The sequence below is a fragment of the Luteimonas pelagia genome (assembly GCF_054776035.1).
Genome location: NZ_BAAHCG010000003.1, coordinates 389,352 through 446,368, shown reverse-complemented (window position 1 = coordinate 446,368; position 57,017 = coordinate 389,352). Strand labels below are relative to the sequence as shown.

The 57,017-nt window shown below is 73.2% G+C and carries 48 protein-coding genes (2 of these 48 cut by a window edge); 29 read left to right on the top strand and 19 right to left on the bottom strand.

From position 1 onward, the window contains the following. From ACYU7H_RS10970 to ACYU7H_RS10940, 7 genes are all read left to right on the top strand, one after another. Positions 1–222, top strand: partial view of a hypothetical protein gene (locus tag ACYU7H_RS10970; protein ID WP_460814676.1) — the 3' portion only. It extends 69 nt beyond the left edge of the window; 222 of the gene's 291 nt are visible here — the last part of the coding sequence; its start codon lies beyond the left edge, outside the window; the stop codon is at positions 220–222. Next, complete coding sequence (locus ACYU7H_RS10965; protein ID WP_460814675.1) at positions 219–1,196, top strand: LpxL/LpxP family acyltransferase; 978 nt, start codon at positions 219–221, stop codon at positions 1,194–1,196. The genes ACYU7H_RS10970 and ACYU7H_RS10965 overlap by 4 nt, the downstream gene beginning before the upstream one ends. Continuing rightward, complete coding sequence (locus tag ACYU7H_RS10960; protein WP_460814673.1) at positions 1,156–1,767, top strand: LolA-related protein; 612 nt, start codon at positions 1,156–1,158, stop codon at positions 1,765–1,767. Before ACYU7H_RS10965 ends, ACYU7H_RS10960 begins: the two co-directional genes overlap by 41 nt. 61 nt (positions 1,768–1,828) lie before the next feature. Further along, positions 1,829–4,180, top strand: a complete 2,352-nt coding sequence (locus tag ACYU7H_RS10955) for an MMPL family transporter (protein WP_460814672.1) — start codon at positions 1,829–1,831, stop codon at positions 4,178–4,180. Beyond that, entirely contained in the window at positions 4,167–4,622 is a 456-nt protein-coding gene (locus tag ACYU7H_RS10950) for a phosphotransferase (protein WP_460814671.1), read from the top strand. Before ACYU7H_RS10955 ends, ACYU7H_RS10950 begins: the two co-directional genes overlap by 14 nt. Then, complete coding sequence (fabG, locus tag ACYU7H_RS10945) at positions 4,619–5,353, top strand: 3-oxoacyl-ACP reductase FabG (protein ID WP_460814669.1); 735 nt, start codon at positions 4,619–4,621, stop codon at positions 5,351–5,353. Before ACYU7H_RS10950 ends, fabG begins: the two co-directional genes overlap by 4 nt. Before the next feature lie 80 nt (positions 5,354–5,433). After that, positions 5,434–5,889, top strand: a complete 456-nt coding sequence (locus tag ACYU7H_RS10940; RefSeq protein ID WP_460814667.1) for a hypothetical protein — start codon at positions 5,434–5,436, stop codon at positions 5,887–5,889. Between the two features lie 6 nt (positions 5,890–5,895). Here ACYU7H_RS10940 and ACYU7H_RS10935 read toward each other — a convergent pair whose 3' ends face one another. From ACYU7H_RS10935 to ACYU7H_RS10900, 8 genes are all read right to left on the bottom strand, one after another. Beyond that, positions 5,896–7,584: an NAD(P)/FAD-dependent oxidoreductase gene (locus tag ACYU7H_RS10935; protein WP_460814665.1), complete on the bottom strand. Its 1,689-nt coding sequence runs from the start codon at positions 7,582–7,584 to the stop codon at positions 5,896–5,898. After that, entirely contained in the window at positions 7,581–8,411 is an 831-nt protein-coding gene (locus tag ACYU7H_RS10930) for a glycosyltransferase family 2 protein (RefSeq protein WP_460814664.1), read from the bottom strand. The genes ACYU7H_RS10935 and ACYU7H_RS10930 overlap by 4 nt, the downstream gene beginning before the upstream one ends. Next, positions 8,404–9,192: a beta-ketoacyl synthase chain length factor gene (locus ACYU7H_RS10925; protein WP_460814662.1), complete on the bottom strand. Its 789-nt coding sequence runs from the start codon at positions 9,190–9,192 to the stop codon at positions 8,404–8,406. The genes ACYU7H_RS10930 and ACYU7H_RS10925 overlap by 8 nt, the downstream gene beginning before the upstream one ends. Next, positions 9,189–10,403 (bottom strand): beta-ketoacyl-ACP synthase, encoded by a 1,215-nt coding sequence (locus tag ACYU7H_RS10920; protein ID WP_460815046.1) that lies wholly within the window; start codon positions 10,401–10,403, stop codon positions 9,189–9,191. The genes ACYU7H_RS10925 and ACYU7H_RS10920 overlap by 4 nt, the downstream gene beginning before the upstream one ends. Positions 10,404–10,505: 102 nt before the next feature. Beyond that, entirely contained in the window at positions 10,506–13,139 is a 2,634-nt protein-coding gene (locus ACYU7H_RS10915) for a sensor domain-containing protein (protein WP_460814660.1), read from the bottom strand. 3 nt (positions 13,140–13,142) lie between these two features. Next, complete coding sequence (locus ACYU7H_RS10910) at positions 13,143–13,580, bottom strand: response regulator (protein ID WP_460814658.1); 438 nt, start codon at positions 13,578–13,580, stop codon at positions 13,143–13,145. Next, positions 13,577–15,562, bottom strand: a complete 1,986-nt coding sequence (locus ACYU7H_RS10905; RefSeq protein WP_460814657.1) for a sensor histidine kinase — start codon at positions 15,560–15,562, stop codon at positions 13,577–13,579. Before ACYU7H_RS10905 ends, ACYU7H_RS10910 begins: the two co-directional genes overlap by 4 nt. A 158-nt stretch (positions 15,563–15,720) precedes the next feature. Beyond that, positions 15,721–17,961 carry a S9 family peptidase gene (locus ACYU7H_RS10900; RefSeq protein ID WP_460814655.1) on the bottom strand — a complete coding sequence of 747 codons (2,241 nt, stop codon included), beginning with the start codon at positions 17,959–17,961 and terminating at the stop codon, positions 15,721–15,723. 216 nt (positions 17,962–18,177) lie between these two features. On the opposite strand from ACYU7H_RS10900, the gene ACYU7H_RS10895 reads away from it, so the two are divergent. The 5 genes from ACYU7H_RS10895 (at position 18,178) to uvrD (ending at position 25,321) form a co-directional block, all read left to right on the top strand. Next, positions 18,178–18,813 (top strand): biliverdin-producing heme oxygenase, encoded by a 636-nt coding sequence (locus ACYU7H_RS10895; protein WP_460814653.1) that lies wholly within the window; start codon positions 18,178–18,180, stop codon positions 18,811–18,813. Further along, positions 18,810–20,525, top strand: a complete 1,716-nt coding sequence (locus tag ACYU7H_RS10890) for a GAF domain-containing protein (RefSeq protein WP_460814651.1) — start codon at positions 18,810–18,812, stop codon at positions 20,523–20,525. The genes ACYU7H_RS10895 and ACYU7H_RS10890 overlap by 4 nt, the downstream gene beginning before the upstream one ends. Positions 20,526–20,589: 64 nt before the next feature. After that, on the top strand, positions 20,590–21,189 hold the full coding sequence (locus tag ACYU7H_RS10885) for a TIGR00645 family protein (RefSeq protein ID WP_460814649.1): 600 nt from the start codon (positions 20,590–20,592) through the stop codon (positions 21,187–21,189). Positions 21,190–21,352: 163 nt separating this feature from the next. Beyond that, on the top strand, positions 21,353–23,113 hold the full coding sequence (locus ACYU7H_RS10880) for a putative bifunctional diguanylate cyclase/phosphodiesterase (protein ID WP_460814647.1): 1,761 nt from the start codon (positions 21,353–21,355) through the stop codon (positions 23,111–23,113). Positions 23,114–23,122: 9 nt separating this feature from the next. Further along, entirely contained in the window at positions 23,123–25,321 is a 2,199-nt protein-coding gene (gene uvrD / locus ACYU7H_RS10875; protein ID WP_460814646.1) for a DNA helicase II, read from the top strand. A 132-nt stretch (positions 25,322–25,453) separates the two neighbouring features. Here uvrD and ACYU7H_RS10870 read toward each other — a convergent pair whose 3' ends face one another. The 5 genes from ACYU7H_RS10870 to ACYU7H_RS10850 all read right to left on the bottom strand — a co-directional run bounded on the left by ACYU7H_RS10870 (position 25,454) and on the right by ACYU7H_RS10850 (position 31,868). Further along, entirely contained in the window at positions 25,454–25,645 is a 192-nt protein-coding gene (locus tag ACYU7H_RS10870; RefSeq protein WP_460814644.1) for a hypothetical protein, read from the bottom strand. Positions 25,646–25,792: 147 nt separating this feature from the next. Next, entirely contained in the window at positions 25,793–29,089 is a 3,297-nt protein-coding gene (locus ACYU7H_RS10865) for an ankyrin repeat domain-containing protein (RefSeq protein WP_460814642.1), read from the bottom strand. Next, positions 29,082–29,354, bottom strand: coding sequence for a YcgL domain-containing protein (locus ACYU7H_RS10860; protein WP_460814641.1), 273 nt, complete (start codon positions 29,352–29,354; stop codon positions 29,082–29,084). Before ACYU7H_RS10860 ends, ACYU7H_RS10865 begins: the two co-directional genes overlap by 8 nt. Positions 29,355–29,424: 70 nt before the next feature. After that, on the bottom strand, positions 29,425–30,444 hold the full coding sequence (gene cydB / locus ACYU7H_RS10855) for a cytochrome d ubiquinol oxidase subunit II (protein ID WP_460814639.1): 1,020 nt from the start codon (positions 30,442–30,444) through the stop codon (positions 29,425–29,427). Beyond that, the gene (locus ACYU7H_RS10850; RefSeq protein ID WP_460815045.1) at positions 30,441–31,868 is read right to left on the bottom strand and encodes a cytochrome ubiquinol oxidase subunit I; all 1,428 of its coding nucleotides are present in this window, start codon (positions 31,866–31,868) and stop codon (positions 30,441–30,443) included. The genes cydB and ACYU7H_RS10850 overlap by 4 nt, the downstream gene beginning before the upstream one ends. 169 nt (positions 31,869–32,037) lie before the next feature. Between ACYU7H_RS10850 and ACYU7H_RS10845 the strand changes: the two genes are divergently transcribed. Then, positions 32,038–34,470 carry a S9 family peptidase gene (locus ACYU7H_RS10845; RefSeq protein WP_460814637.1) on the top strand — a complete coding sequence of 811 codons (2,433 nt, stop codon included), beginning with the start codon at positions 32,038–32,040 and terminating at the stop codon, positions 34,468–34,470. Positions 34,471–34,559: 89 nt separating this feature from the next. Beyond that, complete coding sequence (gene hemF, locus ACYU7H_RS10840; RefSeq protein WP_460814636.1) at positions 34,560–35,486, top strand: oxygen-dependent coproporphyrinogen oxidase; 927 nt, start codon at positions 34,560–34,562, stop codon at positions 35,484–35,486. On the opposite strand, the gene ACYU7H_RS10835 is transcribed toward hemF, so the two are convergent. Beyond that, the gene (locus ACYU7H_RS10835) at positions 35,483–35,959 is read right to left on the bottom strand and encodes a DUF421 domain-containing protein (RefSeq protein ID WP_460814635.1); all 477 of its coding nucleotides are present in this window, start codon (positions 35,957–35,959) and stop codon (positions 35,483–35,485) included. The two genes, hemF and ACYU7H_RS10835, sit on opposite strands and share 4 nt — an antisense overlap. Before the next feature lie 331 nt (positions 35,960–36,290). Next, positions 36,291–39,068, bottom strand: coding sequence for a DNA polymerase I (gene polA, locus ACYU7H_RS10830; RefSeq protein WP_460814633.1), 2,778 nt, complete (start codon positions 39,066–39,068; stop codon positions 36,291–36,293). 96 nt (positions 39,069–39,164) lie between these two features. On the opposite strand from polA, the gene ACYU7H_RS10825 reads away from it, so the two are divergent. The 7 genes from ACYU7H_RS10825 to ACYU7H_RS10795 all read left to right on the top strand — a co-directional run bounded on the left by ACYU7H_RS10825 (position 39,165) and on the right by ACYU7H_RS10795 (position 43,843). Next, complete coding sequence (locus ACYU7H_RS10825; protein WP_460814631.1) at positions 39,165–39,476, top strand: DUF2782 domain-containing protein; 312 nt, start codon at positions 39,165–39,167, stop codon at positions 39,474–39,476. 154 nt (positions 39,477–39,630) lie between these two features. Further along, positions 39,631–40,419: an ABC transporter ATP-binding protein gene (locus ACYU7H_RS10820; protein ID WP_460814630.1), complete on the top strand. Its 789-nt coding sequence runs from the start codon at positions 39,631–39,633 to the stop codon at positions 40,417–40,419. Next, the gene (locus ACYU7H_RS10815; protein WP_460814628.1) at positions 40,419–41,168 is read left to right on the top strand and encodes an MlaE family lipid ABC transporter permease subunit; all 750 of its coding nucleotides are present in this window, start codon (positions 40,419–40,421) and stop codon (positions 41,166–41,168) included. The genes ACYU7H_RS10820 and ACYU7H_RS10815 overlap by 1 nt, the downstream gene beginning before the upstream one ends. Positions 41,169–41,296: 128 nt before the next feature. Then, positions 41,297–41,833: an outer membrane lipid asymmetry maintenance protein MlaD gene (gene mlaD / locus ACYU7H_RS10810; RefSeq protein ID WP_460814626.1), complete on the top strand. Its 537-nt coding sequence runs from the start codon at positions 41,297–41,299 to the stop codon at positions 41,831–41,833. After that, positions 41,830–42,486, top strand: coding sequence for an MlaC/ttg2D family ABC transporter substrate-binding protein (locus ACYU7H_RS10805; RefSeq protein WP_460814625.1), 657 nt, complete (start codon positions 41,830–41,832; stop codon positions 42,484–42,486). Before mlaD ends, ACYU7H_RS10805 begins: the two co-directional genes overlap by 4 nt. Beyond that, positions 42,476–42,757, top strand: coding sequence for an STAS domain-containing protein (locus ACYU7H_RS10800; RefSeq protein ID WP_460814623.1), 282 nt, complete (start codon positions 42,476–42,478; stop codon positions 42,755–42,757). Before ACYU7H_RS10805 ends, ACYU7H_RS10800 begins: the two co-directional genes overlap by 11 nt. Before the next feature lie 54 nt (positions 42,758–42,811). Further along, positions 42,812–43,843, top strand: coding sequence for an MlaA family lipoprotein (locus ACYU7H_RS10795; RefSeq protein ID WP_460814621.1), 1,032 nt, complete (start codon positions 42,812–42,814; stop codon positions 43,841–43,843). Here the strand turns inward: ACYU7H_RS10795 and ACYU7H_RS10790 are convergent, their stop codons facing one another. After that, entirely contained in the window at positions 43,844–45,244 is a 1,401-nt protein-coding gene (locus ACYU7H_RS10790; RefSeq protein ID WP_460814620.1) for a DNA recombination protein RmuC, read from the bottom strand. 60 nt (positions 45,245–45,304) lie between these two features. Further along, positions 45,305–46,486, bottom strand: coding sequence for a class I SAM-dependent rRNA methyltransferase (locus ACYU7H_RS10785; RefSeq protein ID WP_460814618.1), 1,182 nt, complete (start codon positions 46,484–46,486; stop codon positions 45,305–45,307). A gap of 82 nt (positions 46,487–46,568) precedes the next feature. Between ACYU7H_RS10785 and ACYU7H_RS10780 the strand changes: the two genes are divergently transcribed. The 6 genes from ACYU7H_RS10780 (at position 46,569) to ACYU7H_RS10755 (ending at position 52,414) form a co-directional block, all read left to right on the top strand. Further along, a complete protein-coding gene (locus tag ACYU7H_RS10780; RefSeq protein WP_460814617.1) occupies positions 46,569–47,333 on the top strand; it encodes a rhomboid family intramembrane serine protease in 765 nt (254 codons plus the stop codon). Between the two features lie 70 nt (positions 47,334–47,403). Continuing rightward, on the top strand, positions 47,404–49,143 hold the full coding sequence (locus ACYU7H_RS10775) for a M28 family peptidase (protein ID WP_460814615.1): 1,740 nt from the start codon (positions 47,404–47,406) through the stop codon (positions 49,141–49,143). A gap of 84 nt (positions 49,144–49,227) precedes the next feature. Beyond that, complete coding sequence (gene phhA / locus ACYU7H_RS10770) at positions 49,228–50,118, top strand: phenylalanine 4-monooxygenase (RefSeq protein ID WP_460814614.1); 891 nt, start codon at positions 49,228–49,230, stop codon at positions 50,116–50,118. A gap of 100 nt (positions 50,119–50,218) precedes the next feature. After that, a complete protein-coding gene (locus tag ACYU7H_RS10765) occupies positions 50,219–50,560 on the top strand; it encodes a hypothetical protein (RefSeq protein WP_460814613.1) in 342 nt (113 codons plus the stop codon). Positions 50,561–50,642: 82 nt separating this feature from the next. Then, on the top strand, positions 50,643–51,692 hold the full coding sequence (locus ACYU7H_RS10760) for a class 1 fructose-bisphosphatase (protein ID WP_460814611.1): 1,050 nt from the start codon (positions 50,643–50,645) through the stop codon (positions 51,690–51,692). Beyond that, positions 51,689–52,414: a 2OG-Fe(II) oxygenase gene (locus ACYU7H_RS10755; RefSeq protein ID WP_460814610.1), complete on the top strand. Its 726-nt coding sequence runs from the start codon at positions 51,689–51,691 to the stop codon at positions 52,412–52,414. Before ACYU7H_RS10760 ends, ACYU7H_RS10755 begins: the two co-directional genes overlap by 4 nt. A gap of 6 nt (positions 52,415–52,420) precedes the next feature. Here ACYU7H_RS10755 and ACYU7H_RS10750 read toward each other — a convergent pair whose 3' ends face one another. Both ACYU7H_RS10750 and ACYU7H_RS10745 read right to left on the bottom strand, forming a co-directional pair. Then, positions 52,421–52,855: a response regulator gene (locus tag ACYU7H_RS10750; protein WP_460814608.1), complete on the bottom strand. Its 435-nt coding sequence runs from the start codon at positions 52,853–52,855 to the stop codon at positions 52,421–52,423. Positions 52,856–52,880: 25 nt separating this feature from the next. Then, the gene (locus ACYU7H_RS10745; protein WP_460814606.1) at positions 52,881–53,666 is read right to left on the bottom strand and encodes a sensor histidine kinase; all 786 of its coding nucleotides are present in this window, start codon (positions 53,664–53,666) and stop codon (positions 52,881–52,883) included. Positions 53,667–53,765: 99 nt separating this feature from the next. On the opposite strand from ACYU7H_RS10745, the gene ACYU7H_RS10740 reads away from it, so the two are divergent. Together ACYU7H_RS10740 and ACYU7H_RS10735 are read left to right on the top strand one after the other, a co-directional pair. Beyond that, positions 53,766–55,580 (top strand): SLC13 family permease, encoded by a 1,815-nt coding sequence (locus ACYU7H_RS10740; RefSeq protein ID WP_460814604.1) that lies wholly within the window; start codon positions 53,766–53,768, stop codon positions 55,578–55,580. Positions 55,581–55,626: 46 nt separating this feature from the next. Beyond that, a protein-coding gene (locus ACYU7H_RS10735) for an autotransporter assembly complex protein TamA (protein ID WP_460814602.1) crosses the window boundary here: on the top strand, positions 55,627–57,017 show its 5' portion. 382 nt of this gene lie beyond the right edge of the window; the window shows 1,391 of its 1,773 coding nt (coding positions 1–1,391); the start codon lies at positions 55,627–55,629; the stop codon falls past the right edge of the window.

The following is a 57,017-nucleotide window of genomic DNA, read 5'->3' as shown; positions in this document are numbered from 1 at the left end:
GGCGTGGTGGTGCTCGAGCACGTGGCCGAGGCCGTCGAGGCCGCCCACGGCCCGCTCGGCGCCTTGCGCTGGCCGCAGGTGAAGTTCGTGCGGCCGCTGCTGCCCGGCCAGGCGGCGGACATCGAAGTCTCGCCGGCCGCGCCCGGGCGCTGGCGGTTCCGCGTCACCCACGACGGCGCGCCGGTGGCGAGCGGCGAGCTCGCCGGGGGCGCGGCGCCGTGAACACGCAATGGAAGGGCCGGCCCGAGGGCGGCGGCGCGTTCGCGTTGCGGCTGATCCGCGGCATCGGGCGGCACGGCGGACGCCGCCTCGCGCGCGCCTGCCTGTGGCCGATCACCGCCTACTTCCTCGCGCGCCGCGGCGTGGAGCGGCGCGCGTCGCGACGGTTCCTTTCGCGCGCGCTGGGACGGCCGGCGCGGCTGGGCGACGTCGCGCGGCACGTCCACTGTTTCGCGTCCACCATCCTCGACCGCGTGTTCCTGCTGGGCGACCGGGGGGAAGACCGGTTCGACATCCGCGTCGAGGGGCTGGCGCCCTTGCATGCCGCCATCGAACGCGGACGGGGCGTGTTGCTGTTCGGCTCGCACCTGGGCAGCTTCGAGGTCCTGCGGGTGCTCAAGCGCGCGCGACCGGACGTCCCGTTGCGCGTCGTGTTCGATCGCGGCCACAACCCGGCGATGACGCGCGTGCTGGAGGAACTCGACCCGGAGATCGCGGCCACCGTGATCGATGGTTCGCAGCCGGGCCCGGCGATCATGCTCGCGATCCAGCAGGCGGTGGCCGGGGGCGCGATGGTGGCGCTGCTCGTGGACCGGGTGCAGCCCGGTGCCGCGGCCGTGCCCGCGCCCTTCTTCGGCCGCGCGGCCGGTTTCCCGCTGGCGCCGTGGCAGATCGCCGCGGTGCTGCAGGTCCCGGTGGTCCTCGCGTTCGGCCTGTACCGGGGCGGCGACCGCTACGACCTGGTCTTCGAACCCTTCAGCGACGGCATCGCGCTTCCGCGCGCCGAACGGGCACGCGCGCTGCCCGCGCTCATCGCCCGTTACGCCGCCCGGCTGGAACATCACGCGCGCCTGGCCCCCTTCAACTGGTTCAACTTCTATGACGTCTGGGACGAACACGACGCCGCGGTCGCCGGCGTGCCGGTGGCTGGCGGCGATGCTGGCCTGCCTCGCGGCAGCGCCGTGCCTGGCGGCTGAGCCCGCCGCCGACGCCGGCTGGATCCTGCAGAGGCTGGCCCGGCCGGCGCCGACGCGCACGCCGTTCCTGGAGCTGCGCGAATCGCCGCTGCTCAAGGCGCCGCTGCGGGTGAGCGGCGAGTACGTGCGGCCGGACGAGGACACGCTCGTGCGCCGCGTCGCCTCGCCGTACGCCGAGACGACGACGATCCGCGCAGGGCAGGTCGCGATCGAGCGCGCGGGCCGCGTGCGTCGCTTCGAGATGTCCCGTGCGCCGGAGCTGGCCGGGCTGCAGGCGGGCTTCGGCGCGCTGCTCGCGGGCGACCGCGCGACCATCGAGCGCCACTACGCCATCGAGGCCAGCGGGCCGCGCGGCGACTGGACGCTGCGCCTGGTGCCCAGCGACGCGACGCTGGCCTCGAAGCTGCGCGACATCGTGCTGTACGGCCGCGGGGCGGAGCTGCGCTGCATCGAGACCCGGCCCGTGCAGGGCGCGCTGCAGCGCACCCTGGTCGCCGGGACCGCCCGGGCGGCGCACGGCGTCGACGATGCCGCCGCGCTCGAAGCGCTGTGCCGGGACGGCGCCGCCTGAACGCGGCCGCGGCGCGCATGGACGCGTGGCGCGGGGCACGGGCCGCCCGGGCGTGGCCGCGATGAGCGCGCACCCGGGTGGCGGGCGACGGCTCGCGTTGGCGTTCGCCTGGCTGGTCCTTCTCGTCGCCGCCGGTGCCTGGCTGGGCCAGCGGCTGTCGGTGTCCGGCGACCTGCGCGCCTTCATGCCCGACGCGCGCACGCCCGACCAGCGCCTGCTGCTCGACGAACTCGGCGAAGGCCCGGGCGCGCGCCTGCTTCTGGTCGCGCTCTCGGGCGCATCGCCCGAACGCCTGGCCGCGATCTCGAACGACATGGTCGGCACGCTGTCCGCGTCGCCCCGGTTCGCCCTCGTGGCCAACGGCGGCGAGGCGGGACTGGACACGGTGCCCGGGGCGCTGCGTCCGTACCGCTACCTGCTGTCGCCGACGCTCGACACGCAGGCGTTCGATGCCGCGTTCCTGCGCGCGCAGCTCGATGCGCGCCTGCAGGACCTGGGCTCGCCGGTCGCCGGCCTGGTCGAACCGCTGGTGCCGGCCGATCCGACGCTGGAAACGCTCGTCCTCGCCGAGTCGTGGTCACCGGCCGCCGCGCCGCAGCGGCTGCACGGCACCTGGTTCGACACGGCGGGCCAACGCGCGCTGCTGGTGGCGCAGACGACCGCGGCGGGGTTCGATCCGGAAGGCCAGCGCGCGGCGGTCGACGCGCTGCGGACGGCATTCGAGGAGGCCCGCGGCGATGACGCGGTCCATCTCTCGCTGGGCGGGCCGGGTGCCTATTCGGTCGAGATCGGTGGCCGAACGGCCGCCGAGGCACGCCGCATCGGCACGATCGACAGCCTGGTGTTCGTCCTGCTGCTCGCGCTCGCCTACCGCAGCTGGAAGGCGCCGCTGCTCGGCGGCCTGCCATTGGCCAGCGGCGGGCTGGCGGGGCTGGCGGCGGTGGCGCTCGGCTTCGAAACGGTGCACGGGATCACCATCGCGTTCGGCTTCACGCTGATCGGCGTGGCGCAGGACTATCCGATCCACTTCTTCAGCCACCTGCGGCCGGGCGTCGCGCCGCGCGACAGCGTGCGCGCCCTGTGGCCCGCGCTGCGCACGGGCGTGGTCGCGACCTGCATCGCCTACGCCACGTTCCTGGTGTCCGGCGTGGACGGCCTGGAGCAACTGGCGTGGTTCACGGTGGTCGGCCTGGGCGTGGCGTCGCTTGCGACGCGCTTCGTCCTGCCGGCCTTGGTGGACCCGGTGCCGCGCGACCCCGCCGATTCGCCCTTCGTCCAGCGTGCGTGGCGCGCGCTCTCGGCCTGGCGCCGGCCGCCGGCCGCGGCCTTCGTCGCGCTCGCGGCCCTCGCCGCGGGCGTCGTCGCGTTCGCACCGGGCGCGACCTGGCAGAACGACCTCTCGAAGCTCACCCCGGCCCCCGCGGAACTGGTCGCGCGCGACATGGACCTGCGCGCCCAGCTGGGCGCGCCGGACGTGCGCTACATGGTGGTGGTGCCCGCCGCCGACGCCGAGTCGGCGCTGCAGGCCTCCGAGGCGCTGGCGCCGGCGCTCGCCGGACTGCAGGCGCGCGGCGCGCTCGGGGGCTTCGACATGGCCGCGCGCTACCTGCCCAGCGCGCGGGTCCAGCGCGAACGGCAGGCGCGCCTGCCCCGGGCCGACGCGCTGCAGGCGTCGCTGGCCGACGCGGTCGCCGGCACGCCCTTCCGCGAGGACGTCTTCGCGCCGTTCCTGGCGGACGTGGCGACCGCGCGCGACGCGGCGCCGTTGCGCGCGGAGGACCTCGCCGGCACGCCACTCGCGCAACGCATCGACGGGCTGCTCATCCCGCACGGCGACGGCGTCGCCGCGCTGGTGTCGTTGCAGGACCTGCGCGATCCGGCGGCGCTTGCCCGCGCGGTCGAGGCGCGGGGCGCACGCCTGCTCGACCTGAAGGCCGCCTCCGAATCGCTGGTCGCCGACTACCGCCAACGCGTGCTCTGGGCGCTCGGCCTGGCGGCGCTGCTGCTGGCCGCCACGGTCTGGGCCGCGCTGCGCACGCCGCGCCGGACGCTGCGCGTGCTCGCGCCGATGGCTCTGACCACGCTCGTCGTGCTTGCGGTGCTGCGCGCGGCAGGCGTGGAACTGAGCCTGTTCCACCTGGTCGCCCTGATCCTCGCCGCGGGACTCGGCCTGGACTACGCACTGTTCTTCGACCATGCCGGCGACGACCGCGACGACCAGCTGCGCACGCTGCACGCGGTGCTGGTGTGCGCGGTGATCACCTTCGCGGTGTTCGCGCTGCTGGCGACCTCCGACATCCCGGTGCTGCGCGCGATCGGCGGCACCGTGGCCCTCGGCGTGCTGAGCAACTTCGTGCTGGCCCTGCTGGTGGTCCGCCGACCTGTCGCCGGGGAACGCCATGCGCACGCGTGAGGCGATCGCCGCGCTGGTGCCGCACCAGGGCCTGATGTGCCTCTGGGAATCGGTCGAGGACTGGACGGCGGCCACGATCCGCCTGCGCAGCGAGGGCCACCGCGACGCCATGCATCCGCTGCGACGCAACGGAAGGCTGCACGCCGTCCACCTGTGCGAGTACGGTGCGCAGGCGATGGCCGTGCATGGCGGGCTGGTCGCACGCGAGGCCGGTGGCAGCGCCCGCGCGGGCCTGCTGGTCGCGCTGCGCGGGGTGGCGTTGCACGTGGATCGGATCGACGACCTGCCGGGTCCGCTGGAAGGCCAGGCCGAGCGGCTGGTCGACACCCCGGACAGCCAGCAGTACGCGTTCCGGATCCTGCACGCGGGACGCGTCCTGGCCGAAGGCCGCGCCGCGGTGATGCTGCAGGACATGGATCCCACGGGAGGAGCGGACAGGTGAACCCGACGACGGCGCGACGCGCGCTGGTGACCGGCGGCAGCGGCGGCATCGGCGGCCCGATCTGCCGGCGGCTCGCCGCCGACGGCCTGCACGTGATCGTGCACGGCAACGCGAACCTCGCGCGTGCGCAGGCGGTGGTCGACGCGATCCGCGCGGACGGTGGCAGTGCCGAGGCCGTCGCGTTCGACCTGACGGACGCGTCCGCCACCGGCGAAGCCATCGACGCCCTGCTTGAGGCGGGGCCGGTGCAGGTGCTGGTGAACAACGCGGGCCTGCACGACGACGCGCCGCTGGCCGGGATGACCCCGGAGCAGTGGCACCGCGTGGTGGACGTCTCGCTGCACGGCTTCTTCCACGTGACGCGGCCCCTGCTGCTGCCCATGGCGCGCACGCGCTGGGGACGCGTGGTCAGCGTCTCGAGCGTGGCCGCGGTGCTCGGCAACCGCGGCCAGGCGAACTACGCGGCCGCGAAGGCGGCGCTGCACGGCGCCACCAAGTCGCTGGCGCGCGAGATGGCGTCGCGCGGGATCACCGCGAACGTGGTCGCGCCCGGCGTGGTGTCGGGCGGCATGGCCGACGACGCGTTCCCGCCCGAGCGCATCCGTCAGGTCGTGCCCGCCGGGCGCGCCGGCACGCCCGAGGAGGTGGCCGCACTGGTGGCGTTCCTGTGTTCGGACGCCGCCGGTTACGTGAACGGGCAGGTCATCGGCATCGACGGCGGCATGAGCTGAACGCGTCGCGCGCCACCGTCACCGGCCACCCACGGGGCGCGCGTAGCATCGCCGTGGTCAACGACCCGCGGGAGGTCCGCATGGCCACCCTGATCGGAAACGCACGCCTCGCCGCGTGCCTGTGCCTCGTCGCGTTGCTCGCGGCGTGCACCACGTCGCACGTCCTCACCGGCACGCCGCGCCCGCCGATCGATCCGGCGCACGTGCGCTTCTATTTCGACACGCCCCCGGCGTACGAGGAGATCGCTCGCCTTTCGACGTCGAGCGGCTCCATCTTCGGCGCGCAGTCCCGCCAGGACGCCGTGCTGCGCAAGCTGCGCGACGAGGCGGCGGCGCTCGGCGCGAACGGCGTGCTGCTCGTCGATACCGTGGAGCGCGGCGGTGGCGGCGGCGTCAGCATCGGCGCGGGCGGCGGCAGCTATCGCGGCGGCGGCTTCGGCGGCGTCGGCATCGGCGTGCTGCTGGGCAGCGACCGGACCTACGCGGAGGCGGTCGCGATCCATGTGCCGGCGCCGCCCGCCGCGCCGGCGGACTGAGCCCGGTCAGGCGGCCCGGGTGCCCGCCATGGCGGCCGGTCGCCAGGGCGCGGGCAACAGCGCCGCTTCGCCTTCCACGGATTGCCTGTCGAGCAGCGCGTCCAGGCCGTGGTCGGGGATCCGCGGGTGCGCCTCGCGCGCCATCGCCAGCAGTTCGCCCGCGAGCCGCCGCAGCCGTTCGAGATCCCGCGCGAAACGGGCCTCGAACGCCGCGTCGTCGAGCGGTTCGAGCAGGCCGCGGTTGATGTCCGCGAACCAGTCGATCCGCGCCTGGTCCCGCATCGCGGGTGGCGTGGCCGGCGCCCTCGACCCCGCGGCGGCGGCGTTGCGCGCACCCCAGTCACGGAACAGCGGCTGCAGGGCCGCGTTGATCGCCGAGGCATGCTGCATCGCGGGCCGCAGCCGGCCCAGCATCGCCAGGTCGCACAGCCGCCCGGACATCGCCAGCGGCGCCAGTTGCGTCCAGTACCAGGTGTAGTCCCACACCACCTTCAGCGGCATGACCCGGGCATCGCCGAACAGCGGGTACTGGTCCTGGTAGAGCGTGAGCATGTTCCCGTAGAACGAGAAGTACAACTGCTCGTAGAGGGACCCGCGGGCGCCGGTCGGCTCGCCGGCGCGGTCGCGCAGCACCAGGTCGGTGACGTACCCGTTGGCGATGGCGATGAAGTCGCTGCCCGGCGAGTAGAACGGATCGAGGAACACGCCGGCCTCGCCCGTCGTTGCCCAGCGGTCCTCGCCCGACCAGGCGCGCGTGCAGCCGTGCGAGAAGCGACGGAGGAAGGCGAAGTCCTGGACGTCGTGGTCGCCTTCGTCCAGTGCGCGCGCCAGTCGCGGCTGGTGCGTGCGCAGCCACGCCATGGCCTTGGCGTGGGTGTCCATGCCCGTCAGGGGGTGGAGCGCGGGGTCGGCGACGATGCCGATCGAATGGCTGCCCGACGCGAGCGGGATCAGCCAGACCCAGTAGCCCGGTCCGCACAGGTGGTTGGTGGACCGCCAGCGTTCCGGTGGATCGCAGCGCGCGCGCCAGGCGGGATCCGCGCCCCAGTCGTCGGGCCGCAGCGTGCCGCGCACCCGCCACCAGGCCGAATGGACGGCGTGGTCGTTTTCGCGGGCGAGGCCGAGTCGGCGCTTGAGCAGCCCGGCGCGGCCGCTGGCATCGACCAGCCAGCGGGCGCGGGCGTCCTCGCGCCTGCCGTCTCGCTCCCATGCCACGCCGTGCGGCGCGCCATCGCGGCCGGGCTCGATGGTCCGGACGGCCACGCCGTCGACGAATTCCACCCCGAGCGCGCGCGCCCGTTCGCCCAAAAGGTTCTCGAAGCGACCACGGTCGATCTGCCACGTCGGCGTCGGCAGCACGTGGCTGACGCCCAGTTCCACGCAGTGGTCGATCCGGTCCGGCGGCGCGCCATGGGGCACGCACGCCGGGTCGCTGAAGAAGAAGCGGAACCCGAACTTGCGCAGCTGCGCGTCGTCGAGGTGGTCGCGCAATCCCAGCACGGCGTCGAAGTAGTGCGCGCCGATCTCCACGGTGGACTCGCCGACCTTGAACGCCGCCTCGGGCACGGGATGCCGGCGGCGCTCGAGCACCAGCACGTCGAGCGATGGATCGCGCCGCTTGAGCTGGATCGCCAGGCACAACCCCGCCAGGCCGCCGCCGAGCACGACGACGTCGCGGGCGGCGGCTGCGGTCACGTGCGCGGCACCGGCGAGGCGGCGGGCGGTGGCGCGAACTCGCCGCTCGGGTCATGGATGCGCGGCGGGTTCTCGCGGGTGCGCCGCCAGGCCGCAGGCAGGTCGCCGGCCGACAGGACCTGCCGCACGACGTGCGAGGTGATGCGCCACAGGTCGCGCAGCGGACGGAAGTGGCTGCGGCGGAACTGGTCCCTGGTGTCGTGCGACTGGTAGCGCGACTCGATCGGCACGGACACGCAGCCGAACCCCAGCTCGCGCGCGGCGGAGATCAGGATCTGCGCCTCGTAGACGAAATCCTCGCCCGGCACGTCGCCCAGCGCGAGCACCTCCGCCGGGTAGTAGCGCTGGCCGCTCTGGGTGTCGGCGATGCGGTAGCCCGTGCCGAACGCGATGCCCCAGTCGCCGAACTCGTTCGCCAGGCGGCGGTACATCGGCTGGCTGGCGCGCTTGCGCAGGCGCGCGCCGATCACGATCGTCCGCGGATGCGCGCGCGCGGCCTCGAGCAGGCGCGGGATGTCCGCCGCGGCGTGCTGGCCGTCGCCATCCATCGTGAGCACGCCGGCGAACCCGCGGTGCAGCGCTTCGGCGAAGCCGTCGCGGAGGCTCGCGCCCTTGCCCATCCGGCGGTCGTGGCGCAGCACGGTGACCGGCAGGTCGGCGATCCGGTCCGCCGTCCCGTCGTCGGACCCGTCGTCCACGACGATGACGTTCGGACACTGCGCCAGCGCCCCCTCGACCACCTCGCGGATTCGGAGCACCTCGTTCAGGGCGGGCACGAGCACGGCCACGCGCGCCGCATCGAGCGGGGCGGGCTGCGCGTCACTCACGGGCGAGCTCCAGGCGCAGCACGCGTCCACCGCCCGCCTCCAGCGACACCAGGTCGTCGCCGTTGGCCAGGGCATCGAACAGGGGCAGCATCGGCGCCATCGCATTGCCGGCCGCATGCCGCGCGAGCGGGCCGTTGCCCGGGGTCGGCGCGCCGTCCGCCAACGTGGCCCGCAGGCGGACACGGCCGGCCCCCCCGGCGGCGCCGAGCACGAGCGCGCCCCCCAGCAGGCCGGTGCTGCGCGCCTGCCCGCCGAGCGGGCCGCGCGCCGCGGTGTCGTAGCCGACCAGCAGCACCGCGTCCGCATCGCCCGCCGCCAGTTGCGCGAGCGACTCGAGCAGGCCCTGGGCGAAGCTGCCCGTGTGCGCGCTCAACGCGGTGGCCGGGCGCACGCAGCCCGCGCCGATCGTCCAGTAGCCGGCGGCGGCGTTGTGCACGGAGTTGTGGAACTTCGTCGGCGAGAGGGTCTGCGGGGCCTCGGCCAGCGTGGCGCACATGTAGTCGGTGATCGCCAGGTCGCCGTGGGTCGAGGCGAACACGCCGGGCAGCCCGGCCGGTGGCCGGCCGGCCGATTCGCACGCGGCCATCGCGACGTGCAACGCGACGGCGACCGATTCGGGCGCACGGCGGCGCTCGTTCGGCGGCAGCAGCGTCGGCGCGGGACGCCCGGACGCGTCGCCGGCCGCCTCGCCGCCGGTGGCGAAGGCGCGCGCCGCGGCCCAGTCGGGGAGGCCGGGGGCCCAGAAGCCGATCCCCTCGATGCTGGCGGCGAGCGAACTCATGCGCCGGCCCCGAAGACGAGCGTGCAGTTGTTGCCGCCGAAGCCGAAGGCGTTGTTCATGGCGTAGCGCAGGCCGTCCGACCGCGCGTTGTCGAAGCGGACCTGCGGGCCGCAGGCGGCGTCCGGCGTCCGGCTGTTGAGCGTGCCCGGCAGCAGGCCGTGCTCGAGCGCGAGCAGGGCGAACACCGATTCGACGATGCCCGCCGCGCCCAGCGTGTGCCCGGTCCAGCCCTTGGTGGAACCGGCGTGCAGCGTCGCGGGGAACATGGACGCGACCGCGCGCGCCTCGACGGCGTCATTGGCGGGCGTCGCCGTGCCGTGGAGGTTGAGGTAGCCGACGTCGGCCGCGGCGATGCCCGCGCGCGCAAGCGCATCCGCCATCGCGGCCAGCGCGCCCGCGCCCTCCGGGTGCGGCGCGGACATGTGGTGCGCGTCGCTCGACTCGCCATAGCCGCGCAGTTGCGGGCAGGCCGCGTTGCCGGCGTCGAGCCGCTCGAGCAGCGCGAAGCCGCCGGCCTCGCCCAGCGACAGGCCGTCGCGGTCGGCGTCGAACGGGCGGCAGGGCTCGCGCGACACGAGCTGCAGGGCGTTGAAGCCGTACAGCACGCTGCCGCACAGCGTGTCCACGCCACCGACCAGAGCGGCGTCGACGACGCCGGCGCGCACCAGCCGCGCCGCCTGCGCGAACACCTTGGCGCTGGACGAACACGCGGTCGCCACGGTCATGCAGGGCCCCCGCAGTCCGGTCGCGGCGCGGACGAAGTCGCCCAGCGAATGCGGGGTATGCACGATGGGTCGCGCGAGGTCCTCGGGAAACGCGGGTGCGCCGTAGTCACCGGGGGCCAGGCGCGTGTACGCCTCCTCGCTGGCGCCGATGCTGGCGGTCGAGGTGCCGACGACGATCGCGACGCGCGCCGCGCCGTGGCGCCCCGCCGCCGCCGCGACAGCGTCCAGCAGCCCGTCCTGCCGCAGTGCCAGCCAGGCGAGCCGGTTGTTGCGGCATTCCCATCCGGCCAGGTGCGCCGGCAGTGGCGCCGACTCGAGGCCGGCGACGCGCCCGATGCGGCAGGGCAGTGGCGCGCCATCCACTTCGGGGCCGAAGTCGTTGACGCGCAGGCCGCTGCGCCGCGCCCGCAGGCCGTCCAGTTGCGCGCCGAGGCCGGCGCCGAGGGCGGTGGTCGCGCTGTGGGCGCGGATCGCCAGCGGCGGCATGGCGGTCGGACGGAGTGGGGTCACGCAGCAGGACCTGGCGGGGATTCGAAGGCGCCCGGCAGTATAGCCAGCGTGCCGCGTCCACCCCCGCCGCGGTCGCGTTCAGGCTTCCATCGCGTCGAGGAGCAATGTCCTGAACTCGCGTTCGGCCACCGGGCGGCCCAGCCAGTAGCCCTGCAGCTGGTCACAGCGCAGCAGGCGCAGCAGCTTCGCCTGCTCCTCGTCCTCCACGCCTTCGGCCACCACGCGCAGCGACAGCGAATGGGCCAGGCCGATGATGTTCGTCACCAGCGCCAGCGTTTCCGGGCTCTGGGTCAGCAGCGCGGTGAACGACTGGTCGATCTTGATCTCGTCCACCGGCAATCGCGCCAGGTAGTTCAGCGACGAATAGCCCGTGCCGAAGTCGTCGATCGAGACCTTGCACCCGAGGTCGCGCAATGCGTCCAGAAGGTGGAGGCTGTGCTCGATGTCGTCCATCAGCAGGCTTTCGGTCACCTCGATGTCGACCAGCTGGTCGGCGGCGTGCGGCGCCAGCAGTTCGCGGCACTGGTCGAGGAACCGGGGGTGCCGCAACTCCCGTGCTGAGAGGTTGACCGCGATGCGCAGGCGCTCGTGCCCCGCGTCGCGCCACGCGCGGGCCACCCGCAGCGCCTCGACCAGCACCCACCGCCCGACCGGGACGATCAGGCCGGTCTTCTCCAGGATCGGGATGAAATCGGCCGGCGACACCAGGCCGCGGTCCGGGTGCCGCCAGCGCAGCAGCGCCTCGGCCCCGACCAGGCGGTGGTGCCGCGCTTCGAACTTGGGCTGGAAGAAGAGTTCGAACTCGCCGGCTTCGATCGCCCGGCGCAGGTCCTGCTCCATCTGGACCGACCAGGCGGCGCGCCCGCGCAGTTCGTCGTTGAACGCATGGATGCGGCCGCCGCGGCGGCTGGCCTCGGCCAGTGCCGCCATCGCGTTGCGCTCGAGCGACTCGGCATCCGGCGCGTGGTCGGGATACAGCGCCACGCCCGCCCGCAGGTCCACCAGCAGGGACTCGTCGCGGATCTCGAACGGTTCGCGTTCGAATGCCTCGAGCAGCCCCTCCAGGCGTTCGACCTCGCCCTCCACCGTGCCGCCGGCGCGGTACGCCAGGGCGAAGGTGTCCGACTCGGGGTGCGCCACGCGCGCGGATGCGCCACCCAGCGCCTGCAGGCGCTCGCCGGCGGCGCGCAGCAGCGCGTCGCCGAAGGCCCGGCCGCGCGATTCGTTGATGGCCGAGAAGCGCTCGATGTCCACCAGCGCCATCACGACCGGCCCGTCCGCCATCAGGGCCTCGGCCTGCAGGTGCAGCGCCGGGCGGTTCGGCAGCCGGCTCACCGGGTTGTGGTAGGCGAGGAACTCCAGCCGCTCGCCCTTGGCGATGAAATCCACCGCGTAGTCGATGTCGGCCACCAGCCGCTCGAGCAGGACCCGTTCGTCCTCGTCGAAGGCCTGCGGCGCCTTGGAATACAGGCCGATGACGCCCCACGCCGGGTCGCCGAGCGGCAGGAGCGCGAAGGCGCCGACGCCGGCATCGAGCAGCGCCCGGCGCGCATCCGGGACCGGGCCGTCGCCCCGGTCGGCGGCGAGGTCCGGCACGATCATCCGCGCGCCATCGCGGAGCGCGCGCGCCTCGCGCCGGCAGCCATCGCCGTCGGTGAGCGCGTCCAGGCAGGCGAGGATCCGCGCGTCGCCCGAACGGCACGCGATGTCGAGCAGGCGCGTTTCCGGCGATGCCCCGTCGTCCTGCACCCCGGCGCCCCTGCGCGGTGCGAGCGCGATGATCGCGGCATCGAACCCGCCGTGCTCGGTCGCCACGGTGCAGACCTCGGCCAGCAGGCGGTCGCGGTCGGACGTGCGCAGCACGGTGTTGCCGAGGGCGCCGAGCACCGCGTGCAACCGGGCGAGGTGGCGGATGCGCCGCTGCTGCTGGAGGAGCTCTGTCACGTCGCGGTCGATGCCCCTGAAGCCGGTGAGCGCACCGGCCTCGTCGTACACCGGGCCGCCGCTGCTTTCGAGCACCCGCACGCTGCCGTCCTCGTGGAGGACCTGGAAGCGCAGGCCCTGCCAGGTCCTGCCGGCGGCGATCGCCGCGTCGAGCCGCACGAGGTCCTCGCGCGGTTCGCCGGGGGGCAGCAGCTCCCGCCAGTCGCGACCGACGAGCGCCTCGGGCGGACGCCCGAGGATCTGCCGCACCGCCGCGTTGCTGTAGGTGAGGTGCCCCGAGGCATCCATCTCCCAGATCCAGTCCCGGCTGGACTCGACGATGCTCCGGAAGCGCGCCTCGCTGTCGCGGAGCGCACGCTCCATGTCGCGGCGGCGAACCCGCTCGTAGGCGCTGCCCAGCGCGCGCTGCACGGCGGGCGCGAGCCGGCGCAGGTTGTCCTTGAGGATGTAGTCCACCGCGCCGCGCTGCAGCGCGTCGATCGCCATCTCCTCGCCGATCGTCCCGGAGACGAACAGGAAGGGGGTGTCGGGCGCGACCTCAGTGACCACGCGCAGCGCCTCGCGCCCGCTGAAGCCGGGCATCGAGAAGTCGCTCAGCACGATGTGCGGCGCGTAGTCCGCGAGGCGCTCGCGCAGTTCGGACTCGGTCGCGACGCGCGCGTGCTCGTAGGGGACGCCCAGCCCACGCAGCGCGCGCAGGATCAGCTCGGCGTCGGCCTCGGAGTCCTCGACCAGCAGGACGCGCAGGTTGTCGGGCAGGCGCGCCATCGGTCAGTCCGGCGACTCGTTGGCGATCATCCAGTACATGCCGACCTGGGCCACCGTCTCGGCGAACTCGGCGAAGTCCACCGGCTTGACGACGAAGCTGTTGACGCCGCGCTGGTAGCTCTCGACGAGGTCGCCCTCCTCGCGCGAGGAGGTCATCATCACCACCGGGATGGCGCGGGTGCGCGGATCGGCCTTCATGCGCTCGAGCACCTGCAGCCCGTCCATGCGCGGCATCTTCAGGTCCAGCAGCACGAGCTTGGGGTGCCCGTCCACGCGGTCGGCGTACTGGCCTTCGCGGAACAGGTACTCCAGCGCCTCGACGCCGTCGCGCACCCACTCGACGTTGTTGGCGATGCCCTTCTTCTTCAATGTCCGCAACGTCATCTCCGCGTCGGGCCGCGAATCCTCGACGAGCAGCACCTCGACCTGCTGGTAGTTCATCCAGTCGCCTCCGTCATCGCCTCGTCCTCCGTGTCCCGCGTCCCGTGCCCTGCGGCGGGCAGGTCGAACCGGAACGTCGCGCCCTGCCCCGGCGACGATTCCGCGCCGACCGTGCCGCCATGGCGGACCACGATCTGCTGCACGATCGCCAGCCCCACGCCGGTGCCCTCGAAGTCGTCGGCCGAGTGCAGGCGCTGGAACACGCCGAACAGCTTGTCCGCGAACCGCATGTCGAAGCCCACGCCGTTGTCGCGGACGCGATAGCGGACGCCGCCGTCGATGCGTTCACCGTCGATCTCGACGCGCAACGCATCGCCGCGGGGCGCGCCGTACTTGAGGGCGTTGGACACCAGGTTGACCCAGACCTGTCGCAGCAGGACCGGGTCGGCCGGCGCATCGGGCAGCGCGCCGACGTGGACGCGGCCCGCCCCGCCCGTCTCCTCGACCACGCGCGCGACCAGCGCCGCCATGTCCAGCGGCACCTTCTCGACGGGCTTGCGGCCGAGTCGCGAGAAGGCCAGCAGGTCGTCGATGAGGGCGCCCATGCGCCGCGCCGCCCCGCCGATCTCCTCGACGTAGCGGCGGCATTCGGCGTCCAGCCCGTCGCCCGCGTCCTCGGCCAGCATCCGCGCGTAGCCGTCGACGTGCCGCAGCGGCGCGCGCAGGTCGTGCGAGATCGTGTAGCTGAACGCCTCGAGTTCCCGGTTGCTCTGCTGGAGCTCGGCGGCCTTGGCCACCAGGTCGCCGTTGAGCCTGCGGATCGATTCGCGCGCGTCGCGCGCCTCGGTCACGTCGCGGCCGCTGCAGTAGATGACCCCCTCCTCCGGCACGGGCATCGCGTTCCACGAGATGCAGCGCGTGCCGCCGTCCTTGGCCAGGAACCGGTTCTCGAACGCGATCGCCGGGACGCCCTCGCCGAGCCGGGACAGGGTCGCCTGCGACGGGGCGATGTCGTGGGGGTGGACGAACTCCAGGAACGGCCGCGAGAGGAGTTCCTCGCGCGACCAGCCGAGCAGCGCCGTCCATGCCGGATTGACGTCGCGGAAGTAGCCGTCGAAGCCCGCCACGCACAACAGGTCGGGGGTGACCGCGAACAACCGGCGCCGATCGGATTCCGCGTGGCGCCGCTCGACTTCCGCGCGATGCAGCGCCCACGCGCTGCTGGCCACCAGCGCGGCCAGCAGCGCGATGACAAGCGTGGTGAACAGGGCGACGCCGACCTCGGTGCCGTACAGTCCCGCGCGTTCGCCGGCGAGCCGCAGCCACCCGATGCCGGCCACGATCACCACGCTCCCGGCCAGGAAGCGCCTGGCGGCGATGCTTTCCACCTGGGAACCGGAGAACAGCCCAGCGACGCCGACCGTGCGGCGGCTCGCCAGCAGGCCCCCGGCCAGGAGCATGAACAGCAGCGCGGTGTGTGCGGCCATCGGGATGCGGGTCCCCGCCTCCACCACCTCGCGCACGCCGTAGGCGTAGCCGAGCATCACCCACAGGGCGTTGAGCGCGATCGCCGCGGCCAGCCATTCGCTGGGCCGCCGACCGGGCCGCGTGCCATGGTCGAGGAGCAGCAGCGAGAGGCCCGCCATCGCGAACGAGACCGCGGTGCCCAGCGCCATCGTGTTGCCCGCGAGGGCATCGTGGAACAGCCACTGGTCCGGGCCGCCGGGCCAGGCGGCGAGCTGGTCGATGGCAAGCACGAAGCCGAGTCCGCACACGCCGCCCGCGAGCCAGGACGCGGCGGGCCGACGGCCCGGCAGGCGACGGCGCCACAGCGCGGTCGCGCACGCGAGGAACAGGACGGCCGTCAAGGGATTCATCGCGATCCACGCGGGGTGGATCCGCTTCAGCGCCTCGATGCCCAGCAGCCAGCCCAGGAGCACGAGCAGGGCGACGAGGCCGGTCGCGACGCACGCCAGACGCACACGGCCCGGGACGCGGTCCGACTCCGCTGCATAAGCGCCCTTGCTGCTGGCGGTCTCCATGACCACGACCTCCCCTCCACGCGTCCCTGCACGACAGGGACCCCTGTCCGCGCAAGTCGATCTCGTGGGCTAACGGAGGAATCGGGTCCGACCGGCAAGTCGCCGGTCGATGGAACCATCCAAACCGTGACGCCGCGTGAAGAAACGCGGCGCCGCCTTCACGTGCCGGGCGGCGCGCCCGGGTCGAGGCAGCGGTCGAGGAAGTCTTCCGCCACGCGGTACCGGTGCAACGCGTCGGCACCCGACAGGCCGTGCTTCGCGCCCGGGTAGGTCATGAGCTCGAACGGCTGGCCGCGCGCCTGCAGCGCCGACACCACGTCCAGCGTGTTGCCGAACAGCACGTTGTCGTCCGCCATGCCGTGCACCAGCAGCAGGCGCGGCGCGTCCGGGCCGACCAGGCCGTCGACGTGCGCGAGCACGCGCGCCGCCGCGTAGCCATCCGGGTTCGCATCCGGCAGGCCCATGTAGCGCTCGGTGTAGTGCGTGTCGTACAGCGCCCAGTCCGAGACGGGCGCGCCGGCGACGCCGCAGGCGTACGCGTCGGGCGCCTGCGCCAGCAGCATCAATGTCATGTAGCCGCCGTTCGACCAGCCGTGCACGCCGATGCGGTCCGGGTCCACCCACGGCTGCGAACGCAGCCATTCGACGCCGCGCAGCTGGTCCTCGACCTCGACCGTGCCCTGGCGGCCATGCAGCGCGCCGCCGAAGTCGACGCCGCGCCGCGGCGTGCCGCGGTTGTCCAGCGAGAACACCGCGTAGCCGTGCTGGGCCAGGTACTGGTTGAAGAAGTGGTCGCCGCGGCCTGGCCAGCTGTTGGTGACGGTCTGCGCGGCCGGGCCGCCGTAGACGTACACGACGACCGGGTACTTGCGCGAGGCATCGAAGCCCGCGGGCCGCACGAGGCTGTAGTGCAGCCCGGTCGTCCCGTCGGCGGCCTGGAGCGTGCCGAACTCCACCGGGCGGTGCGCCCCGAGGTACGGAGCGTACGGATGCGAGGCGTCGGAGGGGTCGTTCTCGACCAGCGTCGCCAGCAGCCGGCCGTCGGCGGCGAACAGCTGCGTCTGCGGCGGCGTGGACGTGTTCGACCACAGGTCGACGTACACGTCGCCGCTCTCGGCGAACGTCGCCTCGTGCATGCCCGGTTGCGTGGAAAGCCGCTCCACCGCGCCGCCGGCGAGCGGTACGCGGTAGACGTGCTTCTCCAGCGGGGTCTCGCGCGTGGCGGCGAAATAGACCTGGCCTGCGGCCTCGTCGACCGCCAGCAGGCCGTCCACGTCCCAGTCGCCGGACGTCAGCGCGGTGGCCTCGCCTCCGGCGTCGACCACGTACAGGTGCTGGTGGCCGCTGCGCGCGCTGCTCCAGACGAAGCGGCCGTCGTCGAGGAAGCGCAGGTCGTCGTGCAGCGGGACCCAAGTGCGACTGGTCTCGGTGGCGAGCACGCGCTGGCCGCCGTCGCCGAGCCCGGCCTGCACCAGTTCGAGGCGCTGCTGGTCGCGCGACTGGCGCTGGAAGACGACGGCACCGGGGCCGCGCCAGGCCACCCGCGGCAGGTAGATGTCGCGCTCGTCGCCGAGGTCGATCCAGTGCGGCGTCGCGCCGGCGCGGGGCGCGACCACGCCCAGGCGGATGTCGACGTTGGCCTCGCCCGCGGCCGGGTAACGCTGCTCCACGACCTCCGTGCGGTCCGGATAGACCTCGTACCGCTTGCGCAGCGGCACGCCCGACTCGTCGATGCGCGTGAAGGCGATCGCCGAATCGTCCGGCGCCCACCAGTAACCGGTGTGGCGACCCATCTCCTCGTCGGCCACGAACTCGGCGACGCCGTTGGCGACCGTGTCCGAGCCGTCGTGCGTCAGGCGCGCCTCCGAGCCGTCGGCCAGGTCGATCACCCAAAGGTCGCGGTCGCGGACGAAACTCACGAAGCCACCGCGCGGCGACACCTTGGCGTCGGTCGCGAAGCCGCCGCCGTCGGTCAGCTTGCGCACCGCGCCCGCGCCGGTCGCGCGCGTGTCGTACAGGTACAGCTCGCCACCCAGGGGAAACAGCAGGTGCCGGCTGTCCGGCGCCCACTGGTATTCGACGATCCCCGACAGCGCCGCGATGCGCTGGCGCTCGCGGCGCGCCTTCTCCGCGTCGCTCAGCACTTCGTCGCCGGGCGACAGGACGCTGGAGTCGACGAGCATCGTGGTGCGTCCCGTGGCCACCTCGTGGCTCCACAGGTCCAGCCGGTTCCGGTCGTCGTCACGGCCGCGCAGGAACGTCACCCGCGCGCCGTCCGGCGAGATCGCCGGCTTGCGCAGGGTCGGGCCGGACAGCGCCGCATCGCCGGTGATCGCCTCGAGCGTGAGGCTGCCCGCGTGGCGTGGCGCGGCGGCGACGGGCGGGGCGGCAAATGGCATGAGGCCTGCGGCGAGGAGGAGGGCGTGGACCGGGCGCACGCGTCGGCGCGGGTGGGCGGGCATCGCGGATTCCGTGGCTTGCAGGCCGGGCAGTGTAGCGGTGGCCGCGCGTTCAGCCTGACGGGCCGAAAGCGTGATGCAGGTCACGCCGCCTCAGCAAGCTGAACAGGCGGCGCCGGAACCTTCGCCTAAAGTGTGGCCATGTCCGCAGTTCCCATGACAGCTGCCCGCGAGCGCGGGTCGGCTCCCCGGCACGACGCCCTGCGTACGGCGACGCGCGAAGCGCACGCGCGCGTGGACGCGCTGTTCCCGGACGGATTGCGCGATGCCGCCGACTACCGCGCCTACCTGCGGGGCATGCATCGCTTCACGGGCGACATGTCGGCCGGCTTCCAGCTGCGCGCGGGGCGCGAAGGCGGGGGGCGCGCGGCCCGCGTGGGCGATGCCTGCGCGGCCGCCTGCGGCCTGCTCGCCGCCGACCTGGTGGCGGTGGGCGCCGCGCCCCTCCCCGCACGCGGGGCGGCGCCGGCGATCGGCGACGCCTTGCGCCAGCTCGGCTGGGAATACGTGTTCGCGGGCAGCGCGTTCGGCGCGCGGCGCCTGCTGCGCGACGTCCGGGCGCTCGGCCACGCGTCGGCGCGGGCCGCGCGCTTCCTCGACGCGCATGCGGCGGGCGACGGATGGCACGCCCTGTTGGCGCGCATCGAGGACGTCGCCGCCGGCGACGCCGAACGGTCCCTCCACCGTGGCGCGCGCGAGGCCTTCGCGCACGCCGGAACCTGCCTGCTGCGTGCGCGCGACGAGGACCTGCACGGGCCCGCGCGCGCGACCGAAACGGATCCGACCGAATGAATGCACGACTGCAGTCCGCACTCCAGACCTGCGCGAGCGAGCCGATCCACCTGTCCGGCGCGATCCAGCCGCAGGGCTTCCTCGTCGCCTGCGCGCTTCCCGACTGGAGCATCCGCCACGTCTCGGCCAACATCGGCGACCTGCTCGGCGTGGACCCGCCGGAGATGCTCGGGCACGCGCTGCGCGAGTTCGTCACCGACGACGTCGTCCAGGCACTCGCCGACACGGTGAGCTTCGGCGACGCGGGCGCCGTCTCGCAGCGCGCGGCGGCGGCCAACATCGGCCACATGGCGCAGCTGTGCGACCTCAGCGTCCACTACGCCGACGGCCTGGTGCACGTCGAGATCGAACCGCAGCCGCAGGCCGCGGCCGAACGGTCGCCCACCGTGGTCGCGCAGTCGATGATCACCCGCGTGGCGGGCAGCGACGACGACGCCGGCTTCTTCCAGGGCGTCGCCGAGCAGGTCCGGCGGCTGACCGGCTACGACCGGGTCATGGTCTACCGCTTCCGCCACGACGAGGCCGGCGAGGTGGTGGCGGAAGCGCGCGATTCGGAGGTCGACAGCTTCCTCGGCCTGCGCTACCCGGCGTCCGACATCCCGCCCCAGGCGCGCGCGCTGTACGTCACCAATCGCGTGCGCGTGATCCCGGACGCCGCGTACGTGCCCGTGCCCATCGTCCCCGACCGCACGGACGAGGGCGCGCCACTGGACCTCAGCCAGCACATGCTGCGCAGCGTGTCGCCCGTGCATATCGAGTACCTGCGCAACATGGGCGTGGCGGCGTCGATGTCGATCTCGATCGTGGTCGCCGGCCGGCTGTGGGGCCTGGTCGCCTGCCACCACCTGACGCCGCGGCCGGTCCCCCCGGGCGTGCGCGCCGCGTGCGACCTGTTCGGCCTGTTCGTGTCGATGCGGGTGGCCGCGCGCGAGCAGCAGGCCGCCACCCGGGCCGAGGACGCGGCGCGCCAGGTGCGCGACACCCTCGCCCTGCGCCTGGACCGCGCCACCGACCCGAGGCACGCGCTGCTGTCGGAGCTGCCGTTGCTCATGCGCGCGGTGCCGTGCGACGGCGTCGGCCTGTGGCACGAAGGCCATTGGCACAGCAGCGGTCGCGCGCCGGGTGCGGACGCGGCGCCGGGGCTGCTGGCCTGGGTCGCTGACGTGGGGGGCGCGATGCCGTCCACCACCCGCGCCGAAGACTGGACCACCGCCGACAAGGCCGACGGGCTCGCCGGCGTGCTGGCCTTCGAGCTGTCGCCCGACTCCGGCGAGTGGCTGGTGTTCTTCCGCTGCGAGGAGATCGAGGAGGTCCGCTGGGCCGGCGCGCCGGACGCGCCGTTCACGATCGACGACGACGGGCGGAAGATCGGGCCGCGCAAGAGCTTCGCCTCGTGGCGCGAGACGGTGCGTGGCCGCAGCGCGCCCTGGCGCGACTGCGACCGCCGGCAGGGGGAGCGCCTGCGCGTGATGCTGCGCGAACGCCACCGCCGCGACCGCGACCGGTTCGCGAGCGTGATCAGCGACCTCGCCGGCCAGCGCACGCGCGCGGACGTGCGCTCGCAGCGGGAACGGCTCGGCCGGATCGCCGCCCTGTTCGACGGCCTGGTCAACCTCGGCGACGCCGAGGCGGGTCGGCTGGCCAGGCACATCGACGTGCTGGAGGCGGAGCTCAACGCGCTCATGCAGTTGCCGGAGGCCGCGGCCGACTGAGCCCGGCTTGGCTTGCCCTCGTGGCGCGGCTACCCTGCCGCGTCCCGCACGAGCCCCCGAGCGCATGTCCACCCTTCCCCCGCCGGTCCCCCGCCTGGGCCCGCTGCCCTACCTGATCTTCAGTTCGCGCTGGCTGCAGCTGCCGCTCTACCTGGGGCTGATCGTCGCCCAGGGCGTGTACGTGTTCCTGTTCCTCAAGGAACTGCTGCACCTGATCACCGATGCCAACGCACTCAGCGAGCAGGGGATCATGCTGATCGTGCTCGGCCTGATCGACGTGGTGATGATCTCCAACCTGCTGGTGATGGTGATCGTCGGCGGCTACGAGACGTTCGTCTCGCGCCTGCGCCTGCAGGGGCACCCGGACCAGCCGGAGTGGCTGAGCCACGTCAACGCCAGCGTCCTGAAGGTGAAGCTGGCGATGGCGATCATCGGCATCTCCTCGATCCACCTGCTCAAGACGTTCATCGAGGCCGGCCAGCTGGGCCTGCCGCTGTGCACGCCGGCGCTCGAGGCGGCCGGGACCGTGTGCACGAACGCCACGCCCACCGGGGTGATGTGGCAGACGATCATCCACATGGTGTTCATCGTCTCGGCGATCGGCATCGCCTGGACGGACCGGCTGATGCAGCACCAGCCCAAGGCCGCGCGCGCCGAACACTGAGACCCAGGTCCGGTTCCACGCCCGCGCCGCGCCGGTAAAGTGCGGGCTCGGCCAGCAGGACGCGGGGGACATGGCGGGCGCGGTGCAGGGAGAGCGGGCGCGACGCCCCGGGGCGCGGCTGTGGGCCGGACTCGGGGCACTCGGGAGGCGAGCGGGTCGGCAGTTGCGCCGCGGGCCTCGGCTCGTCGCGGCGCTTCGCGGCGCCCTGTCGCGGCTGCGCGTCATCCGGGCGCGCTACGACTCCCTGTTCCACCGCAACCCGCTGCCGATCTGGGTGTTCGACCGCGAGAGCCTGCGCATCCTCGCGGTCAACGACACGGCCGTGGAACGGTACGGCTACAGCCGCGCCGAATTCCTGTCGATGACCATCCTCGACCTGCGCCCCCCGGAGGAGGCCGCGGACACGCTGGCCTACGTCCGCGCCGACGCGCCGCCGGATGATTCCGACCGGGCGTGGCGCCACCGGCTGAAGGACGGCCGGATCATCTACGTCAACAACGCGGGCGTGGACATCGTGTTCGACGGCCGCCCGGCGTGCATGGTGCTGGTGCGCGACATCACCGACCGCGTGGTCGCCGAGGCGGAGCGCGAGCGGTTCCAGGCGGAGATCGCCCACCGCGCGACCCACGACCTGCTCACCGGCCTGCCCAACCGCGACCACCTGGGCACGCGGCTCGAGGCCGCGATGGCGCGCGCGAAGGCCGCGGGCGGCCGCGTGGTCGTGGCGTTCGTGGACCTGGACGACTTCAAGCTGGTCAACGACAGCTTCGGCCATGGCAGCGGCGACACCGTGCTGAGGGCGATGGCCGGGCGGCTCGGGGCCGGGCTGCGCGAGGGCGACACCGTCGCGCGCTTCGGCGGCGACGAATTCGTGCTGCTGCTCGAGGAGCCGGCCGGCGAGGATGCCGCGGCACGGCTGGAGCGGCACGTCGCCGCGCTGCTGGCGCGGCCGGTCGACGTCGGGGGCGTGCGGCACACGCTCACCGCCAGCGTCGGCTGGTGCCGCTTCCCCGACGACGGCGCCGACGTCGAGGCACTGCTGCGCCGCGCTGACCTCGCGATGTACCGTGCAAAGCAGGGCGGGAGGAACGCCACGGTCGCCTACCACGACGGCCTGCAGCACGCGGCGAGCGCGCGGATGGCCCTGCTCGGCGAATTGCGCCAGGCGATCGAGCGCGACGAGTTCATGCTCGAGTACCAGCCCATCTTCGATGCGCGCGGCACCCCCGTGGCCCTTGAAGCCCTGGTGCGCTGGCGCCATCCGCGCCGCGGGCTGCTGCCACCGGGCGAGTTCATTCCCGCCTGCGAGGAGAGCGGCCTGGTCGTCGCGCTGGGCCGCCTGGTGCTGGCGCATGCCGCGCGCACGCGCGCCCGCCTCGTCGAGGCGGGCTGGGGCCACCTGCGGATGGCGGTGAACGTGTCGGCGGTGCAGTTCACGCCCGACCTGCCCGCGGACGTCGCGCGGCTGGTCCGGGAGCACGGGCTGCCGCCGGGCGCGCTCGAGCTGGAGCTCACCGAGACGGTGGTCATGGCGCAGCCGGAGCGGGCGATCCCGTTGCTTGAGGAACTCGCCCTGCTGGGCGTGCGCGTGGTGATCGACGACTTCGGCACCGGCCACTCGAGCCTGGCGTACCTGCGGCGGCTGCCGATCCACGGGCTGAAGATCGACCGCTGCTTCATCGCGGGGCTCGGCGTGGAAACGGCGGACGAGGCGATCTGTTCGGCGGTGATGGGCCTGGCACGCGCGCTGGGCGTGCGGGTGGTCGCCGAGGGCGTGGAGTGCGACCGCCAGCTGGCGTGGCTGCGCGAGCGCGACTGCTGCGAGTTGCAGGGCTTCCTGCTCGGCCGTCCGCAGCCGATCGACCTGCTGCTGGCGCCCGGCGCGGTGCTGCCGCCGCGGCCGCGCGTGGAGGGCGCGGCTTAGAATCCACGGATGGATGTTTCCCACCTGCTCGACGGCCTGAACGCCGCCCAGCGCGAGGCGGTGTCGGCGCCGCCCGGGCACTACCTCGTGCTCGCCGGCGCGGGGTCGGGCAAGACCCGCGTGCTGACCCACCGCATCGCCTGGCTGCACGAGGTGCACGGCGTGCCGATGCACGGGATCCTCGCGGTCACCTTCACCAACAAGGCCGCCGGCGAGATGCGCGCGCGCGCCGCCGCGCAGCTGCGCGGCGAGACCCGCGGGATGTGGATCGGCACCTTCCACGGCCTGGCGCACCGGCTGCTGCGCATGCACTGGCAGGAGGCGACGCTGCCCGAGGGCTTCCAGATCCTCGACAGCGACGACCAATTGCGGCTCGTCAAGCGCGTGGTCCAGCAGCTGGAACTCGACGACGCGCGGTTCCCGCCGCGCCAGGTCCAGTGGTGGATCAACGCGCAGAAGGACGAAGGCCGCCGCGCGCAGCACATCCAGCCGGGCGACGACTGGTTCCTCGACACGATGCGCCGCGCGTACGCGGCCTACCAGGAGCGCTGCGAACGGGCCGGGCTGGTCGACTTCGCCGAACTGCTGCTGCGCGCGCACGAGACGCTGCGCGACAACCCGGCGCTGCTCGCGCACTACCGGCACCGCTTCGGCGAGCTGCTGGTGGACGAGTTCCAGGACACCAACGCGATCCAGTACGGCTTCGTGCGCCTGCTGGCGGGCACCGATACCGGACAAGGCAGCGGCCACGTGTTCGTGGTCGGCGACGACGACCAGGCGATCTACGGCTGGCGCGGCGCGAAGGTGGAGAACGTGCAGGCCTTCCTGCGCGACTACCCCGGCGCCACCACGCTGCGGCTCGAGCAGAACTACCGGTCGACGTCCACCATCCTGGACGCGGCGAACGCGGTCATCGCCCACAACCCCGACCGCCTCGGCAAGCAGTTGTGGACCGAGGCCGGCGAGGGCGAGCCGATCGAGCTGTACGCGGCGTACAACGAGATGGACGAGGCGCGCCACGCGGTCGAATGCGTCACCCGCTGGGTGGCCGGCGGCGGCGCGCACTCGGAGGTGGCGATCCTGTACCGGAGCAACGCGCAGTCACGCGCGTTCGAGGAAGTGCTGCTGGCCGAACAGGTGCCCTACCGCGTGTACGGCGGCATGCGCTTCTTCGAGCGGGCCGAGATCAAGGACACGCTCGCCTACCTGCGGCTGGTCGCCAACCGCGGCGACGACGCGGCGTTCGAACGCGCGGTCAACACCCCGGCACGCGGCATCGGCGACCGGACGCTGGACGTCGTGCGCCGGCGCGCCCGGGAGGACGGCATCCCGCTGTGGGACGCCGCGCGCCGGGAGGCCGGCGGCGACACCCTCGCCGGCCGCGCGCGCAACGCGCTGGGCGGGTTCCTGCAGCTGGTCGACGGCCTGGAGGCCGAGTGCGCTGACCTCGCGCTGCCGGAAAAGGTGGACCACGTGCTGGCGCGGTCCGGCCTGCGCGCGCACTACGCCGCCGACAGCCGCGGCCGCGCCGATTCCGAGTCGCGCACCGAGAACCTCGACGAACTGGTCTCGGTCGCCTCCCGCTTCGTGCGCGCCGAGGACGACGCCGAGGCGGCCGCGCTCACCGAGCTGGTCGCGTTCCTGGCCTACGCCGCGCTCGAGGCGGGCGAGGGCCAGGCGCAGGCGGGCGAGGACGGCGTGCAGCTGATGACGCTGCACAGCGCGAAGGGGCTGGAGTTCCCGCTGGTGGTGCTGGCCGGGCTCGAGGACGGCCTGTTCCCGAGCGGACGCTCGCTCGAGGAGGCCGGTCGGCTGGAAGAGGAGCGGCGCCTCGCCTACGTCGGCATCACCCGCGCGCGCCAGCACCTGGTGCTCAGCTACGCCGAGAGCCGGCGCCTGCACGGGCAGGACCACTACGGCGTGCCGTCTCGGTTCCTGCGCGAGATCCCCGCCACCCTGCTCCGCGAAGTGCGTCCGCGCGCGAAGGCCGTTCCCGCGGTGTCGCCGGGCCGGTTCGCACCGCGCGGGCATGCGCCCATCGAGGCCGCGCCCCTGCGGCTCGGCCAGAACGTGTCGCATCCGAGCTTCGGCGCGGGCGTGGTGACGGACGTCGAGGGCAGCGGCGCGCACGCGCGCGTGCAGGTCAATTTCGACGGCGCGGGCAGCAAGTGGCTGGTGCTGGCCTACGCGAACCTGCAGCCGGCCTGAGGGCCTTCACCGGGGTGTCGGTCGCGGCCCCCGCTGGGCGCAGGCCCCGGACGCGACAACGGCGCCTCGCGGCGCCGTCGTCGGATGAAGTCGTTGGATGAAGCGCGGTCCGGGGCAGGCGCCCCGCGGGCCTCACGACCAGGACTGGGTCGGCGTCGCCGCGCCGGCGCCCGCGTCCTGCCCGAGCAGTTCGTTCCAGGAGCGCTCAAGGCCGTTTCGGCGGCCCTTCTCCACCAGTTTCAGGCCGTCCGGGGAAATGGTCAGCGTGTAGGCCTGGTCACCGATCTGGACTTCGCGGCGCAGCGGCTTGTCGAGCTTGGTCATCGCAGGATCCTTTCGTGGCGGGTCAGCGGGCGAGGATAGCGGGAACCGGCCGGGAATGCGTGTGGAGCGAGTCAAGCCCTTCACCTGGCGGGAATGTCGGCCAACGTGTGGCGATCTCCGGCCAAATTCCCGTAATGGCGCCTCGGCTCAGTCGCGATTCCGGAGGAACCGCGCCATCGACGGGGGGGCCTCCCGCCCGGTGGGGCCGAACTCCGCCGCCACGTCCACGAACCCGCGCATCACCGCGATCTCGCGCGGGGTGCGGTTGAGCCCGTCCCGCAGTTCGGGATCCGCCCCCGCGCGCAGCAGCCGCTGCACCACCCGCAGCAGGCCGTGCAGGGCCGCCAGGTGCAGGGGGCCGAACCCGCGCGCGTCGCGGGCGTCCAGTGCGACCTCCTCGTCGAGCAGGCGCTCGAGCGCGGCGAGCACCACGTCCTCGTCGCAGGCGGTGCCCGGTTCGGCGCGCGCGCCCAGCAGCATCAGCAGGGGCGTCGCGCCGCCGGTGGCGACCGGATCGTGGTCGGCGCCGGCCAGCAGCAACGCGTCGAGCAGCGCGACCACGCGGGGCCGGTCGCGCGCGGTGAAGCCGAACAGGGTCGCGCAATGCAGCGCGGTGAGGTCCTGCGCGTCGCGCGCGTGCAGGTCGGCATTCGCGGCCAGCAGCCGCGAGACCAGGTCCGGCAGTCCCAGCGCCGCGGCCAGCATCAGGACGGTCACCTCGCCGGGCAGGCGCTGCTCGAGGTCCGCGCCCGCCAGGAGCAGGCGGTCGACGATGTCGACCTGGCGCATGCTCACCGCGGCCGAGAGCGGCGTGGCGCCGGTGTTCGCGGGGCGCTGCGGGTCCGCGCCACGGTCCAGCAGCAGGTCCACCACCGCGCGGTGGCCACCACCGGCCGCGCGCAGCAGCGCCGTGCAGCCCTGTCCGTCGACCGCGTCCACGGGCAGGCCGAGTTCGAGCAGGCGGCGGACCGCGTCGGCATCGCCGACGATCGCCGCGGCCGGCAGGTCCTCCGGCTGCAGGGCGCGGTGCGGCAGGGTCCAGCCGCGCCAGTCGAGCCAGTCCGCCAGGTCGCGCCGGCCGGCGGACAGCGCCACGCCGAGCGGGGTCTGGCCATCGGGTGCGCGCACGGCCGGGTCGGCGCCGGCGGCGATCAGTTCGCGCAGCGCCCCGGCGCGGCCGAGCGCGGCGGCCAGGTGCAGCGGCGTCATGCCGCGCGCGTCGCTCGCGTCCAGGTCGGCGCCATGCGCGACCAGGCGCGCCTGGAGCCGCGGCCAGCCGAGCCGGACCGCGAGCGCCAGGGGCGGATCGCCCGTCGGGGACGCACCGAACGGGTCGGCGCCGCGGTCGAGCAGGTCGATCGCGATCGCCTCGAGCCCGCGGGCGCCCTGGTCGCCGGCCGCGCAGGCGCCGAGGAAGCGGGCGAGCCCGCCGCCCCCGGCCGGCGAGGCGGCGCGCCGCAGCAGCGGCTGGATCGCGCCGAGCGCCGCGGCGCCGCGATCCAGCAGCGAAGGGAGCAGGACCTCGCCGCCTGGACCGGGGCGCTCGGGATCGGCGCCCTGGGAGAGCAGCCAGGCCAGCCGCGACGGATCGGAAAGCACTTCCGGTGCGTGGAGCAGTGCGTCGAGCTCGCCGGGCGCCAGCAGGCGCACCAGCGCATCGAGCTCGCCCAGCCGCCCCTCGCGCAGGCCGTCGAGAAGGAGGTGCACCGGGGCGTGGTCCGCGGTCGACGCCCCTGCATCCTGGCGACCCTCGGCGATGGCCGAGGGCAGCGGATAACCGGGGTCGAGCAGGGCGACCAGGGTCCATCGACCGCGTTCTGCGGCCAGGTCGACGGCGGTCCGTCCGTCGCCCCCCGCGCGATGGGGGTCCAGTCCCAGCTCGACCAGGCGCTGCACGAGCACCGGCGAGGGCGCGTCGGCGACCACCGCCAGCGCGAGCGCGTCCCGGCCGTCGGTATCCGCCAGGTCGAGCACGGGCCGCGCCTGGAGCAGGCGATCGAGTGCCTCGGGACGCGCGCTGCGCGCGGCTTCCAGCCACGGCGTGCGGTCGTTCGCGTCCGCGGCATGCACGTCGGCGCCGGCAGCCAGCAGCACCGAGATGATCTCCGCGTGGCCGGCGGCCGCGGCCTCGTGGAGGGCGGACCGGCCGGTCGCGTCGCGCGCGTCGAGCTTCGCCTTGTGCTTGAGCAGGAGCTGGACCCCCGCGGGGTCGTCCTCCTCGGTGCCCGCCGCGGCCAGCAGGGCCGGCGTGCCCCCGGGCACCTCCGGCCGCGCGCCGCGCTCGAGCAGGAAGCGCGCCAGCCGCCAGTTGCCCACGCCGCAGGCCATGCCCAGCGGCGTGACGCCCTCCGCGTTCGGGACGTCCAGCTCGGCGCCCGCGTCGCGCAGCAGCGCGGCGACGCCGGGGTCCGAACTGCGCGCGGCGTGGTGGAGCGGCGTGTTGCCCTCGGCATCGACCGCGCGCGGATCCGCGCCGTTCGCGAGCAGGGTCATGACCGCCTCGGGCCGGCCGTGCCAGCTGTCCCGGGTCGCGGCCAGCAGAGGCGTCAACCCGCCATGGGGCTCGTTCACGCCCACGCCGCGCCCGATCAGCGCGCGCAACAGACGCAGGTCCGGCAGCACCGCGGCCAGCACGGCCAGTCCACGCTGGTCCCGTGCGTCGGCGGGCGGTCGCGCGTGCGCGTCCGCGCCGCCCTCGAGCAGCTCGAGCGCCCGTTCCACGCGACCGCCGCGGGCGGCGGCGAAGAGCGCGCCGTCCAGGTCGGCCTCCGCCGGGCCGTCCACGGGTCCGGCATCCGCCGCGTCGTCATCGTCCCCGGCGTCCACCTCGTACACGGGCAGGGCCAGCGCCCCCGCCGGTTCGAGGCGCTGGAGCAGGGCATGGCAGGCCAGGCCGAGCGGTGCCATCGCCGCGGCCAGCGCCCAGCGCGCCGCCGCGGGCAGCAGGCCGGGCCACGCGGCCAGCAGGATGCAGCCGATCGGGACCGCCACCAGCGCCGCCGCCGCCAGGCCCCGCCAGGCCGTCGCGTCCTGCCCCGGGAGCGCCTGCCAGTGCCGTCGCAGCGGGCCGCCATGCCGCTCGACGGCATGCCAGAGGGGCCAGGTCCGCCACAGGCCCACCAGCGCCAGCCCGGCGCCGAGGCTCAGCCCGACCGCGGCGCCCAGGCTGCCGCCCTGGCGCAGGGCCAGCAGCGGCCACGCGACGAGCGCCGCCGCCAGCAACCCGCCGGCGGTCCACATCGCCAGCAGCGCGAGCGCATCCCGACGCCAGGCCCGCACGCGCATCGAGGGCGCGCGCCACCACGCGACGGCCAGCGCGTGCGCCGGCTGCGCGAGCAGGCCGCCGAGCGCGGCGGCCACGCCGCCGGCGCCGAGCAGCACGCCACCCGCCACCGCCAGCGCGAACGCGGCCGCGATCGGTCGCCCGGGCCGCGACTCAGGCATCGGTGCCCCAGTCGTCCGTCATCGGGTCCTCGGTCGAGGCCGGCGGCAGTTGCAGGTGGAATCCGCGCACGGCGAGGTGCTCGCGGACGACGTCCGCGTCCTCGCGCGCCAGCCGGCGGCCCGGGTCGAGCCGCACCTCGAGCACGAACGCGAACGGCGCGAGCTGCGCGTGCAGCGCGTCGGGCAGGCGCGTGAAGTCCTCGCGCGCGGCGAGGTACACGTAGGTGTCGGCCTTCTTCAGGCTCTTGTAGACGTAGGCGAGCATGTCGCGTGGCGCGGCGCGGATGCCGGGATTGTGCGGGAAAAGCCGCGCCGGCGGGAGCGCGGGCCGCCGTTCAGTGGTAACCCGCGTCCGCCTCGACCTTGCCGCGGAACACCGAGTACGACCACCACGTGTAGCCGAGGATCGCCGGCAGCAGCACCACCAGCCCGACCAGCACGAAGCCCTGCGACGACGGCGGCGCGGCGGCCTCCCACAGCGTCAGCGACGGCGGCACGATGTAGGGCCACAGGCCGAGCACCAGCCCGGCGAAGCCCAGCGCGAAGAAGCTCAGCGTGAGCAGGAACGGGGTGGCGTCGCGCCCCTCGCGCATCGCCGCGCGCCACAGCCAGACCGCGTTGCCGAGCGCGGCCAGCGGCACCGGCGCGAGCCACCAGAAGTTGCCATCCTCGAACCAGCGCGCCATCAGCCGGCTGTCGAGGAACGGCAGCCACGCGCTGACAAGGCCCATGAAGGCGACCACCACCAGCACCAGCGGGCGGCTCAGTGTGCGCGCGATCGCCTGCAGCCGGCCGCCGGTCTTGAGGATCAGCCAGGTCGCGCCCAGCAGGGCGTAGCCGAACACCACCGCCACGCCGGTGAGCATCGAGAACGGGCTGAACCACGCGAAGGCGCCGCCCACGTACTTGCCCTCCTGCAGCGGCATGCCCTCGACGAGCGCGCCGAGGATCACGCCCTGCGCGAACGCGGCGAAGATCGAGCCCAGCGCGAACGCCGCGCCCCAGGCCGGCTTGCTGCGCCGCGCCTTGAAGCGGAACTCGAACGCCACGCCGCGGAAGACCAGCGCGATCAGCATCAGCAGCACCGGCAGGTACAGCGCCGACAGCACGACCGCGTAGGCCTTCGGGAACGCGGCGAGCAGGCCGGCGCCGCCCAGCACCAGCCAGGTCTCGTTGCCGTCCCAGATGGGCGCGGCGGTGTTCATCATGTGGTCGAGCTGCGCCTCGTCCTCCGCGAACGGGGCGAGGATGCCCAGCCCCAGCACGAAGCCGTCGAGCACGACGTACATCAGCACGCCGAAACCGATCACGCCGAACCAGACCACAGGCAGCAGGGTCGCCAGGTCGAGGGTCATGCCTGCGGCTCCGGTCGGGCGGGGACGTCGTCGTCCTCCGGGTCGGGGACCGACAGCGGGCGCATCGGCGTCTTCTCGCCGCCCTCGCGGTCGGGCGCAGGTTCGTGCGGCTGGGGGCCGCGGCGCGCGATGCGCACGAGGTAGGTGATGCCGGCCCCGAACACGATCGCGTACACGACGCCGAACGCGGCCAGCGACGCCAGCACGCTGCCGGTCCCGATGTTGGGGCTGACCGCATCGGCGGTGCGCAACAGCCCGTAGACGACCCACGGCTGCCGGCCGATCTCCACCACGTACCAGCCGGCGAGGATGCACACGAAGCCCGACGGCAGCATCCACGTCCAGGCGCGCAGCAGCGCGCGGGCCTCGAACAGGCGTCCGCGCCGCCAGGCCCACAGCGACCATGCCACCAGGGCGAGCATGGCGAGCCCCAGGCCCACCATGGCCCGGAAACTCCAGAACACCGGTGCCACCGGCGGGCGTTCGTCCCGCGGCACGGCGGTCAGCGGTTGGATCTCGCCGTCCCAGCTGTGGGTGAGGATCAGGCTGCCCAGGCGCGGGATGGCGACTTCGTACGCGTTGCGCTCGGCCGCCTCGTCCGGCCAGCCGAACACGACCAGCGGCACGCCGGCACCTTCGCCATGGCTCCGCCAGTGGCCCTCCATCGCGGCGAGCTTGGTCGGCTGGTACTGGCCGACGTTGAGGCCGTGCAGGTCGCCGACCACCACCTGCGCAGGCACCGTGATCGCGGCGAACAGCACCGACAGCCGCAGCATCCGGCGCGCCGCGTCGACGTGCTCGCCGCGCCGCAGGTACCAGGCCGACAGGCCGCCGATGACGAAGCACGTGGTGATGAACGCGGCCAGCACCATGTGCGCCAGCCGGTAGGGGAACGAGGGGTTGAAGATGATCGCCCACCAGTCGGCGGGCTCGAAGATGCCGGCGTCGGTCAGCACGTGCCCCTGCGGCGTGTGCATCCAGCTGCTGGCCGAGATGATCCAGAAGGTCGAGATCAGCGTGCCGAGCGCGACCATGCAGGTGGCCAGGAAATGCAGTTTTTCCGGCACCCGCTTCCAGCCGAACAGCATCACGCCGAGGAACGTGGCCTCCAGGAAGAACGCGGTCAGCACCTCGTAGTTGAGCAGCGGGCCGAGGATGTTGCCCGCGCGCTCGCTCAGCACCGACCAGTTGGTGCCGAACTGGAAGCTCATGACGATGCCGCTGACCACGCCCATGCCGAACGACACGGCGAAGATCTTCAGCCAGAAGAAGTACAGGTCGCGCCAGACCGCGTCGCGCGTTCGCAGCCAGCGGAACTCCACGAACGCCAGCCAGCTCGCGAGCCCGATGGTGAAGGCCGGGAACAGGATGTGGAACGAGATGACGAACCCGAACTGGATCCGCGACAGCATCAGCGGGGACAGCAGGTCCGCGTCCACGGCGTCCTCCGCGGCGCGAGGGGAGGCGCCGCGGCTGCGTATTGTCCCCGTCCGCGGCGCGGATTGCCATTCAAGCGATTGATTGGTCCCGCGCGCCGCGGGTGCCCGGCGGCGGGCTGCTAACCTGCGCCGGTTTTCCTGCCCAGGACCTCCGATGACCCGGACGCGTCGCCTCGCCGCCCTGCTCCTGCCCGGCCTCGCGGCCGTCGCCCTGCCCGCGCTCGCGGAGGATCCGTCGCCACCGGGCGCGCGCGTGACGCTCACGCAGGCCATGGCGGACCCGGAGTGGATCGGACCGCCGGTGCGCGGCGCGTGGTGGCGGTGGGATGGCGGCGCGGCCTACTACGACCTCGAACGCGAGGGCGGCGACATCGTCGACACCTACGTGCAGCCGGTCGACGGCGGCGCGGCCGTGCGCCTGGACGGCGCGGCGCGCGCCGGCATCGACGGCCCGTCGCCGGTCTACGACGCGACGCGCACGCGGATGGCCTTCGTCCGCAACGGCGACGTCTTCGTGCGCGACCTCCGCAGCGGCGCGCTCACCCAGCTCACCCGCACGGGCGACGATGAATCCCGGCCGCAGTGGGGCGCCGACGGCGGCCTGGTCTGGCGCGTGGGCAACACCTGGTACCGCTGGCACGCCGGCGGCGGCGCCGGGCAGGCGACCAGCGTGCGGGCCGAGGACGACCCGCACAAGGCGCCGGACCCGGACGCGTTGCGCGAACAGCAGATGCGCCTGTTCGAGACGCTGCGCACCGAGCGCGCGCGCCGCGACGCGGTCCGCGAGCAGCAGGAGGCCTGGCGCAACGCCGACCCGACCCGCGCACCCGAGACGGTGTGGCTCGGCACCGAGGTCACCATCACCGACAGCGCGCTGTCGCCGGATGGCCGCTGGCTGCTGGTGGTGACCGAACCCGCCCAGGGCGACGCGGGCAAGGCCGGGCAGATGCCGAAGTACATCACCGAGTCCGGCTACGAGGAGTTCGAGGAAGTGCGCACGCGCGTCGGGCGCGGCGCGCCGCTGCCGCACCGGCTGTGGCTGGTGGACAACGCCACGGGGCGCTTCCGCGAACTGTCGTTCGACGGGCTTCCGGGCGTCGACGTGGACCCGCTCGCCGAACTGCGCGCGCGCGAGGCACTCGATCCGCTCGAGGGCGACCGCGCGGTCCGCGTGGAGACCGACGGCGACGGGTCGGGCCCGGCGATCCACTGGTCGGCGGACGGCGCGCGCGCGGCGGTGCTGCTGCGCGCGGTCGACAACAAGGACCGCTGGATCGCCACAGTCGCGCCCACCGGCGACACGTTCGAGGCGGCGGCGCTGCAGGTCCGCCACCGGCTGACCGATCCGGCGTGGATCAACTGGAACTTCAACGATTTCGGCTGGACGCCCGACGGGGCGCTGTGGCTGCTGTCCGAGGAGAGCGGCTGGTCGCACCTCTACGTCGCGCAGGGCGGCGGCGCGCCGCGCGCGATCACGTCCGGGCGATGGGAGGCATCGATGCCGGTGGTGACCGCGGACGGCCGCGGCTTCCTGTTCCTGTGCAACCGTGCCTGGCCGGGCGACTACGAGGTCTGCGCGGTCGACCGCGACGGCGGCAACCTGCGCGAGGTCACCGCGCTCGACGGCGTGGAGTCCTTCGAGCAGTCGCCGGACGGGCGCCGGCTGCTGGTGCGGCATTCGGACAGCTACCTGCCGCCGCAGCTGGCGGTGGTCGCCGTCGACGGCGGCGACGCCACGCAGCTGACCGACACGCGCAGCGCGGCGTTCCGGGAGATCGACTGGATCGAGCCGGAGATCGTGCGGGTTCCGTCCAAGCACGGCGCGGACGAGATCTGGGGCAAGTACTACGGGCCCGGGGTGCTGGAGCCGGGCCGGGAATACCCGGTGGTGATGTTCGTGCACGGCGCGGGCTACCTGCAGAACGTGCACGACCGGTGGCCGGCGTATTTCCGCGAGCAGATGTTCCACAACCTGCTGGTCGACTCGGGCTACATCGTGCTCGACCTGGACTACCGGGCCTCGGAGGGCTACGGCCGCGACTGGCGCAGGGCGATCTACCGGCACATGGGCCAGCCGGAGCTGGAGGACTACCTCGACGGGCTGGACTGGCTGGTCGACAACAGGCAGGGCGACCGCGACCGGGCCGGCATCTACGGCGGCAGCTACGGTGGCTTCATGGCCTTCATGGCGCTGTTCAAGGAACCGGGCACGTTCAAGGCGGGCGCGGCCCTGCGGCCGGTGACGGACTGGACGCAGTACAACCACGAGTACACGTCGAACATCCTCAATTCGCCGGAGATCGATCCGGAGGCGTACCGGCGGTCGTCGCCGATCGAGTACGCGGACGGACTGCAGGACCACCTGCTGTTCGCGCACGGGATGATCGACGACAACGTGTTCTACCGGGATTCGGTGATGCTGGCGCAGCGGTTGATCGAGCTGCGCAAGGACGATTGGGAGCTGGCGTCGTATCCGCTGGAGCGGCACGGGTTCGTGCATCCGGATGCGTGGTACGACGAGTACCGGCGGATCTACGAGCTGTTCGACGAGGTGTTGCAGCCGAGGGCGCGGGCACCGATCGAGTAACGCGCTGTCGAGTCACGCCACGTCACGTCGCGCGGCTCCGATCAGCGAGCAGCGACGGCGTCTGTCGAAGCGGTCATTTGGGGTGCGGAATGGGTGAGGTCGGGGACATCGAAGTCGTTCGCGACTGGTTGATGGGGCTGCAGGACCGGATCTGCGCGGCGGTGGAGGGCGTGGACGGGTCGGCGCGCTTCGTCGAGGACGCGTGGGTGCGGGACGAGGGCGGTGGCGGGCGCACGCGGGTGCTGCGCGATGGCGCCGTGTTCGAGCAGGCGGGGATCGGGTTCTCCGACGTGTCGGGCGCGAGCCTGCCGCCGGCGGCGAGCGCGGCCCGGCCGGAGCTGGCCGGCGCGGCGTGGCGGGCGGTCGGGGTGTCGCTGGTGTTCCATCCGCGCAATCCGTACGTGCCGACCACGCACATGAACGTGCGGCATTTCCGGGCGCACCGGGACGGGGAGACCGTGGCCTGGTGGTTCGGGGGCGGGTTCGACCTGACGCCGTTCTATCCGTTCGACGAGGACGTGGTGCACTGGCACCGGGTCGCGCGCGACGCGTGCGGGCCGTTCGGCGGCGCGGCGCGCTACGCCGAGCACAAGGCGTGGTGCGACCGCTACTTCTTCCTCAAGCACCGCGGCGAGACGCGCGGGGTGGGCGGCCTGTTCTTCGACGACCTGCACGGGGACTTCGAACGCGACTTCGCGTACCTGCGCGCGGTGGGCGACGGGTTCCTCGATGCGTACCTGCCGATCGTCGAGCGGCGCCGCGATACGCCGTACGGCGAGCGCGAGCGGCAGTTCCAGCTCTACCGGCGCGGGCGCTACGTGGAGTTCAACCTGGTGTGGGACCGCGGCACGCTGTTCGGGCTGCAGTCGGGCGGGCGCACGGAGTCGATCCTCATGAGCCTGCCGCCGCTGGCGCGCTGGGAATACGGCTTCGAGCCGGCACCCGGCAGCGCGGAGGCGCGGCTGGCCGGGTACCTGCGGCCGCGTGACTGGCTGGCGGAGTCCGGCGACGCCTAGCGGCGGAAGGTGATGACGTTGATGCGGCCGTTCGGCTCCAGCCACGCGGCCTCGATTTCGCTGTGCTCGCGGCAGTCGGCCGAGCGCATCGCCTCGTCCAGGTCGGTGGCGGTGATCATCTGCCGGCGCAGCACCGCGTCGAAGACTTCGCCGTTGCGCGCCAGCAGGACCGGCACGCCCTGCACGGCGCGGTCCACGCGCGGCCAGCGCGCGGTGGCCATGCCGACGAGCCAGTTCAGGCCGATCAGCGTCGCGGCGAGGATCAGGCCGCCCAGCAGCGAGATGTCGTCGCCGATCAGCGAGTTCTGCACCGCGGTGCCGAGCAGCACGACGACGACGAGGTCGAAGGGCGTGTGCTGGCCCACCGTGCGCTTCCCGGTGATGCGCACGAGCGCGAGGATCACCACGTAGACGACGGCCGCGCGCAGCACGAATTCGTACCAGGGCATCGACAGGGCCAGCAGCTCGCTCATCGCATCGTCCTCGGGCCGCGCCACGGCGGCGACGGCGCGGGAGTGTGCTGCGGACCCTGCGCGCGGTGCGTGAGGGCGGACGCGGACGGCGGCGCAAATAAAAAGCCCCGCAGACCAGGGGGAGGTCGGCGGGGCCGGGGAACGGTACCTGGGGAGGGGTGCCCGTTCCGGGGATCACTCCAGGGGAGGGAGATGATCTGGCGACGGACGTTGCATCCGTCGCGGGCTATATGACCAAACCGCACATGGATGGTTCGTGAAGGAAACCGTTAATAATTCGTAGGGTTCAGGACCGATTCATGGCCCCTGTTCAGGTCCCCTGGCCCGGTGCCTAGTGGGCCTCTTCCCAATTCGCCCCGACCCCGCTGTCGACCACCAGCGGGACGCGCAGGTCGGCCGCCCCGGCCATGCGGCGGGCGGCTTCCCCCAGGAGGGTGGGGACGAAGTCCGCGTCGGCTTCGAAGACCAGTTCGTCGTGCACCTGCAGGACCATGAGCGCCCGGTCGCGGTGACCAGCCAGCCAGCCGTCCACGTCCACCATCGCGCGCTTGATGATGTCCGCGGCCGTGCCCTGCATCGGGGCGTTGATCGCGGCGCGCTCGGCGCCCGCGCGCAGGCCCTGGTTGCGGGCGTGGATGTTGTCCAGGTACAGCCGGCGGCCGAACACCGTTTCGACGTAGCCCTGCTCGCGCGCCTGCTCGCGCGTGCGGTCCATGAACTCGCGCACGCCGGGGTAGCGGTTGAAGTACAGCGCGATGTAGTCCTGCGCATCCGTGCGCGCGATCCCCAGCTGCCGTGCCAGGCCGTGCGGGCCCATGCCGTACATCAGGCCGAAGTTGATCGCCTTGGCGGCGCGGCGCTCGTCGGGGCCGACCTCGTCGATCGCCTTGCCGAAGACTTCGGCGGCGGTGGCGCGATGGATGTCGGCGCCGGAGGCGAACGCGTCCACCAGCCCGGGATCGCCGGACAGGTGCGCCATGATGCGCAGCTCGATCTGCGAGTAGTCGAACGCGACGATGCGTCGGCCCTCGGGCGCCACGAACGCGGTGCGGATCCGGCGGCCGTCGGCGGTGCGGATCGGGATGTTCTGCAGGTTCGGGTCGGAGGACGCCAGGCGCCCCGTCGCCGCACCCGCCTGGTGGTAGCTGGTGTGCACGCGTCCGGTGCCGGGATTGACCATCTCCGGCAGCTTGTCGGTGTAGGTGCCGCGCAGCTTCGCCAGGCCGCGGTAGTCGAGGATCACGCGCGGCAGCTCGTGCTGGTCGGCGATCGCCTCCAGCGCCTCCTCGTTCGTGGACGGCTGCCCCTTGGGCGTCTTCACCAGCGCGGGGAGGCCCAACTCTTCGAACAGCAGCGCGCACAGCTGCTTGGGCGAATCGAGGTTGAAGTCGCGCCCGGCCAGTTCGGTCGCGCGGCGCTTAGACTCGAGCATGCGCTTGCCCAGGTCCGCCGACTGCCGGCGCAGCTCGGCGGCGTCGAGCAGCACGCCGTTGGCCTCCACGCGCGCCAGCACGGGCACCAGCGGCATCTCGATGTCGCGGTAGACGGCCTCGAGCGACGGCGTCTCCGCCAGGCGCGGGCGCAGCGCGCGGTGCAGGCGCAGCGTGACGTCGGCATCCTCGGCCGCGTAGCGGGTGGCGTCGTCGAGTGCGACCTGGTCGAAGGTGATCGCTTTGGCGCCCTTGCCGGCCACGTCCGCGTACTTGACCGTCGAATAGCCGAGGTAGCGCAGCGCCAGCGAATCCATGTCGTGGCGCGTCGCGGTGGCGTTGAGCACGAAGCTCTCGAGCATCGTGTCCTCCGCGTACCCGGCCACGTCCACGCCGTGGCGGCGCAGCACGTGCAGGTCGTACTTGCCGTGCTGGCCGACCTTGGCCTTGCCGGCGTCCTCGAGCACGGGGCGCAGCGCGTCGAGCACGGTGGCCGCGTCGAGCTGCGCGGGCGCGCCGGGATAGCCGTGCGCGACCGGGATGTAGCAGGCCTCGCCCGGTTCCACGCACAGGCTCAGGCCGACCAGCCGGGCGCGCATCGGGTCGAGCGAATCGGTCTCGGTGTCGAAGGCGAACACGTCGGCGTCGCGCACGCGCGCCACCCAGTCGGCCAGCGCATCGGCGTCCATGACGGTCGTGTAGGCGCCGGGGGCGGCGAGCGCGGGGTCGGGCGCCGCGGCCTCCGGCGCCGCCTTCGCGTAGCCGGCCGGCGTGTTGCGCAGGCCCGTGCCGGCGTCGTCCGCCGGCGCCGCGCCGCCGCCGGCGCCCTCCAGTTCGCGCAGGGCCTGCTTGAAGCCGTAGCGCGCGTACAGGCCGCGCAGTGCGTCCACGTCGCGGTCGCGAAGGGCGAGCGCGTCGTGGCGGCGGTCCAGTTCGACGTCCGTGCGGATCGTGGCGAGCTGGCGGTTGAGCGGCAGGCGGTGCACGACGGCGCGCAGGTTCTCGCCCAGCTTCCCGCCGACCTCGCCGGCCGTCGCGATCACGCCGTCCAGGTCGCCGTGCGCATCGAGCCACTTGGCCGCGGTCTTCGGCCCGCACTTGTCCACGCCGGGGATGTTGTCGACCTTGTCGCCGACCAGCGCCAGGTAGTCGACGATGCGCTCGGGCGGCACGCCGAACTTGTCGACCACCGCCTGGCGGCTGTCGAGGCGGCTGCCGCTCATCGTGTTCACGAGCCACACGTGGCCCGGCTCGCCCTCGCGCACCAGCTGCGCCATGTCCTTGTCGCTGGTCGAGACCAGCACCTCGATGCCGTCGGCCGCCGCCTGCAGCGCGAGCGTGCCGATCACGTCGTCGGCCTCCACGCCGGGCACGCGCAGGATCGGCACGCCCAGCGCCTCGACGATCGCGCACATCGGCTCGACCTGCGACCGCAGGTCGTCGGGCATCGGCGGGCGGTTGGCCTTGTACTCGGGGTCGAGGTCGTCGCGGAACGTCGGTCCCGACGCGTCGAGCACGAAGGCGATGCACTCGGGCTTCTCGCCGAGCGTCGCGCGCAGCATGTTGACCACGCCGAACAGGGCGCCGGTGGGCTCCCCCGCGTCGTTGGTCAGCGGGGGAAGCGCGTGGAACGCGCGGTAGAGATAGGACGATCCGTCGATCAGCACGAGGCGCGGCATCGCGCGATTGTACGGGCCCGCCGACCGGAGGCGCGGCGGTGCGGCGGCGCGGACGTACAATCCGGAGCCCACGGATCCGCCGGATCATCCCGCCCGATGCGCCGCACCCCGCTCCTGCTGCTGTCGACGCTGCTGGCGTCGCTGCTGTCATCGATGCTACTCGCCGGCTGCGCGACGCCCGCGGGCGCACCGGAGCCGCCGGCGGGCGCGGCCGAGACCACGCGCACCGAGGCCAACGGCGACGTCGTGACCGAGTACCGCGTCTCCGGCCAGTTGCGCATGGTCCGCGTGCAGCCGCGCCGGGGTCCGACGTACTACCTGATCGACCGGGACGGGGACGGCCGGCCCGACGAGAGCCAGGGCGAGGGGCCCGTCTCGCCCGTCTACTACCGGCTGTTCACGTGGTGACGCCGGCCAGGGGCCGGCTTCCGGCGGCATTCAGCCCCGCGCGGTCAGTCTGGCGGCCGTTTTGCGCCCGCCGGGAGGGGATCCCGCGGCCGCGCGCCAGCCTCGACGGCCATCCCCGCGACCCCCTTCCCGACCGATCCTGCCGACCCGCCCCATGACCGGAGCCGACCCCATCGTCCGCCTGTCCGGCGTCCGCCTCGACCGCGGCGGACGGGCGGTGCTGCGCCACCTGGACCTGGCGATCCCGCGCGGCGGCGTCACCGCCGTGCTGGGGCCGTCGGGCAGCGGCAAGTCCACGCTGCTCGCGGCGCTGACCGGCGAACTCGAGCCCGCCGGCGGGCGCGTCGAGGTGCTGGGCCAGCCGGTCCCGACCCGCCACCGCGACCTGCTCGCGATGCGCCGGTCGATCGGCGTGATGCTGCAGGGCAACGGCCTGCTGACCGACCTCACCGCCGCGGAGAACGTCGCGCTGCCGCTGCGCGCGCATACCGACCTGCCGCGCGAGGTCGTCGACCGGCTGGTGGCGATGAAGCTGCATGCCGTCGGCCTGGGCGCGGCGGCGGACCTGTTCCCGCGCGAGCTGTCGGGCGGCATGGCGCGGCGGGTGGCGTTCGCGCGCGCACTGGCGCTCGATCCGCCGCTGATGCTCTACGACGAGCCGCTCACCGGCCTGGACCCGATCGCCAGCGGCGTGATCATGGCGCTGATCCGGCGCCTGACCGACACCCTCGGCCTGACCAGCATCGTGGTCACCCACCACGTGCACGAGACGCTGCCGGTGTCGGACCACGCGATCGTGGTCGCGGACGGTCGCGTCGTGTTCGACGGCGAGCCGGCGGACCTGCAGGCGACCACCGATCCGCTGCTGCGCCAGTTCCTCGACGGCCAGGCGGACGGCCCGATTCCCTTCGATGCACGCGCCGCACGCGCGGAGGTGGCGTGATGCCGTTCGCGCAATCGATCCGCGCGCTGGGCCAGGCGGGGCTGTTCTCGCTGTCGGTGCTGCGTGCCTCGAAGCCGACCGCCGTGTTCTGGCGCGAGCTGGTGCGCGAGATCTACAAGCTCGGCGCGCGCTCGCTGCCGATCATCGCGGCCGGTGGCGCCTTCGTGGGCCTGTCGGTGACGCTGCTCGGCTACCGCGCGCTGGAGACCTACGGCGCGACCAGCCAGGTCAGCACGCTGCTGGGCCTGGGCCTGTACCGCGAGCTCGGCCCGGTGCTCACCGCACTGCTGTTCGTCGGCCGTGGCGGCAGTTCGATCGCGGCCGAACTCGGCCTGATGCGCGCGACCGACCAGATCACCGCGCTCGGCCTGATGGCCATCGACCCGGTGGCGCGCGCGGTGGCGCCGCGCTTCTGGGCCGCGGTCATCTGCGTGCCGCTGCTGACCGCGTTCTTCTGTTCGCTCGCGATCACCGCCGGCTACTTCGAGGCCGTGCACGTGATCGGCGTGGACGGCGGCACCTTCTGGCAGGTGATGCGCGACTCGGTGGACTTCGCCGACGACTTCATGGTCGCGTTCGCCAAGGCCGCCGTGTTCGGCGCGACCACGGCGCTGGTGGCCGCCCACGTCGGCTACCACGCCGAGCCGACGATCGAGGGCACCTCGGTCGCCACCACCCGCGCGGTCGTCAACGGCTCGCTGCTGGTCCTGATGTTCAACTTCGTCCTGTCCGCGCTGCTGTTCCGGTGATCGCGCCCCTTCCCGTGACCGCACGCGCACCCCTGTCGTCCCGAGCGCAGCGAGGGACCTGCTTGATTCCGGTCGGTCGGGAAGCAGCTTCCACGCTGCGCTCGGAACGACATTCGTGAGGTGATGCCATGAGTTCCCGTTCCCCCCGCATCGAATTCGCCGTCGGCGCGTTCCTGCTGCTTGCGCTCGCCTCGCTGCTGGTGCTGGCGATCGCCTCCACCAACGGCCGCCTTTCGCTGGGCGGCGGCGACACCTACCCGGTCAAGGCCCGCTTCACCGGCATCGGCCAGCTGCGGGGCCAGGCGCCCGTGAAGATCGGCGGCGTGACCGTGGGCAAGGTCGGCGAGATCGGCCTGGACCCGACCACGTTCGATTCGGTCGTCACGCTGCAGATCGACGACCGCTACGAACTGCCGGGCGACACCTCGGCCGCGATCCTGACCTCCGGCCTGCTGGGCGAGAGCTACGTCGCGCTGCAGCCCGGCGGCGACCCGATGCCGCTGGCGCCGGGGGACGAGCTGATGCTCACGCAGCCGGCCGTGGACCTGATGCAGCTGGTCGGCAAGTACATGTTCAGCGGCGGTGGCGACAATGCCGCGTCCGGTGACGACGCGTCCGACGCGCCCGAACCCGCCGATCCGACCCAGACGGAAGAATTGCCATGACGTACTCCAAGGTTTCCCCGATCGCGCTGGCCCTGGCCGCCGCGCTGCTCGCCCCGGTCGCCGCGCTGGCACCCGCGACCGCGCATGCCCAGGCCGCGACCACCCAGGGCTCGCCCAGCAAGCTGGTGCTCGACAACAGCACGCGCGTGCTGCGCACGCTCGAGGCACGCCGCGCCGAGTTCACCAGCGACCGCGCCGCGCTGAACGCGTTCATCCGCAAGGAATTCGAGCAGATGTTCGACGCGGACTACGCCGCGCGCCTGGTGCTCGGCCGCCACGGCCGCGGCGCCTCGGACGCCGACGTCGCGACGTTCGCCGATGCGCTGTCGGGCAGCCTGATGTCGCGCTACGGTGCGTCGCTGCTGAGCTTCGACAAGGGCCTCAAGACCCGCGTGAAGTCCGAGACCCCGCTGCGCGGCGGCGCGATCATGCGCGTGTCCAGCGAGTTCATCCGCGCCAACGGCGAGCCGGTGCCGGTCGACTACCTGATGCGCAAGGCCGGCGGGCAGTGGAAGGTGTTCGACGTGATGGTCGAGGGCGTGTCCTTCGTCCAGACCTTCCGCACCCAGTTCGACGGCCCGCTGGGCAGCAAGTCGATCGCGCAGGTCGCGGCCGACCTGAAGGCGGGGCGGATCTCGGCCAGTGCCGACTGACGTCGCCCGCGACGGCAGCGCATTGCGATTCGACGGGCCGCTCGAGCGGCCCGTCGTCGCGTCGCTCTGGCCGCGCGCGCTCGCCCTGCTCGATGGCGTCGAGCGGTTCGACCTGCGCGCGGTCGCGCGCATCGACAGCGCGGGCCTGGCCCTGCTGGCGTCGCTCGCCGCGCGCGCGGCCAACGCCATCGAGGTGACGGGCACGCCGGCCGGCCTGGACGACCTGCGGGCCGCCTATCGCCTGGACGGCGGCCTGCAGCCGGCGCGCTGACGCACCCGGGCCCGCGTTCGCGGGCCGGCCGCCGACGCACTAGACTGCCGCCCCATGCCCCGCCCCCTCGTCCGCGCCGCGGTCCTCGCGGCCTGCCTCGCGCTTTCCGCCTGCGCCACCACCCCCGACCCCCCCCCGGGGGCGGACGCCGTGGCCGCCGGACCCGTGGAAAGCCCGCCGGATGCCGCCGGCGCGACCCCGCCGGCCGTGGCCGGGGACGCGCCCGCGGACATCGCGGGCAGCGGGGATCCGATCGCCGGGGCCGGCGGCGACGCCCCCGCGGCGCCCGCGCCCACGCAGGCCGAACTGGACTACGCCGCGCTGTACGGCGACTCGCCCTACGACCCGGTGGCCGATGCCACGCTGCCGTCCCCGGCCGAAGTGCCCGCCTCCTACGACCCGTGGGAACCGCTCAACCGGCGGATGCACAAGGTCAACAAGGCGATCGACCGCGCCGTGGCGCGTCCGCTGGCGCAGGCCTACACCGCGGTGGTGCCGCGCCCGGTCCGCATCGGCGTGGGCAACTTCTTCCGCAACCTGGGCCAGCCGGTCACGGCCCTCAACAGCCTGCTGCAGGGCAAGCCGAAGCAGGCGGGCCAGGCGCTCGGCCGCTTCGCGCTGAACACCACGCTGGGCCTGGCCGGCTTCCTGGACCCGGCCTCGTCGGCCGGCATCCCGCTGCACAACGAGGACTTCGGCCAGACGCTGGGCGTGTGGGGCTGGGAGCGCTCGCGCTACGTGGAACTGCCGCTGTTCGGCCCGCGCACGATCCGCGACGTGGTCGGCATGGCCGGCGACTCGCCACTGGCCCCCCTGCGCCAGGTCGAGGAGGACAGGGTCCGCGTGTTCTTCCAGGGCCTGCAGCTGGTGGACGTGCGCACGCAGCTGTTCGCGGTGGACGGCATGCTCGAAGGCGCGCCCGACGAGTACGCGCTGCTGCGCGACGCCTGGCTGCAGCGGCGCAACTACCAGATCCAGGGCGACCGTTCGCTCGAGGACGACGAGGACCTGCCGGACTACCTGCGCGAGGTCGAGAACCCGACCGTGCCGATCGACGCGATGCCGGTGATCCCGGACGGCGGCTGATCAGCCGGCAGGCTGATCGTCCTGGTCGGCGGCGGGCTCGCCCTCGGCGCCGTCCGTATCGAAAAGCAGCGACGGCGCCGCGCCTTCGACGGGGAGTTGCTCGACCTTGCCCAGTTGTCGTTCGATCGTCCGGCTCTTGCGGCTCGCTTCGCTGATGCTGCGACCGACCGTCGTGATCTGCTTTTCCGCCTTCTCCAGGATGCCGGCGAACTTCCCGAATTCGTTCTTGACCCCTGCCAGGAGCCGCCAGACCTCGCTGGAGCGCTTCTGGATCGCCAAGGTGCGGAAACCCATCTGCAGGCTGTTGAGCAGCGCATTCAGTGTCGTCGGACCGGCCAGGGTGATGCGCGACTCGCGCTGGAGCGTCTCGAACAGGCCTGGGCGTCGGATCAGTTCGGCGTAGAGCCCCTCGGTCGGGACGAAGAGGATGGCGAAATCGGTCGTGTGCGGCGGTGAGACGTACTTGCTGCGGATCTGCTTCGCCTCTTCCCGGATGCGGCGCTCGAGCGCGGACGCAGCTTCGCTGGCGGCGTCGGCATCCGCCCGTTCCTGTGCGTCGATCAGGCGCTCGTAGTCCTCGCGCGGGAACTTCGCGTCGATCGGCAGCCAGACCTGCGACTGCACCTCATCGCCCGGCAGGCGGATGGCGAAGTCCACGCGCTCGGCCGATCCGGGCACGGTGGCGATATCGACCGCGTACTGCTCGGGAACGAGGACCTGCTCGAGCAGCGTTCCCAACTGGGCCTCACCGAAGATTCCACGCGTCTTGACGTTGCTGAGGACGCGCTTCAGATCGCCCACGCCTGTCGCAAGTGCCTGCATTTCACCGAGGCCGCGCTGCACCGCCTCAAGGCGATCGGACACCTGCTTGAACGATGCATCGAGCCGGGTATGGAGCGTCGCCTGCAGCTTCTCGTCGACCGTCGCGCGCATCTGCTCGAGCTTGGCGGCGTTGTCGGCCTGCAGCCGCTGCAGCTGCTGCTCGAGCGTGGTGCGCATCTCGGCGATGCGCTGCTCGTTGCGCTGGGTGAGCTCGGCCAGCCGACCGCCCAGTGATTCCGCGAAGCGCTGCTGCTGCTCGGCGCCCTCGCTGCGTGCCTTGCGCGCGTCCTCGGCGACCGCGGCGCGGAACTCGTCCAGTCGCCGGTCGGTGCGTTCGGTCAGCTCCGAGAGCCGCGCGCCGAAAGCCTCAAGGCGCTGGCCGGACTGCGACGAGACGCTGTCGAGCTGGTCGCGCAGCTCGCCGCGGCCGCCGCGCTGCTCCTCGCGCAGGGCCTGCTGCAGCTCGTCGCCCAGCCGCGCGAGCCCGGCCTCGGGGCGCCGCAGCAGCAGGACGAGAAGCAGGACCAACGCGGCGAGGACCGCGACCAGGATCAGCAGCAGCAGCGTGGAATCAGGCATGGCGCGCAGTGTACGGGCCGGCGTCGCACGGTACGCGACCGCCGACCCGCATCGCGCCGGTCAGTCCAGTACGCGGCAGAACACCGCCTTGAGGTACCGGCTCTCCGGCACGTGGGCCAGGAACGGGTGGTCCGGGCCGGCGCCGGACACCTTCAGCACCTGCACCGTGCGCCCGCCGAACCAGGCCGCGCGCCGCAGCATGTCCAGGAACTGCTCCTCGGACACCAGCCCGGTGCAGGAGAAGGTCGCGAACAGCCCGCCCGGCGCGACCGTGGCCAGCGCCAGCTTGTTCATGTCCAGGTACTTCTTGAGCGCCGGGATGACCTGCTCGCGGTCGCGGGTCATCTTCGCCGGGTCCAGGACGACCACGTCGAAGCGCTCGCCGTTGGCCGCCGCGTCGCGCAGCCACGGGAAGATGTCGGCCTGCACGAAGCGCGGCTTCACGCCGCCCGCGTCCTGGTTGAGGCGCGCGTTGCCGCGCGCGATCTCCAGCACGTCCGGGTCGATGTCCACGCCCACGACCTCGGACGCGCCGCGGGCGGCGGCGTACACCGCGAAGCCACCGGTGTTGCAGCACAGGTCCAGGACGCGCTTGCCGGCGACATGCCGGCTGAGCCATTCGCGGTTCTCGCGCTGGTCGGCGAAGAAGCCGGTCTTGTGCGCGCCCGCGGGGTCGGCGCGGAAGCGGATCCCGTGCTCGGTGATGACTGCCGGCTCGGTGCCTTCCGTGTCGCGGTAGTCGAAGCTCTCCTGCTTCTGCACGTGCGCGTCGGCGAAGCTGTGGAAGCGGCAGCCCGGGAACTGCGCGCGCAGCGCGTCGAACAGGATCGAGCGGTGGCGCCAGGCGCCCGCGCTGAAGAAACCGACCACCAGAAGGTCGTCGTAGCGGTCCACGACCAGGCCGCTGATGCCGTCGCCCTCGCTGTGGAACACGCGCCAGGCGTTCGACACGTCGTCCAGCCGCAGCACGTCGCGGCGCAGCGCGACCGCCTCGGCGATCCTGCGTGCGAACCACGCCTCGTCGACGGCGACCGCCGGGTCGGTCTCGAGGATCCGCAGCGCGATCCGCGAATGGCCGTTGTAGAAGCCGACCCCGAGGAAGTCGCCGTCGACGCCGCGCACCTCGACCAGGCTGCCGGGCTTCGGCCGCTGCGCGGGCTTGGCGACGAGGCGCTGGAAGATCCACGGATGCGCGGACTTCCAGCCGTTCTTGAGGTGGATGACGGGCAGGGCTTCAGGCATCCGCGCATTCTAACGGCCGCCCCGCGGCCGGCCGGGTCAGCCCCCGCCTTGCAATCCGCGCCCGCGCCGCCATCAACGGACCATGGACTCGTTCGATGGACCGGTGGACCCCGGCGTCGCCCGCGCCGCCGACCACCGCAGGGTGAAGCGCGCGCTCGCGGCCAGCGTCGGCTTCGCCGTGCTGCTGCTGGTGGTGTTCTCGCTGCAGCCGGGTTTCGACTGGCGGGCCTGGAGCGTGCAGCCACTCGAGGCGGCGGGGCTGCGCGGCCTGCTCGGCGCGCCGCTGCTGCACGGCTCAGGCGGCCACCTCGCCGCCAACACCGTCGCACTGCTGCTGCTGGGCACGCTGGCCGGCAGCGTCTATCCGCGGGCGCTGTGGCCGTCGCTGCCGGTGCTGTGGGTCGGCTCGGGCCTGGGCGCGTGGCTGCTGGGCGAACCGGGCAGCGCGCACCTGGGCGCGAGCGGCCTGACCCACGGCCTGATGTTCCTGGTGTTCACGCTCGGCGTGCTGCGCCGCGACCGGCCGGCGATCGCCGCCTCGCTGATCGCCTTCTTCCTCTACGGCGGCATGCTGCTGACGGTGCTGCCGCAGGAGCCTGGCGTGTCGTGGCAGTCGCACCTGGGCGGCGCGCTCGCCGGCGTGGCCTGCGCCTTCGCCTTCCGCCGCCGCGACCCGGCACCCCCGCGCAGGCGGTACTCGTGGGAGGTCGAGGAGGAACTCGAAGCCCGGGCCGCCGCGGAGCGCGACACCCTCGAGCCGCCGGCCCCGCGGGAGGTGCCCGTGCTCTGGCATCGCGGCCCCGAGCGCCGCGGCCAGGTCCTGCGCTTTCCCGACCGCGGCGACTGAACCTCCAGCACTGTCCGTCGCGCGCGGGCGGGTGCTAGCGTCACGGCCCCTTCCCGCGACGCGAGCCCGCATGCGCCTTCGCCGCCCGGTGTTCCGCCCCGTCCTGATCGTGGCCGGCCTGGTGGCCGCCGCCGCCTGCCAGCGCGAACCCGCCGTGGTCGCGCCCGTGTTGCCGCCCCCCGACGCGGCGGCGCAGTACCGAATCCGCGCCGACGTGGGCCACCTCGCCGACGACCGCATGCAGGGCCGCGAAGCCGGCACGCCGGGCTACGACCGCGCCGCGGCCTACGTGGTGGAACGCATGCGCGAGGCCGGCCTCGAACCGGCGGGCGACGGTGGCGGCTGGACCCAGGCCGTGCCGCTGCTGCGCGCGACGCGTGGTGAAGCGGGCGCGCGCCTGGCGATCCGGCGCGATGGCCGGACGACCGAACTCGCCTTCCGCGACCAGTTCCTGCCGGAACTGAACTTCAATGCGCCCACGCACGCGCTGGAGGCGCCGGTGGTGGTGGTCGGCCAGGCGGTGCACGCCCCGGAGCTCGGGCACGACGACTTCGCGGGCGTGGACGTCTCCGGGAAGATCGCGATCGCCTTCGCCGGCGCGCCGGCCCGCTTCGGCAACACCGAGCGCGCGGTGCACGGGTCCACGCGGGAAAAGTTGCGCAACCTCGCCCAACGCGGCGCCGTCGGCGTGGTCTGGGCCGGCACCGCCGAGGACGAGGCGCGCTCGCCGTGGGCGCGCGCGGCGGCCAACTGGCAGCGGCCGCGGATGCGCCTGCGCGCCGACGACGGCACCGGCGTGGACACCTTCCCCCGGCTGCGGGCGATCGCCTCGGTGAGCGCGGCGGCCGCGGACGCCTTGTTCGAGGGCGGCGATCGCACCGCGGCGCAGCTGGCCAAGGCCGCGCGGGAGGGCACGTTCGAGGCGTTCGACCTGCCGGGCACGATCGTGCTCGGCGGCAGCACCCGGATCGAGCGGGCCGCGAGCCACAACGTCGTCGGCCGGCTTCCGGCGACGCCCGACGGCGAAGGCGCCGCGCCCGCGACCGCCGGCGAGCACGTCGTCTACACCGCGCACCTGGACCACGTCGGCGTCGGCGCGCCCGTCGAGGGCGACCGCGTGCACAACGGCGCGGTCGACAACGCGCTCGGCGTTGCGGTGATGCTGGAATCCGCGCGGGTGCTGGCCGACGCGCCGGAACGCGGTCGCGCGACGCTGTTCGTCGCGCTGACGGCGGAGGAGCATGGCCTGCTGGGCGCGGAGTGGTTCGCGCGCAACCCGACCGTGCCGGCGGACTCGATCGTCGCGAATGTCAACATCGACATGCCGGTGCTGCTGGCGCCGAGCCGGGACGTGGTGCCGGTGGGCGTGGTGCATTCCAGCCTGTCCGGCGTGGTCGAAGCGGCGGCCGCGGACATCGGCGTCGCGCTGTCGCCGGATCCGTTCCCGGAAGAGGCGATCTTCGTGCGCAGCGATCAGTACGCCTTCGTGCGCGCCGGCATCCCGGCCGTGTACCTCGTGGGCGGCACGGTGCCGGTGACGCCGACGCGCAAGGGCGAGGAACCCGATCCGGCGACGGATCCGCAGCGCGCGCTGCGCGAGTTCCTGCGCACCTGCTACCACCAGCCCTGCGACGAGGCCGGCCTGCCGATCCACTACCCGGACGCGGCCCGCCTCGCGCGCCTGAACGCGGCGATCGGCCTGCGGATCGGCGCCGATCCGGCGCGACCGCGCTGGAACGACGGCGATTTCCTCGGCGAGCGCTTCGCGGGGGCGGGTGCCGCCGACGGGGCGGACGCGGCCGGCCGCTGAAGTGCGCGATCCCGCGAAACGGCCCGTGGACCGCCCGCGCGGTACACTGCGCGGGTTGCAAGGAAGAACCCGGGGGACGCCGCCATGAACAGCACGCCGCGCCGCGTCGAGAACCTGCAGACCGACAAGGGCAAGGTGCCCGTCTACGCCACCGGCGTGGTCGAGCAGCCCTGGGACGACTACAGCGACACCGACCACGACGTCTGGCGCCGCCTCTACGAGCGCCAGCGCGAGGTGCTGGTCGGGCGCGCCTGCGACGAGTTCCTGCAGGCGCAGGACGCGATGGGCATGACGCCCGACGCCATCCCGCGCTTCACCGACCTCAACCGCGTGCTGTCCGAGGCCACCGGCTGGACCCTGATCGGCGTCGAGGGGCTGCTCCCGGAGCTCGATTTCTTCGACCACCTCGCCAACCGCCGCTTCCCGGTGACCTGGTGGATCCGCCGGCCCGACCAGATCGACTACATCGAGGAGCCGGACCTCTTCCACGACCTGTTCGGCCACGTGCCGCTGCTGATGAACCCGGTGTTCGGCGACTACATGCAGGCGTACGGGCGCGGCGGGGTCAAGGCGCACGGCATCGGCGAGCACGCGCTGCAGATGCTGACGCGGCTGTACTGGTACACGGTGGAGTTCGGCCTGATCCGGCAGAAGGACGGGTTGCGCATCTACGGCAGCGGCATCGTCAGTTCGAAGGGGGAGTCGATCCACTGCCTGGAGTCCGACGCGCCCAACCGCATCGGCTTCGACCTCGAGCGCATCATGCGCACGCGCTACCGCATCGACACCTTCCAGAAGACCTACTTCGTCATCGACAGTTTCGAGCAGCTCATGACCGCCACGGATCCCGACTTCACCCCGATCTACGAGCGGCTTTCCAGGCTCGACACGTACCCCGCGGGCACCGTCCTCGACTCGGACCGGGTGATCCACCGCGGCACCGGCGAAGGCTGGGAGACCGGCGGCGACGTCTGACCCCGGCCGGGCGGCCGCATTCAGCGGCCCTGCACCCGGCGCTCACGAACCCGTCCCCATGATCCGCGCGTCGCATCCTGCGCCCGCGCCAGGAAACCGCATGCAATTGACCCACGACGAACTGCTGCACCACCTCCAGGCCATGGACGACGCCCTGTCCGACGCGGTCGCCCACGCGCACGGCCTCGACCCCGACGGGACGGCCGCGCAGGCCTGCCTGCGGCAGCTCGACGGCCCGGCGCGCAGCCTGCGCGCGATGCTGGAAGGCGACGCGACGACCGTCCTGGGCGACGCGGTGGACGCGGCCCGGGCGGTGCTCGTCGATCCCGATGCCGGCATGGCCGGGCTGGGCCACCTGGAGACCGCGCGCAACACCCTGCACGCGGTGGTCCACCGCCAGGCCGAGCGACTGCGGCTGCAGGAAGCGGAGCTGGCGGCCTGAACTAGCGGCCGGGAGCGGGCCGCGGGGGAGCGGGCCCTGGGCGGGCCCGTACAATGCGCGTTTCCGCACGCCCCGCGCCGCCATGACCGATCCCGCCGTTTCCCTGACCCGCCACCTCATCGAGGAGGAGCGCGCGGGCCACATCAACGCCGACCTGCGGCTGCTCGTGGAAGTGGCGGCCCGCGCGTGCAAGCGCATTTCCGTGGCCGTCGGCAAGGGCGCGCTGGGTGGCGTGCTCGGCGAGGCCGGCACCGGCAACGTGCAGGGCGAGGCGCAGAAGAAGCTGGACGTGATCGCCAACGACGTGTTGCTCGAGGCCAACGCCTGGGGCGGCCACCTCGCCGCGTGCGCCTCGGAGGAGATGGAACACTGCCATCCGATTCCGGACGCGTTCCCGCGCGGCAACTACCTGCTGCTGTTCGATCCCCTCGACGGCAGCAGCAACATCGACGTGAACGTGTCGGTCGGCACGATCTTCTCGGTGCTGCGCTGTCCGGAGGGCGTCGGGGCGCCCTGCGACGAACACTTCCTGCAGCCGGGCGCCGCGCAGGTGGCCGCCGGCTACTGCATCTACGGGCCGAGCACGATGCTGGTGCTGACCATCGGCCATGGCACCCACGCCTTCACCCTCGACCGCGAGCAGGGCGCCTTCGTGCTGACCCAGCGCGGCATGCGCGTGCCGGAGGAGACGAAGGAGTTCGCGATCAACATGTCCAACAAGCGCCACTGGGAAGCGCCGATGCAGGCGTACGTGGACGACCTGCTGGCCGGACGCGAGGGGCCGCGCGGCAAGGACTTCAACATGCGCTGGATCGCGTCGATGGTCGCCGACGTGCACCGCATCCTCACCCGCGGCGGCATCTTCATCTATCCCTGGGACCGCAAGGACCCATCGAAGGCCGGCAAGCTGCGGCTGATGTACGAGGCCAATCCGATGGGGCTGCTCATCGAGCAGGCCGGTGGCGCGGCGACCGACGGCCGCCGGCGGATCCTGGACATACCGCCCGACGGCCTCCACCAGCGCGTGCCCGTGTTCCTCGGTTCGAAGGCCGAGGTCGAGGCGGCCACGGGCTACCACCTGCGGCACTACGCGGCCAACGGCGCCCCGGCGCGCACCGCGGCCCCGGCATGAACGACACCGGGCCGGACGACTTCATCGGCGTCTATCCCGGCGCGCTGGACCCGGCCGCCTGCGCGGCGATCATCGCGCGCTTCGACGCCAGCGCGGACCGGGGGCCGGGCCGCGTCGGCGGCGGCGTGCTGCCCGAGCTCAAGGACAGCACGGACCTGTCGATCACCGGGCGGGAAGGCTGGCAGGACGTCGACCAGGCGCTCAACGCGGCGGTCTTCCCGGGCATGCTGCAGTACCTGCGCCGCTGGCCGCAGGCGCTGATCTCGCCGCTGATGCTGCAGACGTCCGGTGCCGACGGCAGGCCGCGGCGGCTGACCGCCGGGGACGTCTCGACGATGGACGATGCCGAGCTCGCGCCGCTGATCGGCGCGTGCCTGCGGCCGGGCGCGATCAACCTGCAGCGCTACGCGGCGGGGCGCGGCGGCTACCCGTACTGGCACTGCGAGCTGTATCCGAAGGACGGCTCGTGCGAGACCCTGCACCGCCACCTGCTGTGGACGATCTACCTCAACGACGGGTTCGGCGCGGGCGAGACCGAGTTCCTGTTCCAGGGCCGGAAGGTCGCGCCGCGGGCGGGCACGCTGCTCATCGCGCCGGCCGCCTTCACGCACACCCACCGCGGCAACCGCCCGGAAGGCGCGGACAAGGTCATCGCGACCAGCTGGATCCTGTTCAAGCGCGCCGAGGAACTCTTCGGCGGCGGGAGCGGGCGCAGCGCCTGAGCGGCGTCAGCGCGAGGGCTGGTTGAGCACCAGCCAGTAGAGGCCGACCTGCTTGACGGCCCACACGAACTGCTCGAAGTCGACCGGCTTCTGGATGTAGCTGTTCACGCCCAGCGCGTAGCTGGCCTCGACGTCGAACGGCTCGGTGCTGGTGGTCAGCACCACGACCGGCAGCGTCTTCGTGCGCTCGTTGTTGCGGATCTCCTGCAGCACCTCGCGCCCGTCGACCTTGGGCAGGTTCAGGTCGAGCAGCACGATCGAGGGCAGGTCGTCGGGGTCCCGGTCGGCGTGCTTCCCGCGCGCGAACAGGAAGTCCAGCGCCTCGACGCCGTCGCTGGCGACGATCAGCCGGTTGGCGATCTTCGCCTCGTCGAACGCGATGCGGGTCAGTTCGACGTCGTCCGGGTTGTCCTCGACGAGGAGGATGTCCTTGTGGCTCATCGACTGGCTGCCTTTGGCGCCGCGGTCAGGCGCTGGTGGGTCCGGCCGGCAAGTCTACATAAAAGGCCGCCCCCTGCCCGGGAACGCCTTCACCCCGGATCCGACCGCCGTGCCGCTCGACGATCCGGCGCGCGATCGCCAGGCCCATGCCGTGCCCGCCGCCCTCCGCGGGACCGTGCAGCCGCTGGAACGGCTCGAACAGCTTGTCGGCGTGGGCCATGTCGAAGCCGCTGCCGCTGTCGGCGACCCGCAACCGGAGCATGTCGTCGGCCTGCGTGCCGCTGACGTCGATCTCGACGCACTCGCAGCCGGCCGAGAACTTCCAGGCGTTGTGCAGCAGCAGCTGCATCAGCTCGCGCAGCAGCGCCTCGTCGCCGAGCGCCGACAGCCCCGGCTGGACCGCGATGCGCGCGGGGCGGGCGGGCGAGGCATCCTGCAGCTCGACGGCGGCCCAGTCGGCCAGCAGGCTCATGTCGACCGGCGCGGTGCGCAGTTCGAGCCGGCCCACGCGGGAGAGCCGCAGCAGCGCGCCCATCAGTTCGTCCATCCGCGCGCAGGCGCCGCGGATCCGCGCCAGGTGGTCGCGCGCGGTCTCGTCGAGGTCGTCGCCCAGCCGTCGCTCGAGCAGGCCCGAGAAGTTGTCGATCGCGCGCAGCGGCGCCCGCAGGTCGTGCGAGACGCCGTAGGTGAAGCGCTCGAACTCCTCGCGGAGGGCCTGCATTTCACGCCGGCAGGCGTCGAGGGCGCCGTCCCCGGCGTCCGCTGGAAGGAGGCCGGCCGGCGCCTCGCGGTCAAGGGGGAGGCTGGGCATGGCGCCGAGTCTAGCCGCGGGTGCCGTGTAGCGTCGGTGTACACGGGGTGAACGGGGGCCGTGCACAATGCGCGCGCGCTCGCGCCCCGAAGGACGTCCTTGCCCCTCACCCTCGACCAGTTCCTGTTCCTGCTGATCCTCGCCGGCGGGCTGTACCTGTTCATCAGCGAGCGGTTGCGGGTCGACGTGACCGCGATGCTCCTGTTGCTGGCGCTCGTGGTCACCGGCGTGCTCGATCCGGCCCAGGCCCTGTCGGGCTTCGCCAGCGAGCCGGCGATCATCGTCGCGGCGGTGTTCGTGATCTCGGGGGCGCTGGCCGCGACCGGCATCACCGAACGCATCGGCCAGTGGGTCGGCCACGCGTCCGGACGCAGCGAGACGCGCGCGATCGCCGTGACCATGCCGGCGGTGGCGGCCATGGCCTCGTTCACGCACCACGTGATGGTCACCGCGATGATGCTGCCGATCCTGACGCGGCACGCGCGCGAAGCCGGGCTGTCCGCCTCGCGGCTGCTGATGCCGATGTCGCTGGCCGCCTCGCTGGGCACCACGCTCACCCTGGTCAGCGCGCCCGCCTTCCTGCTTGCCGACAACCTGCTCGAACGCACCGGCAGCGAAGGCCTGGGCATCTTCTCGATCACCCCGATCGGCATCGCGCTGGTCGCGATCGGCATCGTCTACATGCTGCTGATGCGCTGGCTGCTGCCCAAGCGCAGCGGCGCATCGGGCGACGACGACTACCTGCGCCTGGACCGCTACCGCACCGAACTGCTGGTGGTGGAGGGGTCGCGCTGGAGCACACGCCCGCTGGCCGAACTCAACAAGGCGCTGGGCGACAGGTTCCGCATGACCGGCTGGGTGCGCGACGGCAGGTTCCGCAGGGACCTGGGCGACAGCAGCCCGCTGCTGGCCGGCGACGTGCTGCTGGTGGAGGCGTCCGCGGACGCGCTGGCGTCGCTGCACGACGACCCGGGCCTGGACCTGGACGCGGTGGCGCGCTTCGGCGAGACGGCGCTGGGGGCGGACGAGAGCGAGTCCGACGCGCAATTGGTGCAGGCCGTGGTCGCGCCCGGATCGGAGTTCATCGGCCGCAGCATCCGCGAGCTGGACTTCTCGCGGCAGTTCAAGGCGGTGATCGCCGGCCTGTGGCGACGCGGCGGCGTGCCCAACCGCCGGCTGGCCAACGCGCGCCTGCGCGAGGGCGACCTGCTGGTGCTGTGGGGCAACCCCGCGCGCTTCTCGGAACTGGCCACCCACCACGGCTTCCTGATGCTGGTGCCGTTCTCGGGCGAGGCCAAGCGCCGGGTGCGCGCGCCGCTGGCGCTGGTGATCCTCGGCCTGACCATCGGCGTGGCGGTGACCGAGTGGCTGCCGGTGCCGCTGGCGTTCCTGCTCGGCGCGGTGGCGATGGTGGCCACGCGGTGCGTGGGCATCGACCAGGCCTACCGCGAGATCGACGTGCGCGTGTTCGTGATGATCGCCGGCGTGATCCCGCTGGGCATCGCGATGGAGCAGAGCGGCACCGCGCAGCTGCTCGCCAGCCTCGTGTTCGGGGTCGTGCAGGGCTGGCCGGCCTTCCCCGTGCTGCTGCTGATGTTCGGGCTGGCGGCCCTGCTGACCCAGGTGATGTCGGACGCGGCCACCACCGTGCTGCTCGGGCCGATCGCCATCGCGCTGGCGGGGGCGCTCGGCCTGCCCGCCGCGCCGTTCGTGGTGGTGACCGCGCTGGGCGCGGTGGTCGCCTTCCTCACCCCGATCGGGCACCACGGCAACCTGCTCATCCTCGGGCCGGGGCAGTACACCTTCGGCGACTTCCTGCGGCTGGGGTTGCCGCTGACCCTGGTGATCGCACTGGTCAGCGCCTGGATGACCCGCTGGCTGTGGCTCGGCGGTCCGCTGTGGCCGGGCCTGTGAGCGCGGCGTCAAACCTGCGTTGACGCCGGCCCGATACGCTGCGCCGATGCGACTCCGCGCCCGCCTGCCCGCCCTCGCCGCGCTGCTCCTGCTCCCGGCGATGGCGGAGGCGGTGCAGGTCGCTTCGGTGGACGTCGTCGGGCTGGACGAGGCGATGACCGAGAACGTCCGCCTCTCGCTGTCGCTGGTCGACGCGATCGGCGACGACGTCCCCCCCCGGCGCCTCGCCTACCTGGTGCGCGAGGCCGACGACGAGGTGCGCGAAGCGCTCGAGCCCTTCGGCCACTACTCGCCCACGATCGACGTGCGCCGCAGCGAGGGCGAGGGGCCGGTCTCGGTGGTGATCACGGTCGATCCGGGCCGGCCGGTCACCGTGCGCGACTGGAACGTGGCGATCACCGGCGAGGGCGGCGACGACCGCTACCTGCGCGAAGACCTCGCCGAGTTCCGCCCGCGCCAGGGCGACGTGTTCGACCACGAGGTCTACGAGGCCGGCAAGACCCGCATCACCCGCCGGCTCGCCGAGCGCGGCTACTTCGATGCCGACTTCACCTCGCGCAGGGTGGAAGTCACGCGCGCCGACTTCGCCGCCGACGTCGACCTCGCCTGGGCCAGCGGCCAGCGCTACGACATGGGGCCGATCGATTTCGTCCAGGACCCGGACCCGATCGTGCGGGAGAGCCTGCTCGAGCGGCTGGTGTACTGGGATGAGGGCAGCTACTACCACGAGGGCAAGCTCGACCGCCTGCGCGAGTCGCTGGCGCGGCTGGACTACTTCGCCAGCATCGACATCGAGCGCCATCCCGACCGCGCGGTCGGCAACGACGTGCCGGTCACCGTCACCCTGGTGCCCGCGCCGCGCAACATCTACACCGCGGGCCTGTCCTACGGCACCGACAGCGGCGCGGGCGTGCGACTGGGCATGGAGCGGCGCTACGTCAACGACCGTGGCCACAAGGCGCTGGCGCAGCTGGACTACGCCGAGAAGCGCAAGCTGCTCACGCTCCAGTACCGCATCCCCGCGTTCGCGTGGCTCGACGGGTGGTACACGGTCAGCGCGCAGGCCGCCGACGAACAGACCGACTACGTGGACACGCGGCGCGCTGAACTGGTCGGCAGCCGCAGCGGCGAGTACAACGAGCACCTCACGCTGGTCGCGTCCATCCACGCGCTGCGCGAGCGCTGGGCCTACTTCCTGCCCGACGACGCGGGCACCACGGACTATCGCTACGCCAGTTTCGCCTTCCCCTCGCTGCGGGCCGAATACGTCGATGCGGACAACCTGGTGTTCCCGCGCGACGCGCTCGCCGGCACGCTGATGCTGCGCGGCGGCGTCGAGGGCGCGGGCTCGGACGCGACCTTCGTCCAGGCGCACGCCAGCGTGCGCTGGTACCGGGGACTGAACGACACCGACCGGCTCATCGTGCGCGGCGAAGT

What these genes read in the sequence shown, in the direction of transcription:
- ACYU7H_RS10960 (WP_460814673.1), top strand. Translation starts at nt 1,156, where the DNA reads ATGCTGGCCTGCCTCGCGGCAGCGCCGTGCCTGGCGGCTGAGCCCGCC.
- ACYU7H_RS10955 (WP_460814672.1), top strand. Translation starts at nt 1,829, where the DNA reads ATGAGCGCGCACCCGGGTGGCGGGCGACGGCTCGCGTTGGCGTTCGCC.
- ACYU7H_RS10950 (WP_460814671.1), top strand. Translation starts at nt 4,167, where the DNA reads ATGCGCACGCGTGAGGCGATCGCCGCGCTGGTGCCGCACCAGGGCCTG.
- ACYU7H_RS10940 (WP_460814667.1), top strand. Translation starts at nt 5,434, where the DNA reads ATGGCCACCCTGATCGGAAACGCACGCCTCGCCGCGTGCCTGTGCCTC.
- ACYU7H_RS10925 (WP_460814662.1), bottom strand. Translation starts at nt 9,192, where the DNA reads ATGAGTTCGCTCGCCGCCAGCATCGAGGGGATCGGCTTCTGGGCCCCC.
- ACYU7H_RS10920 (WP_460815046.1), bottom strand. Translation starts at nt 10,403, where the DNA reads ATGCCGCCGCTGGCGATCCGCGCCCACAGCGCGACCACCGCCCTCGGC.
- ACYU7H_RS10915 (WP_460814660.1), bottom strand. Translation starts at nt 13,139, where the DNA reads ATGGCGCGCCTGCCCGACAACCTGCGCGTCCTGCTGGTCGAGGACTCC.
- ACYU7H_RS10910 (WP_460814658.1), bottom strand. Translation starts at nt 13,580, where the DNA reads ATGAACTACCAGCAGGTCGAGGTGCTGCTCGTCGAGGATTCGCGGCCC.
- ACYU7H_RS10905 (WP_460814657.1), bottom strand. Translation starts at nt 15,562, where the DNA reads ATGGAGACCGCCAGCAGCAAGGGCGCTTATGCAGCGGAGTCGGACCGC.
- ACYU7H_RS10900 (WP_460814655.1), bottom strand. Translation starts at nt 17,961, where the DNA reads ATGCCATTTGCCGCCCCGCCCGTCGCCGCCGCGCCACGCCACGCGGGC.
- ACYU7H_RS10895 (WP_460814653.1), top strand. Translation starts at nt 18,178, where the DNA reads ATGACAGCTGCCCGCGAGCGCGGGTCGGCTCCCCGGCACGACGCCCTG.
- ACYU7H_RS10890 (WP_460814651.1), top strand. Translation starts at nt 18,810, where the DNA reads ATGAATGCACGACTGCAGTCCGCACTCCAGACCTGCGCGAGCGAGCCG.
- ACYU7H_RS10885 (WP_460814649.1), top strand. Translation starts at nt 20,590, where the DNA reads ATGTCCACCCTTCCCCCGCCGGTCCCCCGCCTGGGCCCGCTGCCCTAC.
- uvrD (WP_460814646.1), top strand. Translation starts at nt 23,123, where the DNA reads ATGGATGTTTCCCACCTGCTCGACGGCCTGAACGCCGCCCAGCGCGAG.
- ACYU7H_RS10870 (WP_460814644.1), bottom strand. Translation starts at nt 25,645, where the DNA reads ATGACCAAGCTCGACAAGCCGCTGCGCCGCGAAGTCCAGATCGGTGAC.
- ACYU7H_RS10865 (WP_460814642.1), bottom strand. Translation starts at nt 29,089, where the DNA reads ATGCCTGAGTCGCGGCCCGGGCGACCGATCGCGGCCGCGTTCGCGCTG.
- ACYU7H_RS10860 (WP_460814641.1), bottom strand. Translation starts at nt 29,354, where the DNA reads ATGCTCGCCTACGTCTACAAGAGCCTGAAGAAGGCCGACACCTACGTG.
- cydB (WP_460814639.1), bottom strand. Translation starts at nt 30,444, where the DNA reads ATGACCCTCGACCTGGCGACCCTGCTGCCTGTGGTCTGGTTCGGCGTG.
- ACYU7H_RS10845 (WP_460814637.1), top strand. Translation starts at nt 32,038, where the DNA reads ATGACCCGGACGCGTCGCCTCGCCGCCCTGCTCCTGCCCGGCCTCGCG.
- hemF (WP_460814636.1), top strand. Translation starts at nt 34,560, where the DNA reads ATGGGTGAGGTCGGGGACATCGAAGTCGTTCGCGACTGGTTGATGGGG.
- ACYU7H_RS10835 (WP_460814635.1), bottom strand. Translation starts at nt 35,959, where the DNA reads ATGAGCGAGCTGCTGGCCCTGTCGATGCCCTGGTACGAATTCGTGCTG.
- polA (WP_460814633.1), bottom strand. Translation starts at nt 39,068, where the DNA reads ATGCCGCGCCTCGTGCTGATCGACGGATCGTCCTATCTCTACCGCGCG.
- ACYU7H_RS10825 (WP_460814631.1), top strand. Translation starts at nt 39,165, where the DNA reads ATGCGCCGCACCCCGCTCCTGCTGCTGTCGACGCTGCTGGCGTCGCTG.
- ACYU7H_RS10820 (WP_460814630.1), top strand. Translation starts at nt 39,631, where the DNA reads ATGACCGGAGCCGACCCCATCGTCCGCCTGTCCGGCGTCCGCCTCGAC.
- ACYU7H_RS10815 (WP_460814628.1), top strand. Translation starts at nt 40,419, where the DNA reads ATGCCGTTCGCGCAATCGATCCGCGCGCTGGGCCAGGCGGGGCTGTTC.
- mlaD (WP_460814626.1), top strand. Translation starts at nt 41,297, where the DNA reads ATGAGTTCCCGTTCCCCCCGCATCGAATTCGCCGTCGGCGCGTTCCTG.
- ACYU7H_RS10805 (WP_460814625.1), top strand. Translation starts at nt 41,830, where the DNA reads ATGACGTACTCCAAGGTTTCCCCGATCGCGCTGGCCCTGGCCGCCGCG.
- ACYU7H_RS10795 (WP_460814621.1), top strand. Translation starts at nt 42,812, where the DNA reads ATGCCCCGCCCCCTCGTCCGCGCCGCGGTCCTCGCGGCCTGCCTCGCG.
- ACYU7H_RS10790 (WP_460814620.1), bottom strand. Translation starts at nt 45,244, where the DNA reads ATGCCTGATTCCACGCTGCTGCTGCTGATCCTGGTCGCGGTCCTCGCC.
- ACYU7H_RS10785 (WP_460814618.1), bottom strand. Translation starts at nt 46,486, where the DNA reads ATGCCTGAAGCCCTGCCCGTCATCCACCTCAAGAACGGCTGGAAGTCC.
- ACYU7H_RS10780 (WP_460814617.1), top strand. Translation starts at nt 46,569, where the DNA reads ATGGACTCGTTCGATGGACCGGTGGACCCCGGCGTCGCCCGCGCCGCC.
- ACYU7H_RS10775 (WP_460814615.1), top strand. Translation starts at nt 47,404, where the DNA reads ATGCGCCTTCGCCGCCCGGTGTTCCGCCCCGTCCTGATCGTGGCCGGC.
- phhA (WP_460814614.1), top strand. Translation starts at nt 49,228, where the DNA reads ATGAACAGCACGCCGCGCCGCGTCGAGAACCTGCAGACCGACAAGGGC.
- ACYU7H_RS10765 (WP_460814613.1), top strand. Translation starts at nt 50,219, where the DNA reads ATGCAATTGACCCACGACGAACTGCTGCACCACCTCCAGGCCATGGAC.
- ACYU7H_RS10760 (WP_460814611.1), top strand. Translation starts at nt 50,643, where the DNA reads ATGACCGATCCCGCCGTTTCCCTGACCCGCCACCTCATCGAGGAGGAG.
- ACYU7H_RS10755 (WP_460814610.1), top strand. Translation starts at nt 51,689, where the DNA reads ATGAACGACACCGGGCCGGACGACTTCATCGGCGTCTATCCCGGCGCG.
- ACYU7H_RS10750 (WP_460814608.1), bottom strand. Translation starts at nt 52,855, where the DNA reads ATGAGCCACAAGGACATCCTCCTCGTCGAGGACAACCCGGACGACGTC.
- ACYU7H_RS10745 (WP_460814606.1), bottom strand. Translation starts at nt 53,666, where the DNA reads ATGCCCAGCCTCCCCCTTGACCGCGAGGCGCCGGCCGGCCTCCTTCCA.